The organism is Pseudomonas sp. NBB (genome assembly GCF_032701105.1).
GTDB classification, from domain to species: Bacteria; Pseudomonadota; Gammaproteobacteria; order Pseudomonadales; family Pseudomonadaceae; genus Aquipseudomonas; species Aquipseudomonas asiatica.
Genome location: NZ_CP103994.1, coordinates 1,081,148 through 1,136,842, shown reverse-complemented (window position 1 = coordinate 1,136,842; position 55,695 = coordinate 1,081,148). Strand labels below are relative to the sequence as shown.

General features: G+C 62.6%; 57 protein-coding genes and 1 pseudogene (1 of these 58 running past the window's edge). 30 read left to right on the top strand and 28 right to left on the bottom strand.

Features of this window, described 5'->3' with window-relative positions; translation table 11 throughout:
• Nucleotides 1-114: 114 nt before the first annotated feature.
• The 4 genes from arcC (at nt 115) to gltS (ending at nt 4,471) form a co-directional block, all read left to right on the top strand.
• Nucleotides 115-1,044 carry a carbamate kinase gene (gene arcC, locus NY023_RS05245; RefSeq protein ID WP_003257953.1) on the top strand — a complete coding sequence of 310 codons (930 nt, stop codon included), beginning with the start codon at nt 115-117 and terminating at the stop codon, nt 1,042-1,044.
• 55 nt (nt 1,045-1,099) lie between these two features.
• A complete protein-coding gene (locus NY023_RS05240) occupies nt 1,100-1,468 on the top strand; it encodes a DUF5064 family protein (RefSeq protein WP_013971111.1) in 369 nt (122 codons plus the stop codon).
• A gap of 83 nt (nt 1,469-1,551) precedes the next feature.
• Nucleotides 1,552-3,060, top strand: a complete 1,509-nt coding sequence (locus NY023_RS05235; protein WP_013971110.1) for a sigma-54-dependent transcriptional regulator — start codon at nt 1,552-1,554, stop codon at nt 3,058-3,060.
• Between the two features lie 214 nt (nt 3,061-3,274).
• Nucleotides 3,275-4,471 (top strand): sodium/glutamate symporter, encoded by a 1,197-nt coding sequence (gltS, locus tag NY023_RS05230; RefSeq protein WP_044046903.1) that lies wholly within the window; start codon nt 3,275-3,277, stop codon nt 4,469-4,471.
• Between the two features lie 16 nt (nt 4,472-4,487).
• Here the strand turns inward: gltS and NY023_RS05225 are convergent, their stop codons facing one another.
• Complete coding sequence (locus NY023_RS05225) at nt 4,488-5,390, bottom strand: LysR family transcriptional regulator (RefSeq protein WP_013971108.1); 903 nt, start codon at nt 5,388-5,390, stop codon at nt 4,488-4,490.
• Between the two features lie 118 nt (nt 5,391-5,508).
• Here NY023_RS05225 and NY023_RS05220 point away from each other — a divergent pair.
• From NY023_RS05220 to NY023_RS05180, 9 genes and pseudogenes are all read left to right on the top strand, one after another.
• A pseudogene (locus NY023_RS05220) lies at nt 5,509-5,911 on the top strand (ester cyclase).
• A 3-nt stretch (nt 5,912-5,914) separates the two neighbouring features.
• Nucleotides 5,915-6,958, top strand: coding sequence for an SDR family oxidoreductase (locus tag NY023_RS05215; protein WP_013971106.1), 1,044 nt, complete (start codon nt 5,915-5,917; stop codon nt 6,956-6,958).
• A gap of 7 nt (nt 6,959-6,965) precedes the next feature.
• Complete coding sequence (locus NY023_RS05210) at nt 6,966-7,556, top strand: histidine phosphatase family protein (protein ID WP_047933964.1); 591 nt, start codon at nt 6,966-6,968, stop codon at nt 7,554-7,556.
• Nucleotides 7,557-7,806: 250 nt separating this feature from the next.
• Nucleotides 7,807-8,190, top strand: a complete 384-nt coding sequence (gene gcvH / locus NY023_RS05205; RefSeq protein WP_003257943.1) for a glycine cleavage system protein GcvH — start codon at nt 7,807-7,809, stop codon at nt 8,188-8,190.
• 11 nt (nt 8,191-8,201) lie between these two features.
• Nucleotides 8,202-11,057 carry an aminomethyl-transferring glycine dehydrogenase gene (gene gcvP, locus NY023_RS05200; RefSeq protein ID WP_013971104.1) on the top strand — a complete coding sequence of 952 codons (2,856 nt, stop codon included), beginning with the start codon at nt 8,202-8,204 and terminating at the stop codon, nt 11,055-11,057.
• A gap of 152 nt (nt 11,058-11,209) precedes the next feature.
• The gene (locus tag NY023_RS05195) at nt 11,210-12,586 is read left to right on the top strand and encodes an L-serine ammonia-lyase (RefSeq protein WP_044046902.1); all 1,377 of its coding nucleotides are present in this window, start codon (nt 11,210-11,212) and stop codon (nt 12,584-12,586) included.
• Between the two features lie 27 nt (nt 12,587-12,613).
• Nucleotides 12,614-13,735 carry a glycine cleavage system aminomethyltransferase GcvT gene (gcvT, locus tag NY023_RS05190; protein ID WP_013971102.1) on the top strand — a complete coding sequence of 374 codons (1,122 nt, stop codon included), beginning with the start codon at nt 12,614-12,616 and terminating at the stop codon, nt 13,733-13,735.
• Nucleotides 13,736-14,091: 356 nt separating this feature from the next.
• Nucleotides 14,092-14,304, top strand: a complete 213-nt coding sequence (locus NY023_RS05185) for a cold-shock protein (protein WP_003257941.1) — start codon at nt 14,092-14,094, stop codon at nt 14,302-14,304.
• Nucleotides 14,305-14,395: 91 nt separating this feature from the next.
• The gene (locus tag NY023_RS05180) at nt 14,396-14,884 is read left to right on the top strand and encodes an RDD family protein (protein WP_013971101.1); all 489 of its coding nucleotides are present in this window, start codon (nt 14,396-14,398) and stop codon (nt 14,882-14,884) included.
• Between the two features lie 108 nt (nt 14,885-14,992).
• Here NY023_RS05180 and NY023_RS05175 read toward each other — a convergent pair whose 3' ends face one another.
• The 4 genes from NY023_RS05175 to NY023_RS05160 all read right to left on the bottom strand — a co-directional run bounded on the left by NY023_RS05175 (nt 14,993) and on the right by NY023_RS05160 (nt 18,695).
• On the bottom strand, nt 14,993-15,946 hold the full coding sequence (locus tag NY023_RS05175) for an IS110 family transposase (RefSeq protein WP_013970314.1): 954 nt from the start codon (nt 15,944-15,946) through the stop codon (nt 14,993-14,995).
• Nucleotides 15,947-16,238: 292 nt separating this feature from the next.
• The gene (gene lptG / locus NY023_RS05170) at nt 16,239-17,300 is read right to left on the bottom strand and encodes an LPS export ABC transporter permease LptG (RefSeq protein WP_013971100.1); all 1,062 of its coding nucleotides are present in this window, start codon (nt 17,298-17,300) and stop codon (nt 16,239-16,241) included.
• Nucleotides 17,293-18,408 carry an LPS export ABC transporter permease LptF gene (gene lptF, locus NY023_RS05165; RefSeq protein ID WP_013971099.1) on the bottom strand — a complete coding sequence of 372 codons (1,116 nt, stop codon included), beginning with the start codon at nt 18,406-18,408 and terminating at the stop codon, nt 17,293-17,295. The genes lptG and lptF overlap by 8 nt, the downstream gene beginning before the upstream one ends.
• Nucleotides 18,405-18,695, bottom strand: coding sequence for a hypothetical protein (locus NY023_RS05160; protein WP_023661648.1), 291 nt, complete (start codon nt 18,693-18,695; stop codon nt 18,405-18,407). The genes lptF and NY023_RS05160 overlap by 4 nt, the downstream gene beginning before the upstream one ends.
• Before the next feature lie 14 nt (nt 18,696-18,709).
• On the opposite strand from NY023_RS05160, the gene NY023_RS05155 reads away from it, so the two are divergent.
• The 5 genes from NY023_RS05155 (at nt 18,710) to rlmF (ending at nt 25,179) form a co-directional block, all read left to right on the top strand.
• Complete coding sequence (locus NY023_RS05155; RefSeq protein ID WP_013971098.1) at nt 18,710-20,203, top strand: leucyl aminopeptidase; 1,494 nt, start codon at nt 18,710-18,712, stop codon at nt 20,201-20,203.
• Nucleotides 20,204-20,252: 49 nt separating this feature from the next.
• The gene (locus NY023_RS05150; RefSeq protein WP_031325201.1) at nt 20,253-20,684 is read left to right on the top strand and encodes a DNA polymerase III subunit chi; all 432 of its coding nucleotides are present in this window, start codon (nt 20,253-20,255) and stop codon (nt 20,682-20,684) included.
• A gap of 5 nt (nt 20,685-20,689) precedes the next feature.
• Nucleotides 20,690-21,055 (top strand): hypothetical protein, encoded by a 366-nt coding sequence (locus NY023_RS05145; protein ID WP_013971096.1) that lies wholly within the window; start codon nt 20,690-20,692, stop codon nt 21,053-21,055.
• 209 nt (nt 21,056-21,264) lie between these two features.
• The gene (locus tag NY023_RS05140) at nt 21,265-24,111 is read left to right on the top strand and encodes a valine--tRNA ligase (protein WP_013971095.1); all 2,847 of its coding nucleotides are present in this window, start codon (nt 21,265-21,267) and stop codon (nt 24,109-24,111) included.
• A 117-nt stretch (nt 24,112-24,228) separates the two neighbouring features.
• Nucleotides 24,229-25,179, top strand: a complete 951-nt coding sequence (rlmF, locus tag NY023_RS05135) for a 23S rRNA (adenine(1618)-N(6))-methyltransferase RlmF (RefSeq protein ID WP_013971094.1) — start codon at nt 24,229-24,231, stop codon at nt 25,177-25,179.
• Nucleotides 25,180-25,229: 50 nt separating this feature from the next.
• Here rlmF and NY023_RS05130 read toward each other — a convergent pair whose 3' ends face one another.
• Nucleotides 25,230-25,511 (bottom strand): HU family DNA-binding protein, encoded by a 282-nt coding sequence (locus NY023_RS05130; RefSeq protein WP_003257928.1) that lies wholly within the window; start codon nt 25,509-25,511, stop codon nt 25,230-25,232.
• A gap of 370 nt (nt 25,512-25,881) precedes the next feature.
• On the opposite strand from NY023_RS05130, the gene yejK reads away from it, so the two are divergent.
• Nucleotides 25,882-26,889: a nucleoid-associated protein YejK gene (gene yejK / locus NY023_RS05125; protein WP_013971093.1), complete on the top strand. Its 1,008-nt coding sequence runs from the start codon at nt 25,882-25,884 to the stop codon at nt 26,887-26,889.
• A gap of 24 nt (nt 26,890-26,913) precedes the next feature.
• Here the strand turns inward: yejK and NY023_RS05120 are convergent, their stop codons facing one another.
• The 15 genes from NY023_RS05120 to NY023_RS05050 all read right to left on the bottom strand — a co-directional run bounded on the left by NY023_RS05120 (nt 26,914) and on the right by NY023_RS05050 (nt 39,347).
• A complete protein-coding gene (locus tag NY023_RS05120) occupies nt 26,914-27,210 on the bottom strand; it encodes a GIY-YIG nuclease family protein (protein WP_013971092.1) in 297 nt (98 codons plus the stop codon).
• Nucleotides 27,203-27,679 (bottom strand): nuclear transport factor 2 family protein, encoded by a 477-nt coding sequence (locus NY023_RS05115; protein WP_013971091.1) that lies wholly within the window; start codon nt 27,677-27,679, stop codon nt 27,203-27,205. Before NY023_RS05115 ends, NY023_RS05120 begins: the two co-directional genes overlap by 8 nt.
• A gap of 158 nt (nt 27,680-27,837) precedes the next feature.
• Nucleotides 27,838-29,189 (bottom strand): IS3 family transposase gene (locus tag NY023_RS05110; protein ID WP_372241189.1). Its coding sequence is split into 2 segments (ribosomal slippage): nt 27,838-28,718 and nt 28,718-29,189, totalling 1,353 coding nucleotides; the frame shifts between segments, so codons are not numbered across the junction.
• A gap of 100 nt (nt 29,190-29,289) precedes the next feature.
• Entirely contained in the window at nt 29,290-30,570 is a 1,281-nt protein-coding gene (locus NY023_RS05105; protein WP_013971089.1) for a CynX/NimT family MFS transporter, read from the bottom strand.
• Nucleotides 30,571-30,583: 13 nt separating this feature from the next.
• Nucleotides 30,584-31,234, bottom strand: coding sequence for a FadR/GntR family transcriptional regulator (locus NY023_RS05100; RefSeq protein ID WP_013971088.1), 651 nt, complete (start codon nt 31,232-31,234; stop codon nt 30,584-30,586).
• 151 nt (nt 31,235-31,385) lie between these two features.
• The gene (gene hisC / locus NY023_RS05095; protein ID WP_013971087.1) at nt 31,386-32,432 is read right to left on the bottom strand and encodes a histidinol-phosphate transaminase; all 1,047 of its coding nucleotides are present in this window, start codon (nt 32,430-32,432) and stop codon (nt 31,386-31,388) included.
• A gap of 2 nt (nt 32,433-32,434) precedes the next feature.
• The gene (gene hisD, locus NY023_RS05090; RefSeq protein WP_013971086.1) at nt 32,435-33,760 is read right to left on the bottom strand and encodes a histidinol dehydrogenase; all 1,326 of its coding nucleotides are present in this window, start codon (nt 33,758-33,760) and stop codon (nt 32,435-32,437) included.
• Nucleotides 33,761-33,894: 134 nt separating this feature from the next.
• Nucleotides 33,895-34,530: an ATP phosphoribosyltransferase gene (gene hisG, locus NY023_RS05085; protein ID WP_003257924.1), complete on the bottom strand. Its 636-nt coding sequence runs from the start codon at nt 34,528-34,530 to the stop codon at nt 33,895-33,897.
• 123 nt (nt 34,531-34,653) lie between these two features.
• On the bottom strand, nt 34,654-35,919 hold the full coding sequence (gene murA / locus NY023_RS05080; RefSeq protein ID WP_013971085.1) for a UDP-N-acetylglucosamine 1-carboxyvinyltransferase: 1,266 nt from the start codon (nt 35,917-35,919) through the stop codon (nt 34,654-34,656).
• A 23-nt stretch (nt 35,920-35,942) separates the two neighbouring features.
• Nucleotides 35,943-36,182 (bottom strand): BolA family protein, encoded by a 240-nt coding sequence (locus NY023_RS05075; protein ID WP_003255121.1) that lies wholly within the window; start codon nt 36,180-36,182, stop codon nt 35,943-35,945.
• Nucleotides 36,183-36,299: 117 nt separating this feature from the next.
• A complete protein-coding gene (locus tag NY023_RS05070; protein ID WP_015269065.1) occupies nt 36,300-36,602 on the bottom strand; it encodes a lipid asymmetry maintenance protein MlaB in 303 nt (100 codons plus the stop codon).
• Nucleotides 36,599-37,246: a phospholipid-binding protein MlaC gene (locus NY023_RS05065; RefSeq protein WP_003257922.1), complete on the bottom strand. Its 648-nt coding sequence runs from the start codon at nt 37,244-37,246 to the stop codon at nt 36,599-36,601. Before NY023_RS05065 ends, NY023_RS05070 begins: the two co-directional genes overlap by 4 nt.
• A 9-nt stretch (nt 37,247-37,255) precedes the next feature.
• Nucleotides 37,256-37,741, bottom strand: coding sequence for an outer membrane lipid asymmetry maintenance protein MlaD (gene mlaD / locus NY023_RS05060; protein ID WP_003257921.1), 486 nt, complete (start codon nt 37,739-37,741; stop codon nt 37,256-37,258).
• Nucleotides 37,741-38,538 (bottom strand): lipid asymmetry maintenance ABC transporter permease subunit MlaE, encoded by a 798-nt coding sequence (gene mlaE, locus NY023_RS05055; RefSeq protein WP_013971083.1) that lies wholly within the window; start codon nt 38,536-38,538, stop codon nt 37,741-37,743. Before mlaE ends, mlaD begins: the two co-directional genes overlap by 1 nt.
• On the bottom strand, nt 38,538-39,347 hold the full coding sequence (locus NY023_RS05050; protein ID WP_012270662.1) for an ATP-binding cassette domain-containing protein: 810 nt from the start codon (nt 39,345-39,347) through the stop codon (nt 38,538-38,540). Before NY023_RS05050 ends, mlaE begins: the two co-directional genes overlap by 1 nt.
• Before the next feature lie 248 nt (nt 39,348-39,595).
• Between NY023_RS05050 and NY023_RS05045 the strand changes: the two genes are divergently transcribed.
• From NY023_RS05045 to NY023_RS05000, 10 genes are all read left to right on the top strand, one after another.
• A complete protein-coding gene (locus tag NY023_RS05045; RefSeq protein ID WP_013971082.1) occupies nt 39,596-40,570 on the top strand; it encodes an SIS domain-containing protein in 975 nt (324 codons plus the stop codon).
• Between the two features lie 12 nt (nt 40,571-40,582).
• On the top strand, nt 40,583-41,107 hold the full coding sequence (locus NY023_RS05040) for a KdsC family phosphatase (protein WP_013971081.1): 525 nt from the start codon (nt 40,583-40,585) through the stop codon (nt 41,105-41,107).
• An 8-nt stretch (nt 41,108-41,115) separates the two neighbouring features.
• Nucleotides 41,116-41,688 (top strand): LPS export ABC transporter periplasmic protein LptC, encoded by a 573-nt coding sequence (gene lptC, locus NY023_RS05035; protein WP_013971080.1) that lies wholly within the window; start codon nt 41,116-41,118, stop codon nt 41,686-41,688.
• Complete coding sequence (gene lptA / locus NY023_RS05030; protein WP_023660773.1) at nt 41,675-42,199, top strand: lipopolysaccharide transport periplasmic protein LptA; 525 nt, start codon at nt 41,675-41,677, stop codon at nt 42,197-42,199. The genes lptC and lptA overlap by 14 nt, the downstream gene beginning before the upstream one ends.
• A complete protein-coding gene (gene lptB / locus NY023_RS05025) occupies nt 42,200-42,925 on the top strand; it encodes an LPS export ABC transporter ATP-binding protein (RefSeq protein WP_003257916.1) in 726 nt (241 codons plus the stop codon).
• Between the two features lie 175 nt (nt 42,926-43,100).
• Nucleotides 43,101-44,594 carry an RNA polymerase factor sigma-54 gene (locus NY023_RS05020; RefSeq protein ID WP_044046900.1) on the top strand — a complete coding sequence of 498 codons (1,494 nt, stop codon included), beginning with the start codon at nt 43,101-43,103 and terminating at the stop codon, nt 44,592-44,594.
• Between the two features lie 79 nt (nt 44,595-44,673).
• Nucleotides 44,674-44,982, top strand: coding sequence for a ribosome hibernation-promoting factor, HPF/YfiA family (hpf, locus tag NY023_RS05015; protein WP_003255135.1), 309 nt, complete (start codon nt 44,674-44,676; stop codon nt 44,980-44,982).
• A 12-nt stretch (nt 44,983-44,994) separates the two neighbouring features.
• Nucleotides 44,995-45,459 carry a PTS IIA-like nitrogen regulatory protein PtsN gene (ptsN, locus tag NY023_RS05010; RefSeq protein ID WP_015269060.1) on the top strand — a complete coding sequence of 155 codons (465 nt, stop codon included), beginning with the start codon at nt 44,995-44,997 and terminating at the stop codon, nt 45,457-45,459.
• A 2-nt stretch (nt 45,460-45,461) separates the two neighbouring features.
• Complete coding sequence (gene rapZ / locus NY023_RS05005; RefSeq protein WP_013971076.1) at nt 45,462-46,316, top strand: RNase adapter RapZ; 855 nt, start codon at nt 45,462-45,464, stop codon at nt 46,314-46,316.
• Between the two features lie 19 nt (nt 46,317-46,335).
• Nucleotides 46,336-46,608 carry an HPr family phosphocarrier protein gene (locus NY023_RS05000; RefSeq protein ID WP_013971075.1) on the top strand — a complete coding sequence of 91 codons (273 nt, stop codon included), beginning with the start codon at nt 46,336-46,338 and terminating at the stop codon, nt 46,606-46,608.
• A gap of 364 nt (nt 46,609-46,972) precedes the next feature.
• Here the strand turns inward: NY023_RS05000 and NY023_RS04995 are convergent, their stop codons facing one another.
• The 4 genes from NY023_RS04995 to pmbA all read right to left on the bottom strand — a co-directional run bounded on the left by NY023_RS04995 (nt 46,973) and on the right by pmbA (nt 51,018).
• The gene (locus NY023_RS04995) at nt 46,973-47,584 is read right to left on the bottom strand and encodes a superoxide dismutase (protein ID WP_031324295.1); all 612 of its coding nucleotides are present in this window, start codon (nt 47,582-47,584) and stop codon (nt 46,973-46,975) included.
• Nucleotides 47,585-47,659: 75 nt separating this feature from the next.
• The gene (locus tag NY023_RS04990; RefSeq protein ID WP_041506245.1) at nt 47,660-49,036 is read right to left on the bottom strand and encodes a class II fumarate hydratase; all 1,377 of its coding nucleotides are present in this window, start codon (nt 49,034-49,036) and stop codon (nt 47,660-47,662) included.
• Complete coding sequence (locus NY023_RS04985; protein WP_013971072.1) at nt 49,029-49,430, bottom strand: hypothetical protein; 402 nt, start codon at nt 49,428-49,430, stop codon at nt 49,029-49,031. Before NY023_RS04985 ends, NY023_RS04990 begins: the two co-directional genes overlap by 8 nt.
• A 241-nt stretch (nt 49,431-49,671) precedes the next feature.
• Complete coding sequence (pmbA, locus tag NY023_RS04980) at nt 49,672-51,018, bottom strand: metalloprotease PmbA (protein WP_013971071.1); 1,347 nt, start codon at nt 51,016-51,018, stop codon at nt 49,672-49,674.
• Between the two features lie 108 nt (nt 51,019-51,126).
• Here pmbA and yjgA point away from each other — a divergent pair, with 108 nt between their 5' ends.
• On the top strand, nt 51,127-51,648 hold the full coding sequence (yjgA, locus tag NY023_RS04975) for a ribosome biogenesis factor YjgA (RefSeq protein ID WP_003255152.1): 522 nt from the start codon (nt 51,127-51,129) through the stop codon (nt 51,646-51,648).
• A gap of 51 nt (nt 51,649-51,699) precedes the next feature.
• On the opposite strand, the gene tldD is transcribed toward yjgA, so the two are convergent.
• The 3 genes in view from tldD to NY023_RS04960 are tightly spaced (at most 8 nt apart) and all read right to left on the bottom strand, a layout consistent with a single transcriptional unit that may run on beyond the window.
• Complete coding sequence (gene tldD / locus NY023_RS04970) at nt 51,700-53,139, bottom strand: metalloprotease TldD (RefSeq protein WP_013971070.1); 1,440 nt, start codon at nt 53,137-53,139, stop codon at nt 51,700-51,702.
• Nucleotides 53,140-53,141: 2 nt separating this feature from the next.
• Nucleotides 53,142-53,993 (bottom strand): carbon-nitrogen hydrolase family protein, encoded by an 852-nt coding sequence (locus NY023_RS04965; protein WP_013971069.1) that lies wholly within the window; start codon nt 53,991-53,993, stop codon nt 53,142-53,144.
• Nucleotides 53,994-54,001: 8 nt separating this feature from the next.
• On the bottom strand, nt 54,002-55,695 hold the end of the coding sequence (locus NY023_RS04960) for a YhdP family protein (protein WP_044046899.1). It continues 2,140 nt past the right edge of the window; 1,694 of the gene's 3,834 nt are visible here — the last part of the coding sequence; the start codon falls outside the window, past its right edge; its stop codon occupies nt 54,002-54,004.

Sequence of the window (55,695 nt, the reverse complement as noted above, 5' to 3'; positions counted from 1 at the left end):
TAGCACCAGCCGCGTTGCATGGGCTGACGCTTTCGCGGGTAAACCCGCTCCCACAAGGGGCGGCGATACCGGACGAGAGCAGCGCTCCCTTCTTTTCGTTAAAGGACATTCCCCATGCGTATCGTTGTTGCATTGGGCGGCAACGCCCTGCTGCGTCGCGGCGAGCCCATGACCGCTGATAACCAGCGGGCCAATATTCGCACCGCCACCGAACAGATCGCCAAGATCCACCCAGGCAACGAGCTTGTCATAGCCCACGGCAACGGCCCGCAAGTTGGCCTGCTATCGCTGCAGGGCCTGTCCTACAAGCCCGACGAGGCCTACCCGCTGGACGTGCTGGGGGCCGAGACCGAGGGCATGATCGGCTACATGATCGAACAGGAACTGGGCAACTTGCTGGCCTTCGAAGTGCCGTTCGCCACCCTGCTGACCCAGGTCGAAGTGGACGCCAACGACCCCGCCTTCAAGGACCCGACCAAGTTCATCGGCCCGGTCTATGGCAAGGAAGAGGCCGAGCGCCTGGCCAAGGAAAAGGGTTGGGTGGTCAAGGCCGACGGCGACAAGTACCGCCGAGTGGTGGCCAGCCCGAAACCCAAACGCATCTTCGAGATCCGCCCGATCAAGTGGCTGCTGGAAAAGAGCAGCATCGTGATTTGCGCCGGCGGCGGCGGCATCCCCACCATGTACGATGAGAACCGCAAGCTCAAGGGCATCGAGGCGGTGATCGACAAGGACCTGTGCTCGGCCCTGCTGGCAGAGCAGCTGGACGCCGACCTACTGATCATTGCCACCGACGTCGATGCGGCCTATGTTGACTGGGGCAAGCCCACACAAAAGGCCATTGCCCAGGCCCACCCCGACGAACTCGAACGCCTTGGCTTCGCCGCTGGCTCCATGGGGCCGAAGGTGCAGGCCGCCTGCGACTTTGCCCGCAACACCGGCAAAGTGGCAGTGATCAGTTCGCTGGAGAACATCGAAGACATCGTCAAAGGCACCGCCGGCACGCGCGTTTCCACCGCGAAGCCGGGGATCAGCTACCGTTGAATGCAGTAGGCGGGCGCCAGCGTCCGCCATTTTCGACCTTCCAAAGGAGCTTGCCATGGCCCAGTACCAACCCGGTCATGTACACATCGAGCGCACCGCGCTGAACCAGAATGACCACAGCTATGACCTGAACATCGAATACGAGGCAGTGTCGGACCCCAAGGAAGGTAGAGGCATCCAGTTCAAGATGCATGGCAGCATCGAAGGCAAGCCAGTGGAAGAAAAGTTCTTCCTGGCCAAGGATCAGGTATTGCCCAGCTTCCTCATGCAACTGAGCCGAAGGGCGCAGTCGTACCTGAAGCCACCGAAGAAATTCGAGAGCCTGAGCTCGCCGCACAAGCTTTATGACCATATGTTCGCGGACATTCGCGAAAAGCTGGATGTGAAATCGGGCGACCCGATCAAGCCTGAACATCTGGAGTGATTTCAAGAACCGGGGCCGCAAAGCGGCCCCGACAATGTTGAGGCATACTACCGCCCTCCCCCAGCCACAACCGCACCCTCCCCATGCGCATCCACGTCAGCTTCATCGACCGCGTCGGCATCACCCAGGAAGTCCTCGCCCTGCTCGGTGCCCGCAACCTCAACCTGGACGCCGTGGAGATGGTACCGCCGAACGTCTACATCGACGCCCCTACCCTCAGCCCCGCCGTACTCGAAGAACTGCACGACGCGCTGTTCGAGGTACATGGCGTGCAATCGGTGGACGTGGTCGACATCCTCCCTGGCCAACGCCGGCACCTGCAGCTCGATGCCCTGCTGGCGGCGATGAGCGACCCGGTGCTGGCCGTGGACAGTGCCGGCAAGGTGCTGCTGGCCAACCCGGCGCTGATCGAACTGTGCGGCCGCGAATCGGCCGGGCGCTCGGTGGGTGAGCTGTTCGGCGACCCGGCGCTGCTGCAGGCCCTGCTGGACAACAACTTCCACCTGCCCATGCGCGAGATGCAGCTCAACGGCCAGAGCCTGTTGCTGGACGCCATGCCGATCACCAACGCCGGTGGCCTGCTGACACTGTATCCGCCTACGCGCATGGGCGAACGCCTGTCGGCCCTGCACCACGACCATGCCGAAGGCTTCGATGCCTTGCTCGGCGAGTCACCGGCCATCCGCACCCTCAAGGCCCGCGCCCTGCGCGTGGCGGCGCTCGATGCACCGCTGCTGGTGCATGGCGAAACCGGCACCGGCAAAGAACTGGTAGCCCGCGCCTGCCACGCCATCAGCAGCCGCCATGCGGCGCCATTCCTGGCCCTGAACTGTGCCGCGCTGCCCGAGAGCCTGGCCGAAAGCGAACTGTTCGGCTACGCCCCCGGGGCCTTCACCGGTGCGCAACGGGGCGGCAAGCCCGGGTTGATGGAGCTGGCCAACCAGGGCACGGTGTTCCTCGATGAAATCGGCGAGATGTCGCCATACCTGCAGGCCAAGCTGCTGCGCTTTCTCAGCGATGGCAGCTTCCGCCGGGTGGGTGGTGACCGCGAAGTGAAGGTGGATGTACGCATCATCAGCGCCACCCACCGTGACCTGGAGCGCATGGTCGCCGAAGGCAGCTTCCGCGAAGACCTGTTCTACCGCCTGAACGTGCTCAATTTGCAAGTGCCACCGCTGCGCGACCGCGGCCAGGACATCCTGATGCTGGCGCATTTCTTCATGCAGCAGGCCTGCACGCAGATCCAGCGCCCACCCTGCAGGCTGACCCCGGCTACCCATTCGGCACTGCTGGCCAACCCTTGGCCGGGCAATGTGCGCCAGTTGCAGAACGTGATATTCCGCGCCGCAGCCATCTGCGAGGGCAACCTGGTGGATATTGGTGACCTGGACATCGCCGGCACCTCGGTGGCCCGTGGTCAGGACGGCGAAGTGGCCAGCCTGGAACAGGCCGTGGGCGATTTCGAGCGCGAGCTGCTGCAACGTCTGTACGCCAGCTACCCATCGACGCGGCAACTGGCCGGGCGCTTGCAAACTTCACATACCGCCATTGCGCAGCGCCTGCGCAAATATGGAATACCGGGCAAAGCCTGATACCTGTGGAAGCTGGCTTGCCTGCGATGGGCCGCAAAGCGGCCCCTGATAGTTATTGTAATAACACGGTTGTTATTCAGGCTTTTCCTACGCCAGTGAAAGACACTCTCCCACGTATGCCTCGTAGAATGGTGACAGTGTATTCCCACCTGTCACCCCACTTTCCGCCCCATAGCGGGAAGTGGTCCGCTACTGGATATAACGAGAGCACCTGATGTTTGAACTCGATTTTTACGGGACGCTTGTAGCCGCCTCTTTGGTACTGTTATTGGGGCGCGGCCTGGTCGCGCGTATTGGTTTCCTGCGCACTTACAATATTCCGGAACCTGTCGCTGGCGGCCTGGTAGTGGCCTTGGCGTTCCTGGGGTTGCGCAGTTTCGATATCCACGTGCAATTCGATACTTCACTGCAAACTCCTCTGATGCTGGCATTCTTCGCCACCATCGGTTTGAGTGCAGACTTCGCCAGCCTGAAAAAAGGTGGCCGCGTGGTTACCGTGTTCCTGCTGGTGGTAACCGGTTTGCTGCTGGTCCAGAACGCCATGGGCATCGGCCTGGCAACGGCACTGGGGCTCGACCCGCTGATGGGCCTGCTGGCCGGCTCTATTACCTTGTCCGGCGGCCACGGTACAGGCGCCGCGTGGGGGGCCACTTTCACCGAAAAGTTCGGTCTGGCGTCGGCCTCCGAACTGGCAATGGCATCAGCTACCTTCGGCCTGGTACTGGGTGGCCTTATTGGTGGCCCGGTCGCCCGGTTGCTGATCAGACGGGTAACGACACCTGGTATCGAAGAACCAGCACCACAACTGCCCAAGGGTTTCGAACAACCAGACAAAGAGCGCCTGATTACACCGTTTTCATTTATCGAAACACTGGCGCTGATCGCTGTCAGTTTGCTCGCAGGCTCGTTACTTAACGGTATGCTGAAAGGCACTGCGTTTGAACTGCCAACGTTCGTTTGCGTGTTGTTTGTGGGCGTGGTGTTGCGAAACGGCCTTTCGGCGCTCGGCTTTTATCAAGTATTCGAACGGGAAGTCTCGGTATTGGGCAATGTGAGTTTGTCGTTATTCCTGGCCATTGCCTTGATGTCGCTCAAGTTGTGGGACCTTTCAGCGCTGGCATTACCATTCTTTGCATTGCTCGCCGCACAGACATTGGTCATGGCACTGTTCGCGATATTCGTCACGTTCCGGGTCATGGGCCGCAACTATGATGCAGCGGTACTGGCTGCCGGGCACTGTGGTTTCGGCCTGGGTGCAACGCCAACGGCAATCGCCAACATGCAAGCGGTGACCCAGCGCTACGGAGCCTCGCGCATTGCCTTCCTGGTGGTGCCGATGGTGGGGGCATTCTTCATCGACATCATCAATGTCATCGTCATCAAGCTGTATCTGGCGTTGCCGTTCTTTTGAGCCAGACGCTGAACGCTCAGCCGGTATGTTGCTGCGCCAGGTCCTGCCCAGAATCCGTAGACAGGGCCTGGTGCAGCATTTCCTCCAGGATCGAGAAAAAGCACTTTATGTGAGGCTGCTTCAATGCCTGTGGCCGGGTCACCATGTAGACCTCCAAATCTGGAAGGGGAAGGTCGACGAACAACTCGATCAAATCCTTGGCCAGAATCCGGGGCAGTACCGCCACCCCCATGCCTCGTCTCACCGATTCGAGCTGTGCGCTGAACGAGGTCACGCGGATCGGCGCACGTTCCAGCCCCCCCGCCTTTGCCGCACGTACTTGCGGCAACACGTCCAGCGGCGGAAGCAGGCCGATATTGACCGCCGTCGCAGGGGTAACCCCCGGAAAACGGTGCAGGTAACCAGCAGCGGCGAACACACCATAGCCAAGCCGGCCTATCGGCCGATAAATCAGTGAGGGCTCACCCAGATGGGCCGTGCGCACGGCAATGTCCGCCACACCCCGGACGATCTTGTGGAAGTCGGCGGTCACGGTCAACTCCACCGAGCAACCCGGGTGTAGTCCGGTGAAGCGGTTGGCCGCCTCCAGTACGCAAGTCGAAAAGCCTTCCCCTGCGCTCACCTGCACAGTGCCAGAGAGTTCGCAAGGCAGCTCGGCTGCGCCAGCAGGCGTCTGGCGCCGTAGCCCAGCTTCTGCTGCCTGGGCCACTTCGACCAGCGATTGACCGCGCGAGGTCAGCCTGCATCCCTCTACGCCCCGCTCGACGAGCGGCTCGCCCAATGCAGCCTCAAGCTGGGTCAGGCGACGCGAAACGGTCGATGGTGCAATACCCAGCAACTCGCCAGCGCGAAGAAAGCTGCCACGCCGCGATACGGCCAATAGCAGCCGAATATCGTCCCAGTTTTCCTGCAATGCCATATGTGCTGGCCTCTCCCTGGTCTGCAAATTCGCAAACCCACTATGCAGTAGGCGCTGTTTTTCGACAGCAAGCGCGGGAGTATACCTTGGGCCCCTCTGAACAAATGGAATGGATTGCATGATGACGAGCCCCAAGGACTATGCCCAACGCGCCGCCAATGCCTTTAACCAGCGTGATGTGCAAGGGCTGCTGGCACTGGTCGACGAAGACTTCGTTTACCTCCGGGCGCGAAGCCATGCGCGCGCGGGAGATGGCGCTGTTCAGCGCACTCCCTGATGCCCAGGTGGCCCTGACCCCATTCATGGTCTCGGACGATCGGCTGGCAATGACCGCCGTCCTGACCGGCACCTTCACTGCCCCGCTGCTGCTGCCAGCAGGCGTGATCGTTCCGGCCCATGGGCGTCGGATTTGCGTGCACTATGCGGCGCACTTCACCTTCAGAAATGGCCTGGCCATCCGTGAAGCGGTGTTTTTCGACAGTGCCATGTTGAAGCCATCTGCCGAACAGAGCGAGGGTTGAGCCATGCGCAATGTGTTCGTTACCGGAGCAACCGGCTTGCTGGGCAACAACCTGGTCCGTGAACTGGTCGCTCATGGCTACGCGGTCAAAGGGCTGGTGCGGTCAAGAGCAAAGGGGGAACAGCAGTTCGGTGATGTGCCCGAAGTGGAGCTGGTCGAAGGCGACATGGCCGATGTCGACGCCTTCGCGGCATCGCTGCGCGGCTGCGACACGGTGTTCCATACTGCGGCGTTCTTTCGTGACAACTACAAAGGCGGCAGCCATTGGCAAGCACTCGAGCAGATCAATGTGACAGGTACCCGCCGCCTGCTGGAACAGGCCTACCTGGCCGGCATCCGGCGGTTTATCCATACCTCGTCCATTGCAGTGCTCGACGGGGCACCAGGCACGTCGATCGATGAGACATGCCTGCGGGCCGAAGCAGATGCAGATGACTACTACCGCAGCAAGATCCTCGCCGACCGCGTCGTGACTGAGTTTCTCGATGCCTGCCCCGACATGCACGCCTGCATGGTGCTCCCCGGCTGGATGTGGGGCCCTGGCGACATCGGCCCTACGTCGTCCGGGCAACTGGTCAACGATGTCGTGCACGGCAAACTGCCTGGCTTGATCCCGGGCAGTTTCTCGGTGGTCGATGCCCGCGATGTGGCTTTGGCGCACATTGCAGCAGCCACGCAAGGACGAAGTGGCGAACGCTACCTGGCCGCCGGGCGGCATATGACCATGGCTGAACTGGTACCAATAGTGGGCCATCTGGCAGGCGTACGAACGCCAGCACGGCATTTACCGTTGCCGTTGTTGTTCTGCCTGGCCGCAGTGCAGGAAATGTATGCGCGGCTTACCGGCAAGCCCATCCTGCTAAGCTTGGCCACACTGCGCCTGCTGGTACGGGAAAAGGATCGTACGCGTTTCAACCACAGCAAAAGTGAACACGCGCTTGGCCTGAGCTTTCGGGCGCTGGAGCTGACAATCGCCGATACCGTGGCGTGGTATCGTGATCACGGCTGGTTTGAACAACAGGGCGCGCCCACCAGGACAAGGAAGTAGTTACACCATGACCGCGGAAATAATCTTGATGCGCCACGGCCAGCCAGCACTGGTTACAAGCAACAAAGTGTCAGCGCTGGATATGAAGGACTGGATCGAAGGCTACAACCGCGCCGAAATTACCGACCAGCCCGTCCCGGCCGCCAGCCTGCAGCTCGCCGCAACGGCGAGGGTGATTGTCTCGAGCACAGCGCCACGTGCATTGAGCTCGCTGCAGGCGCTCGGTCTTGAGCCCAGCCACGTCGATGCGCTTTTTTGTGAAGCGCACCTGCCGTATGGCCAATGGAAGTTGCCTCGACTTTCACCGTTTACCTGGGCATTCATCCTTCGCCTCCTGTGGTTGTGTGGTTACTCGCGCAATGTCGAAACGGTCAGCGGTGCCAGGCTTCGCGCCAGCATGGCAGCACAACGGCTGTTATCACTTGCAAGCGAAGGGCCGGTACTGCTGCTAGGTCACGGTTTCATGAACCGGATGATTGCCAAGGAGCTCATTGCAAAGGGCTGGACTCGCCAACACCAGAACGGCAGCCGTTATTGGAGCGCGGATGTTTTTAGCCGCAAAGACTGGCACCCCGCAGGCAACGCCGTATCGATTTAAATACACCGTATTCAAATCGATACACACCCATTCAGATACGGCAGTGCAAGGGTTTGATCCCCAAACCCTTTTTCATCCCCCTCCCGCTGTAGCGTTTTCATTCCACAAGTATGACAAACTGAATACGTAAAATAATTAACATATTGATTTATAACGTTTTTTAACGATTGGCCGCATTTTTGCTAAGGGAATCCCAACCCCAAGAGCGCGGAGCCACCGCGCCTAACGCCCTGCTTCCCGAGGATTCCCCATGAGCGAGTTGCGTTTCACTGAAGATCACGAATGGCTGCGCGTCGAAGCCGATGGCAGCGTTACCGTGGGCATCACCGCCTACGCCCAGAATGCCCTTGGCGATGTGGTTTTCGTGCAACTGCCAGAGTTGCAGCAGTATGAGAAAGGCAGCGAAGCGTCCACCGTCGAGTCGGTCAAGGCCGCCAGCGGTGTGTACATGCCCCTGACCGGCGAAGTGGTCCAGATCAACGACCAACTCGAAGACAGCCCGGAACTGGTCAACGAAGACCCGATGGGCGAAGGCTGGTTCTTCCGCTTCATTCCCGCCGATGCCAGCGCCGTGGCCGCCCTGCTCGACCAGGACGCCTACGACCGCCTGATCAAAGCCAACGACGACGCCTGAGGAACCCCGCCATGACTATCAACCTCGGCACCGCCAACGAATTCATCGCCCGCCACATCGGCCCGCGCGCCGCTGACGAGCAAGCCATGCTGGCCGCCCTCGGCTTCGACTCGCTGGAAGCCATGACCGCCGCCGTCATTCCCGACAGCATCAAAGGCACCAGCGTGCTCGGCTCGCACGACGGCCAAAGCGAAGCCGACGCCCTTGCCGCGCTCAAGGCCATCGCCGGCAAAAACCAGCTGTTCAAGAGCTACATCGGCCAGGGCTACTACAACACCCACACTCCGGCGCCGATCCTGCGCAACCTGCTGGAAAACCCGGCCTGGTACACCGCCTATACCCCGTACCAGCCAGAAATTTCCCAGGGCCGCCTGGAAGCGCTGCTGAACTTCCAGACCCTGATCAGCGACCTGACCGGCCTGCCGATCGCCAACGCCTCCCTGCTCGACGAAGCCACCGCTGCAGCCGAGGCCATGACCTTCTGCAAGCGCCTGTCGAAGAACAAGGCCAGCCACGCCTTCTTCGCCTCCGTGCACTGCCACCCGCAAACCCTCGACGTGCTGCGAACCCGTGCCGAGCCGCTGGGTATCGAGATCGTGGTCGGCGACGAACGCGAGCTGGGCGATGTCAGCGCCTTCTTCGGCGCCCTGCTGCAATATCCGGCCAGCAACGGTGAAGTGTTCGACTACCGCGAAGTGGTCGAGCGCTTCCACGCCGCCAACGCCCTGGTCGCCGTGGCCGCCGACCTGCTGGCCCTGACCCTGCTGACCCCGCCGGGCGAGTTCGGCGCCGACGTGGCCATCGGCAGCGCCCAGCGCTTCGGTGTGCCGCTGGGCTTTGGTGGCCCGCACGCGGCCTACTTCTCCACCCGTGACGCATTCAAGCGCGACATGCCAGGCCGCCTGGTCGGCGTGTCGATCGACCGCTTCGGCAAGACCGCCCTGCGCCTGGCCATGCAGACCCGCGAACAGCACATCCGCCGCGAAAAGGCCACCAGCAACATCTGCACCGCCCAGGTGCTGCTGGCCAACATCGCCAGCATGTTCGCCGTGTACCACGGCCCGGCCGGCCTCAAGCGCATCGCCGAACGTACCCATGCCCTGACCGCGATCCTGGCCGCCGGCCTGAAGACGCTGGGCGTGCAGGTAGTGGGCGCCAGCGCCTTCGACACCCTGACCCTGGCCACCGGCAGCGCCACTGCCAGCCTGCATGACAAGGCCCGCGCCCAGGGCATCAACCTGCGCCAGATCGACGCTGCCCACGTGGGCCTGTCGCTGGACGAAACCACTAGCCAGGCCGATGTCGAGAGCCTGTGGCAACTGATCGGTGGCGACCAGACCCAGCCGGACTTCAACGCGCTGGCCGCCAGCACCGGCTCGCTGCTGCCTGCCGCCCTGCTGCGCCAGTCGGCCATCCTCTCGCACCCGGTATTCAACCGCTACCACAGCGAAACCGAGCTGATGCGCTACCTGCGCCGCCTTGCCGACAAGGACCTGGCGCTGGATCGCAGCATGATCCCGCTGGGCTCGTGCACCATGAAGCTGAACGCCGCCAGCGAAATGATCCCGGTCACCTGGGCCGAGTTCGGCAACCTGCACCCGTTCGCCCCGGCCGAGCAGAGCCAGGGCTACCTGCAGATGACCACCGAGCTGGAAGCCATGCTCTGCGCCGCCACCGGCTACGACGCCGTGTCGCTGCAGCCCAACGCCGGTTCCCAGGGCGAGTACGCAGGCCTGCTGGCCATCCGCGCCTACCACCGTAGCCGTGGCGAAGGCCACCGCGACATCTGCCTGATCCCGTCGTCGGCCCACGGCACCAACCCGGCAACCGCGCACATGGCCGGCATGCGCGTGGTGGTCACCGCCTGTGATGCCCGCGGCAACGTCGATGTCGAGGACCTGCGCGCCAAGGCCATCGAGCACCGCGAGCGCCTGGCCGCGATCATGATCACCTACCCGTCGACCCACGGCGTATTCGAGGAAGCGATCGGCGAAATCTGCGCGATCATCCACGACAACGGTGGCCAGGTGTACATCGACGGCGCCAACATGAACGCCATGGTCGGCCTGTGCGCCCCGGGCAAGTTCGGCGGCGACGTTTCCCACCTGAACCTGCACAAGACCTTCTGCATCCCGCACGGCGGTGGCGGCCCGGGCGTCGGCCCGATCGGTGTCAAGTCGCACCTGGCGCCGTTCCTGCCCGGCCACGCGCAGCTGGAAAACTCCGAGGGCGCGGTTTGTGCCGCGCCGTTCGGCAGCGCCAGCATCCTGCCGATCACCTGGATGTATATCCGCATGATGGGCGGTGCCGGTCTCAAGCGTGCCTCGCAGATGGCAATCCTCAACGCCAACTACATCGCCCGTCGCCTGGAAGAGCACTATCCTGTTCTGTATACCGGCGGCAATGGCCTGGTGGCCCACGAGTGCATCCTCGACCTGCGCCCGCTGAAGGACACCAGCGGCATCAGCGTCGACGACGTGGCCAAGCGCCTGATCGACTTCGGCTTCCACGCCCCGACCATGTCCTTCCCGGTGGCGGGCACGCTGATGATCGAACCGACCGAAAGCGAGTCCAAGGAAGAACTGGACCGCTTCTGCGACGCGATGATCCAGATCCGCGAAGAAATTCGCGCGGTCGAGAACGGTAGCCTGGACAAGGACGACAACCCGCTGAAGAACGCCCCGCACACTGCGGCCGAGCTGGTTGGCGAATGGGCCCATGGCTACAGCCGCGAGCAGGCGGTGTACCCGCTGCCAAGCCTGGTGGAAGGCAAGTACTGGCCGCCGGTCGGTCGGGTCGACAACGTGTTCGGCGACCGCAACCTGGTGTGCGCCTGCCCGTCGATCGAGAGCTATCAGGACGCCTGATAGCCCTCGGGCCCGCCACCTGACTCAAGGTGTGGTCCGCTGTGGGAGCGGGCGTGCCCGCGAATGCGATGTTGGCTTCAACCACGCATTCGCGGGCACGCCCGCTCCCACAGAGTTCACCGTTTGCCCAATATCCTGGCTGGAGGTCCACCATGTCTTTGAGCGTCTTCGACCTGTTCAAGATCGGCATCGGCCCCTCCAGCTCGCACACGGTCGGCCCGATGCGCGCCGCCGCGCGCTTCGCCGAAGGGCTGCGCCGTGATGGCCTGCTTGCCGGCACGGTCAGCGTCAAGGCCGAGCTGTACGGCTCGCTCGGCGCCACCGGCAAGGGCCACGGCAGCGACAAGGCCGTGCTGCTGGGCCTTGAAGGCGAACACCCCGATGTCATCGACACCGACACCATCCCTGCCCGCCTGCAGGCCATCCGCGACAGCGGTCGGCTGAACCTGCTCGGCGAGCACAGCATCGCGTTCATCGAAAAGCAGCACCTGGCGATGATCCGCAAGCCGCTGGACTACCACCCCAACGGCATGATCTTCCGCGCCTTCGACGAGGCCGGCCTGCAAATCCGCAGCCGCGAGTATTACTCGGTGGGCGGCGGTTTCGTGGTCGACCAGGACGCTGCCGGCCACGACCGCATCGTCGAGGACAGCACACCGCTGACCTACCCGTTCAAGACCGCCAAGGAGCTGCTCGGCCATTGCACCGGGCAAAACCTGTCGATCAGCCAGGTAATGCTGGCCAACGAGGCGGCTTGGCGCCCCGAAGCGGAAACCCGTGCCAGGCTGCTGCGCATCTGGCAGGTGATGCAGGACTGCGTCGAAGCCGGTTGCCAGCATGAAGGCATCCTGCCGGGCGGGCTGAAGGTCAAGCGCCGGGCGCCGGCGTTGTACCGCCAACTGAGCCGCAACCCGGAAGCCAGCTTGCGCGATGCCCTGTCGGTGCTCGACTGGGTCAACCTCTATGCACTGGCAGTGAACGAGGAAAACGCCTACGGCGGGCGCGTGGTCACCGCGCCGACCAACGGCGCGGCGGGCATTGTCCCGGCGGTGCTGCACTACTACATGCGCTTCGTACCGGGAGCCAACGAGGACGGGGTGGTGCGGTTTCTGCTCACCGCCGCGGCAATCGGCATCCTGTACAAGGAAAACGCCTCCATCTCCGGTGCCGAAGTAGGCTGCCAGGGCGAGGTCGGCGTGGCCTGTTCGATGGCCGCCGGGGCGCTGTGCGAGGTGATGGGTGGCAGCGTGCAACAGGTGGAAAACGCTGCCGAAATCGGCATGGAACACAACCTGGGCCTGACCTGCGACCCGATTGGCGGGCTGGTCCAGGTGCCTTGCATCGAGCGCAACGCCATGGGCTCGGTGAAGGCGATCAACGCGGTGCGCATGGCCTTGCGCGGCGACGGGCAGCACTACGTGTCGCTCGACAAGGTCATCCGCACCATGCGCCAGACCGGCGCCGACATGAAAAGCAAATACAAAGAGACCGCCCGTGGCGGCCTGGCCGTCAACATCATCGAATGTTGACCCGACAACAACAGCAAGGAGTCACCGATGTCCGAAACACTGCTCAAGACCCCACTGCACGCCCTGCACCTGGAACTGGGTGCGCGCATGGTGCCGTTCGCCGGCTATGACATGCCGGTGCAGTACCCGTTGGGCGTGCTCAAGGAACACCTGCACACGCGCGAGCAGGCCGGCCTGTTCGATGTCTCGCACATGGGCCAGATCACCCTGCGCGGCACCGATGCCGCCAAGGCCCTGGAAAGCCTGGTGCCGGTGGATATCATCGACCTGCCGGTGGGCATGCAGCGCTATGCCATGTTCACCAATGAGCAAGGCGGCATCCTCGACGACCTGATGGTTGCCAACCTGGGCGACGACACGCTGTTCCTTGTGGTCAACGCCGCCTGCAAGGATCAGGACCTGGCCCACCTGCAAGCGCACATCGGCAGCCGTTGCGAGGTACAGCCACTGTTCGAGCAGCGCGCCCTGCTGGCCTTGCAAGGCCCGTCGGCAGTCAAGGTGCTGGAACGCCTGGCCCCGGAAGTGGCCGGCATGACCTTCATGCAGTTCCGCCCGGTGAAACTGCTGGGTGAAGACTGCTTCGTCAGCCGCTCAGGCTACACCGGCGAAGATGGCTACGAAATTTCGGTACCGGTGCATGCCGCCGAAGCCCTGGCCCGCCGCCTGCTGGCAGAGCCCGAAGTACAACCGATCGGCCTGGGTGCGCGTGACTCGCTGCGCCTGGAAGCCGGCCTGTGCCTGTATGGCCACGACATGAATACCGAAACCACGCCGGTGGAAGCCAGCCTGCTGTGGGCCATTTCCAAGGTTCGCCGTGCCGATGGCGCGCGTGCCGCCGGCTTCCCGGGTGCCGAGGCCATCTTCGCCCATCAGCGCGAGGGCGTCTCGCGCAAACGTGTGGGCCTGTTGCCGCAGGAACGTACGCCAGTACGCGAAGGCGCGGATATTGTCGATGCAAACGATAAACCTGTAGGCAAAGTGTGCAGCGGCGGCTTTGGCCCGACACTCGGTGCACCTGTAGCAATGGGTTATATCGATAGTGAACATACCGCTATCGACACCCCACTGTTTGCCGTGGTGCGTGGCAAGAAGGTTGCCTTGAAAGTCAGCAAAATGCCTTTCGTGGCACAACGTTACTACCGGGGCTGAAGCCGCTTTGTGAAGGTTGCGGGCAGGTTCGACATATTCGTTTTCGAACCTGTCCAATAACTTTTGAACATGGCGCCAGGCCAGGCGCCATGCCGTTTCCGACAAATCGGTCGGTTATCGGCAAACGGCCGATTTTCCATACGACCAAGGGCTTGTTTTTCGCTCGGGAGTTGGCGTAGAGTCACTGCACTGTGTTTGCATGGGTCGCAACAGTTCGTGACCTGGGCCAGTAGCCGCAATCTGCTACAACCCGTTCGACGTCTCTTACTTTCCTGCAACCCAGCCCAGTAATCTTTTGCTTCCTTTATTGCAAAAGAAACTGTCATCAAAATTCAAGCTTCATAGGAAATAAGACAATGGCTGAGCGTCAGAACGGTACCGTCAAGTGGTTCAATGACGAAAAAGGTTACGGCTTCATCACCCCAGAGAGCGGTCCGGATCTGTTCGTGCACTTCCGCGCTATCGAAGGTAACGGCTTCAAGAGCCTGAAAGAAGGCCAGAAGGTCACCTTCGAAGCAGTCCAGGGCCAGAAAGGCATGCAGGCTGACAAAGTTCAGGTCGCCGGCTAAGCCGAACCAGACTTCGAGAAAAGCCCCTGCCATGTGCAGGGGCTTTTTTTTGCCCGTAGAATAGCGGCTTCGTCTTCTGGAGCCGTTTTGCATGTCCAAGCCTCAGCTCACACCTCAGGGTGATTTTCCGCCGGTCGGCCTGGGCCGGCGCCTGGCGGCGATGTTCTACGACTTCCTGTTGTGCACGGCGCTGCTGATCGTGACCGCCGGCGCCTACAAGATGATCCAGATGGCGATCATCGGCGAAGCCCGCATGCGTGAATTGACCGAGGCTGGCGCACTGGACGGCGACCCTCTGCTGTCGACGGTGCTGCTGTTCGTCCTGTTCGGTTTCTTTGCCAAGTTCTGGACCCATGGCGGGCAGACCCTGGGCATGCAGGTGTGGGGCGTGCGGGTGCAGAACGCCGATGGCACGGCCATCAGCCTGTGGCAGGCGCTGCTGCGCTTCGTGGTGTCGATTGCCTCGTGGCTGTGCCTGGGGCTGGGTTTTTTCTGGGCGTTGATCGACAAGCGCCAGAGGGGCTGGCATGACATCTATTCGGAAAGCCAGCTGGTGCGGGTGCCGAAGCAGAAGAAATGAGCTGAGACCTGTATTGCCTGTGCTGACCTCTTCGCGGGTAAACCCGCTCCCACAGGTGCAGCACAGGCATCACGACCGGTGCGATTCCTGTGGGAGATTCTATGGTTTTCAGCAAGCCAGTTTCGCGCCTTTAGTGACGTATTCGTCCTGATTTTTCATCAGGGCGAATGCCACCCGCGCGAGCTTTCTTGCCAGGATTACCAACGCTTGGGTTGTTGCTTTACCACTGCTCCGATGCTGTTCGTAAAGCCCTTTCCAGGCTGCCGATCTGCTGGCCGCCATCGCAGCGTTGTGCAATAAGCGACGAATTTCTGAACAACCTCGCTTGGTGAGGCGACGTCGCCCATTCTTCTGTCCGGAATCACTGACTCGTAAATCCATTCCTAGGAATGCAATGTACGAGTCACTGCTTTTGAACTCGCCCCTTGTAAAAGCCATCACCAATGCTGCGGCGGTGAGAAAACCAATGCCCTCTACTGCCTGGCAGCGAGCGACTTGTTCCTGCAGCCCAGCGTCTCGCAGTACTTCTTTAATCTTCTTTTGAATCAACTGATCCAGCCGATCTATCGACTTCACAAAAGTTTCGAAGGCGGCTTTCAAAAGGCTTTCGTTAGCCCAGCTCTGAGTCATTGCAGTACGAGCAGTCACCAAGGCGGCTCTGCGTCGCAAGAGGCTCTGAAGCTTGCCGTAGACAGCGGGAGGCGGGCTCCAAGGGCGAAGGTCCTCGCCTTCATTTTTTAAAAAACGGGACAGCAACCGAGCATCGGAGGGGTCGGTTTTAACCCGTCCCCCAACACTCTTCCGGTAGTTGCTCAATTGAAAACCATCGATGACATAGACCTCGAAGCCTAGGCTGTGGGCCAATTCAACCAGGTCCAAGTGATAGACGTTGGTCGCCTCAACAGCGATAGCGGTGTTGAGGGGTTGTTGCTTGAGCCACCTTCTGATCTCGAGTTTGGAGTTTTTGAGCCTGATGATCTCGTCGCGATCATCGTGGTGGATAACCAGCTCAGCTTTCGCGACATCCGCACCCACGATCAACTTACCTACCTGCATTGCCATGGGCCGCTCCTCACGTTATGGTTTTTCGGCTTGAAGGGGTTTCACCAAGAGGCGCTGGCTTGTTTCTATCGTCGCTTGCAAACGATGCATTCTTTATCGGCGCTTTGGTGGAAGGGGTGGGGCGATGTCTCCCACGGTCTGTACTGCTGTGAACAGTCAGAATCGGGCATTTAGTCCCACCACCCCTTCAAGTCTAACCATACAAGCGGGTTTACCCGCGAAGGGGCCCGCACAGGTGAACACCCATGAAAAAGCCGACCCCGAGGTCGGCTTTTTTGTACAGCTCAGGCCATCAACCTGCCCGGCGCAACAACCACACACCGGCCAGCGCACAGATGCCTGCCGGGATCACCACCGCCAGCAGCGGCGGGAAGCCGAACACCTGGCTCGAAGGCCCCAGCAGGTCCTGGGCGATGCGGAACACGAAGCCCACCAGTACACCGGTGAACACGCGCTGGCCAAGGGTTACCGAACGCAGCGGGCCGAAGATGAAGGAAATGGCCATCAGCACCAGCGCCGCGGTCACCATCGGCTGCAATACCTTGGTCCAGAACGCCAGCCAGTAACGGGCATTGTTCAGGCCCTGGTCGGACAGGTAGTGGATGTAGCCCCACAGCCCAGTGATGGACAGCGACTCCGGCGCCAGGATCACGGTATTGAGCAGTTGTGGGGTGAGCGAAACGTCCCAGCGCTCCTGCGGCGCGGTCACCACTTCAGTGTGGTCGCCACGGAAGAAGGTGGTGCGCACGTCGCTGAGCATCCAGTGGTCGTCCTGGTACTGTGCACGGCGGGCGAAGCTGGAGGTGACGATCTTGCGCTCGCTGTCGAAGCGGTAACGGGTCACACCCAGCAGCAGGCCGTTAGGCTGCACGGCGTTGATGTGCACGTACTCCTCGCCCTGGCGGTGCCACATGCCGCGCTTGGAGCTTTGCGCCTCACCACCGCCCTGGGCCAGGGAACGGTCGGCCTGGGCCTTGTTCTCGGTCACCGGCGCCACGTACTCGCCAATCAGCAGGCCGACCAGCATCAGTACCAGCATCGGCTTCATCACCGCCCAGACGATGCGCCCGATGGAAACCCCGGCAGCACGCATGATGGTCAGTTCGCTGCTGCTGGCCAGGCTGCCCAGGCCAATCAGGCAGCCGATCAAGGCGGCCATCGGCAGCATTTCGTACAGGCGCCGTGGTGCGGTCAGCAGGACGAAGTTGCCCGCCTCCATCACCGTGTAGGTGTCACTCAGGTCGTTCATCTCGTCGATGAAGGCAAACAGCGAAGCCAGGCCGAGGATGATCCCCAACACGGCGAGAATGGCCAGCAGAACGCTCTGGCCGATGTAGCGGTCGAGCTTACCCATGGGCCACCTCCGCACGACGGGCAGCGCGCTTGAGGCGCAGCGGCTCCCAGTACATCAGGCCCAGACCGATCAGCAGGAACAGGCCGTGGACCCACCACATGCCCAGGGCGATCGGCAGTTTGCCCTTCTCTAGGGCGCCACGTACGGAAATCAGCATTGTCAGGTAAGCCATGTACAGAAGAATTGCCGGCAGCAGCTTGAGGAAGCGACCCTGGCGCGGGTTGACCCGGGACAGCGGCACCGCCAGCATGGTGACGATGAACACCAGGATCGGCAGCGACAGCCGCCATTGCAGCTCAGCGCGCTCACGCAGGTCCTTCTTGCCGATCAGCTCGGAAGTGGGGATGGCTTCGCGATCGGTCACTTCCTCGGCGACTTCCGGCTTGGGCAGCAGCACGCCGTAGGTGTCGTACTTGATAGCACGGTAATCGGCCTGGCCCGGGTTGCCGTCGTAACGGTAACCGTTTTCCAGCACCAGGTAGCGGTTGCCGTCGGCCTGGATTTCCTGATGGCCTTTTTCGGCAACCAGCACCGACGGGGCGCGGTCCTTCGTCTTGTCCTGGTTGAAGCGCTTCTCGGAAATGAACACCCCGGCCAGGTTGATGCGGTCATCCGACAGTTCTTCGGTGTAGGTCACCCGAGAGCCGTCGCGCAGGGTCTGGAAGCGGCCCGGCACCAGGGTGTCGAACTCTGTCAGGGCATCCTGCTGGCTGATGATCTGCTGCACCTGGGCAACACCAAGCGGCGCCAGGCTCAGGCTCAGCCAGGCCACCAGCAGGGCGACCACGGCGGCCGGCGCCATGGTCAAGCCCAGCAGGCGCTGCTGGCTCATACCGGTGGCCGACAGCACGGTCATCTCGCTTTCCAGGTACAGGCGCCCGTACGCCAGGAGAATGCCGAGGAACAGCCCCAAAGGCAGGATAAGCTGCAGGAAGCCCGGCAGACGGAAGCCCATGATCAGGAACAGTACGCTCGGGTCGAGCACACCCTGGGCAGCCTGGGCCAGGTACTTGATGAAGCGCCCGCTCATGATGATCACCAGCAGCACGGCGCTGACGGCGCTCAAGGTCACCAGGACCTCGCGGGACAGATAACGAAAGACGATCAAACCAGACACTCCTGGGTTGTCAGGGCGGACTGCCAATCAATGGCGCCAAACAATGACTTAGTACAGCCAAGACCAATGCCGGTTCGCCAAAGGCGAACCTCCATGTAAAGTGCGCGCATTATCCTGTGATTGACCGCCCCTGTCACTTCGCCGCGCATGAAGGCGCATAACGGGGTTGTCAGCACGCTTGCCGCAGGCTCAAACTGGCAGCTTTTCCGCTGGCGCGCGACGACGCGGCCAGGCCCGTCCAGAGCGCTGGAATACACAGCGCCGACTGTATCGATCATTCGGGGATCCTGACATGGAACTGGTTGTAAAAAGCGTAGCTGCTGCATCTGTAAAAACCGCCACCTTGGTCCTCCCGGTAGGTGAAAACCGCAAGCTCGGCGCTGTGGCCAAGGCCGTCGACCAGGCCAGCGAAGGTGCCATCAGTGCCGTGCTCAAGCGTGGCGACCTGGCCGGCAAACCGGGCCAGACCCTGCTTCTGCAGAATCTCGCGGGCCTGAAGGCCGAGCGCGTGCTGCTGGTGGGCAGTGGCAAGGACGAAGCCCTGGGCGACCGCGCCTGGCGCAAACTGGTCGCCAGCGTCGCCGGCGTGCTCAAGGGTCTGAACGGCGCTGACGCCGTGCTGGCCCTGGACGACATCGCGGTCAGCAACCGTGACGCCCACTACGGCAAGTACCGCCTGCTGGCCGAAACCCTGCTCGACGGCGAGTACGTGTTCGATCGTTTCAAGAGCCAGAAGGCAGAGCCGCGCGCCCTGAAGAAGGTCACCCTGCTGACCGAAAAGACCGGCCAGGCCGAGGTCGAACGTGCCGTCAAGCATGCCAGTGCCATCGCCACCGGCATGGCCTTCACGCGCGACCTGGGCAACCTGCCGCCCAACCTGTGCCACCCAAGCTTCCTGGCCGAACAGGCCAAGGACCTGGGCAAGGCGCACAAGGCGCTGAAAGTCGAAGTGCTGGACGAGAAGAAGATCAAGGACCTCGGCATGGGCGCGTTCTATGCCGTCGGCCAGGGCAGCGACCAGCCGCCACGCCTGATCGTGCTCAACTACCAGGGCGGCAAGAAGGCGGACAAGCCGTTCGTGCTGGTGGGCAAGGGCATTACCTTCGACACCGGCGGCATCAGCCTCAAGCCTGGTGCCGGCATGGACGAAATGAAGTACGACATGTGCGGTGCCGCCAGCGTGCTCGGCACCCTGCGTGCGGTGCTCGAGCTGCAGCTGCCGGTCAACCTGGTGTGCCTGCTGGCCTGCGCCGAGAACATGCCGAGCGGCGGCGCCACCCGCCCGGGTGACATCGTCACCACCATGAGCGGGCAGACCGTGGAAATCCTCAACACCGACGCCGAAGGCCGCCTGGTGCTGTGCGACACCCTGACCTACGCCGAGCGCTTCAAGCCGCAGGCAGTCATCGACATCGCCACCCTGACCGGTGCCTGCATCGTCGCCCTGGGCAGCCACACCACCGGCCTGATGGGCAACAACGACGACCTGGTCGGCCAGTTGCTCGACGCCGGCAAGCGCGCCGACGACCGTGCCTGGCAGCTGCCGCTGTTCGATGAGTACCAGGAGCAGCTGGACAGCCCGTTCGCCGACATGGGCAACATCGGCGGACCGAAGGCCGGCACCATCACCGCCGGCTGCTTCCTGTCGCGCTTTGCCAAGGCCTACGACTGGGCGCACATGGACATCGCCGGCACTGCCTGGGTCAGCGGCGGCAAGGACAAGGGCGCCACTGGCCGCCCTGTACCCCTGCTGACCCAGTACCTGCTGGACCGCGCCGGCGCCTGACGCCATTGAGCCGGTGGCGCCGCGCGCGCCACCGGCCGGCGATACCACCATGAGCAAAGTCGATTTCTACATCCTGCCCACCGACTCGCTGTCGGCGCGGCTCGATTTCGCCTGCAAGCTGTGCGAAAAGGCCTGGCGCCTTGGCCACGGGGTCTACCTGCATTGCCAGGACGCCGAGCAACGCACCGAGCTGGACCAACGCCTGTGGCGCTTCAAGGGCGAGGCCTTCGTGCCCCACGACCTCGCGGAGGTACATGCCGATGCCAGCGTGGCATTGGGCCTGGCCGCCGACAGTGCGGGCGACCACCACGACCTGTTGATCAACCTGGGCGCCGGCGTACCAGCCTTCGTCGGCCAGTTCGTGCGTGTGGCCGAAATCGTCGTCGAAGAGCCTGGCATCCGCCAATCGGCCCGTGAACGATTCCGTTTCTACCGTGAACAGGGCTATGCTCTGCAAGACCACCGCTTACAGCGACTTTGACGACGATGGACAAGCCCTCCCCCCTGCCCGATTCCGCCCATCTTCTCGATGACCTCGAGTCGATACGCCAGTTGCTTGGCGACGCCGACCTGCAACCACCGCTGCTGACCGAGACGGTGGAGCAGATCCCGTTGCTGCTGGAAGAAGCGCCCGGCAACCATGTGCCTGCGGCCGAACCGGTAGCTGCCGAACCCGAAGACGACCCGCAAACCCGTCGCCAGGACACCCTGCTGCACCTGGAAAGCGAACTGCGTGCGGCGGCGCAGATGATCATGCAGGACGTGATCAACGACTTCACCCCGCACATCGAGAACGAGATCAAGCGCCGGCTGGATGCGCGGATCGAGCGGTTGATCAAGCGTTCCGAGTAAAACCGAAATTCGGCGGTGCCTTCTTCGCGGGTAAACCCGCTCCCACAGGACCGGCGCAAGTCTGAAAGCTTGCGCAGCTCCTGTGGGAGCGGGTTTACCCGCGAATAGGCCGTCCCTGCCTGCCAGATAGCAGCAGCTTGTCGCCTGCGGCCCCCAGCTTGGTTATACTTCCCGGCTTTCCCGAATAAATGCACAGGGTCCCGCCGCGCATGGATAAGACCTACCAGCCGCACGCCATCGAAACTTCCTGGTACAACACCTGGGAGTCCGAGAACTATTTCGCTCCACAAGGTGCAGGCGAGTCCTACACCATCATGATCCCGCCGCCGAACGTGACCGGCAGCCTGCACATGGGCCACGGGTTCAACAACGCGATCATGGACGCCCTGATCCGTTTCCGCCGCATGCAAGGCCGCGACACCCTGTGGCAGCCAGGCACCGACCACGCCGGTATCGCCACCCAGATGCTGGTCGAGCGCCAGCTAGAGGCCAAGGGCCAGAACCGTCATGATCTGGGCCGCGAAAAGTTCCTGGAGAAGGTCTGGGAATGGAAGGACCAGTCCGGCGGCAACATCAGCCGTCAGATCCGCCGCCTGGGCTCGTCGGTCGACTGGAGCCGCGAGCGCTTCACCATGGACGACGGCCTGTCCGAAGCGGTCAAGGAAGCATTCGTGCGCCTGCATGAAGACGGCCTGATCTACCGTGGCAAGCGCCTGGTCAACTGGGACACCAAGCTGCACACGGCCATCTCCGACCTCGAAGTGGAAAACCACGACGAGAAGGGCCACCTGTGGAACCTGCGCTACCCGCTGGCCGACGGCGCCAAGACCGCCGAAGGCAAGGACTACCTGGTAGTCGCCACCACCCGTCCGGAAACCCTGCTGGGTGACGCCGCCGTGGCGGTCAACCCGAACGACGAGCGCTACCAGGCACTGATCGGCAAGTTCGTCGAACTGCCGCTGGTCGGCCGCCGCATCCCGATCATCGCCGACGACTACTGCGACCCCGAGTTCGGTACCGGCTGCGTGAAGATCACCCCGGCCCACGACTTCAACGACTACGAAGTCGGCAAGCGCCACAACCTGCCGCTGCTGAACATCTTCGACAAGAACGCCTTCGTGCTGGCCAGCGCGCAGGCCTTCAACCTCGACGGCAGCGTCAACGAGCAGGTGGACACCCGCCTGCCGGCCCAATACGCCAACCTCGACCGCTTCGTCGCACGCAAGCAGATCGTCGCCGACCTGGATGCCCAGGGCCTGCTGGTGAGCATCGACGACCACGCGCTGAAAGTGCCGAAGGGCGACCGTTCGGGCACCGTCATCGAGCCGTGGCTGACCGACCAGTGGTACGTTTCCACCAAGCCGCTGGCAGAACCTGCCATCGCCGCCGTGGAAGATGGCCGCATCCAGTTCGTGCCCAAGCAGTACGAGAACATGTACTTCTCCTGGATGCGTGACATCCAGGACTGGTGCATCAGCCGACAGCTGTGGTGGGGCCACCGCATCCCGGCATGGTACGACGAGGCCGGCCAGGTCTATGTCGGCCGCAACGAGGAAGAAGTGCGCGCCAAGCACAACCTGGGCGCCGACGTGGTCCTGCGCCAGGACGACGACGTACTCGACACCTGGTTCAGCTCGGGCCTGTGGACCTTCTCCACCCTGGGCTGGCCGGAACAGACCGAGTTCCTCAAGAAATTCCACTCCACCGACGTGCTGGTAACCGGCTTCGACATCATCTTCTTCTGGGTTGCGCGCATGATCATGCTGACCATGCACCTGATCAAGAACGAGGATGGCACCCCGCAGGTACCGTTCAAGACCGTGTACGTGCACGGCCTGGTGCGTGACGGCCAGGGCCAGAAGATGTCCAAGTCCAAGGGCAACGTGCTGGACCCGCTGGACATCGTCGACGGCATCACCCTCGACGCCCTGCTGGAAAAACGCACCAGCGGCATGATGCAGCCCAAGCTTGCCGAGAAAATCGCCAAGCAGACCAAGGCCGAGTTCCCCGAAGGTATCGCCAGCTACGGTACCGACGCCCTGCGCTTCACCTTCTGCTCGTTGGCCTCCACCGGCCGCGACATCAAGTTCGACATGGGCCGCGTCGAAGGCTACCGCAACTTCTGCAACAAGATCTGGAACGCCGCCCGCTACGTGCTGGACAAGGGCGAAGACTGCGGCCAGAACGGCGAGGCCTACGAGCTGTCGCTGGCCGACCGCTGGATCATCTCGCAGCTGCAGCGTACCGAAGCCGAAGTGACCCGCCAGCTGGAGCAGTTCCGCTTCGACCTGGCCAGCCAGGCGCTGTACGAGTTCATCTGGAACCAGTACTGCGACTGGTACCTGGAGCTGTCCAAGCCGGTGCTGTGGGACGAGAACGCCCCGGTCGAGCGCGCCCGTGGCACCCGCCGCACCCTGGTGCGCGTGCTGGAAGTGGCGCTGCGCCTGGCGCATCCGTTCATGCCGTTCATCACCGAAGAAATCTGGCAGCGCATCGCGCCGCTGGCCGGCATCGAAGGCAAGACCATCATGCTGCAGCCATGGCCGGTGGCCAATGAAAGCCGCATCGATGCTGCCGCCGAAGGCGACATCGAGTGGCTCAAGGAGCTGATGGTCGGCCTGCGCAACATCCGCGCCGAAATGAACATCGGCCCGGGCAAGCCGCTGCCGCTGTTCCTTAAGAACGCCAACGCCGACGACCAGCGTCGCCTGCAGGAAAACGAAGCCCTGCTGAAGAAGCTGGCCAAGGTCGAATCGTTCACCGTACTGGGCGATGCCGACGAAGCGCCGCTGTCGGCCACCGCCCTGGTCGGTGACCTGCAAGTGCTAGTGCCAATGGCCGGCCTGATCGACAAGGATGCCGAGCTGGCGCGCCTGAACAAGGAAATCCAGCGCCTGCAGGGTGAAGTGGCACGCGTGGGTGGCAAGCTGTCCAACGCCGCCTTCGTCGACAAGGCACCACCTGCCGTGATCGAGAAGGAACGCGCCAAGCTGGCCGAGTCCGAACAGGCCCTGGCCAACTTCACCGAGCAGCATGCGCGGATTGCAGCGCTGTAACCAAAAGTGAAGCCATAGCGGGCTGCTTCGCAGCCCATCGCCGGCAAGCCAGCTCCCACAGGAAAGCGCTGTACCTGTGGGAGCTGGCTTGCCGGCGATGCTTTTCAGGACCCCACCATGACCGAAAAACCCACCCTGCACCCGCGCAACCGCCACCAGGGCCGCTACGACTTCCCCAGCCTGATCAAGGCCCACCCTGACCTGGCGCGCTTCACCATCACCAACCCCCACGGCAAACCCAGCATCGACTTCGCCAACCCCGAGGCCGTGCGGGTGTTCAACCGTGCGCTGCTGAAGGCCCAGTACGGCATCCAGCACTGGGATATCCCCGCCGACTACCTGTGCCCGCCGATTCCCGGCCGCGCCGACTATATTCACGTGGCCGCCGACCTGCTGGCCGACGACAATGCAGGCGAGATCCCCAAGGGCGCCCAGGTGCGTGCGCTGGACATCGGCGTGGGGGCCAACTGCATCTACCCGCTGCTGGGCCACAGCGACTACCGCTGGCGCTTCCTCGGCTCGGACATCGACCCCGTGGCCCTGGCTTCGGCCAAGGCCATCGTCCAGGCCAACGGCCTGGGCAAGGCCATCACCCTGCGCCAACAGGCCAACCGTGCGCACATCCTCAGCGGCCTGCTGCAGGAGGGCGAACGCTTCGACCTGACCCTGTGCAACCCGCCCTTCCATGCCTCACGCGACGAAGCCACCCGTGGCAGCCAGCGCAAGTGGAAGAACCTCGGCAAGCAGGACCCCAAGCGCAAGCTGCCGGTGCTCAACTTCGGTGGCCAGAACAACGAACTGTGGTGCGAAGGCGGCGAGATCCGCTTTGTCAGCCAACTGGTCAGTGAAAGCGTGCAGTACGCCGAACGGGTACTGTGGTTCACCAGCCTGGTGTCCAAGGCCAGCAACTTGCCGGGGATCGAGGCTGCGCTCAGGAAAGCGGGCGCCAAGGCCGTGCGCATCAGTGAAATGGGCCAGGGGCAGAAGCAAAGCCGCATGGTCGCCTGGAGCTTCCACGACGACGAGGCGCGCCAGGCCTGGCACGCCGCGCGTAAAACCCAGGCATGAAAAAACCGCGTCCGGGCAAGCCGGGCGCGGTTTCGTCAAAGCTTCAACAATTACTTGTTGATGGCGTCGGTCAGCACTTTGGCCGGAACGAACTTGACGACTTTCTTGGCAGCGATTTCGATGGCAGCGCCAGTCGAAGGGTTGCGGCCGGTACGGGCAGGACGCTCAGCGACTTTCAGTTTGCCGATACCTGGCAGAGTGATTTCAGCGCCGTTTTCCAGCTGGTCGGCAACGATCTGGCCCAGTTGCTCCAGAGCATTCTTGGCGGTGGCTTTTGGCGCGGCGATCGATTCGGCGATGTCGGCAATCAGTTGGTCTTTGGTCAATGCCATGGTGGTGTTCCTTCCCTATCAAATTCGATGGTTATGCAGCGGACTACGACGTTATCGGGCCAGCCCCTGAAAGTGGAGGGCCGCGCCAATCGCGTATGTAGATACGCAAATCGACGTTTGGTTCGACACGACGACAGCACGCTGCCAGCAATGCGCCACACAAGGGGCGCAAGACCGCGCAAAACTACCACAGGAGCAGATAAATATCCGCTGCACGCTTCGATTTAATGCAGGTTTTTCGGGGGTTTTAGCCCAAAACGCAAAAAATTGAACAAAAAACGAACAACCGGCATTTCTGCCAACATCCGGCCACTGCATCACCTGGTGTCTAGGGTAAACTGGACGACTTTTGCAGCTCGCCGAGAATTCCATGCCAATCCGTCATTGCATCGTTCACCTGATCGACAAAAAGCCCGATGGCAGCCCCGCCGTGCTGCATGCCCGCGATTCCGAACTGGCTGCCTCCGACGCCATCGAAAACCTGCTGGCCGACCTCAATGACAGCTACAACGCCAAGCAAGGCAAGGCCTGGGGCTTTTTCCACGGCGAGTCCGGCGCCTACCCGCTGAGCGGCTGGCTGAAGCAGTACCTGGACGAAGAAAAGGACTTTACCTCCTTCAGCCGTGTGGCCGTGGAGCACCTGCAAAAGCTGATGGAAGAGTCCAACCTGTCCACCGGCGGCCACATCCTTTTTGCCCACTACCAGCAAGGCATGACCGAATACCTGGCGATCGCCCTTCTGCACCACAGCGAAGGTGTGGCAGTGAACGCCGAGCTTGATGTGACGCCTTCGCGGCACCTCGACCTTGGCCAACTGCACCTGGCGGCGCGCATCAACCTGTCGGAGTGGAAGAACAACCAGAACTCCAAACAGTACATTTCGTTCATCAAGGGCAAGAACGGCAAGAAGGTCTCGGACTACTTCCGTGACTTCATCGGCTGCCAGGAGGGCGTCGACGGCCCGGGCGAAACCCGCACCCTGCTCAAGGCCTTCAGCGACTTCGTCGAGAGCGAAGACCTGCCGGAAGAGTCCGCCCGCGAAAAAACCCAGACCCTGGTCGAGTACGCCACTACCCAGACCAAGCTGGGCGAACCGGTCACGCTGGAGGAGCTGTCCAGCCTGATCGACGAGGATCGGCCCAAGGCGTTCTACGACCACATCCGCAACAAGGACTACGGTCTGTCGCCGGAAATCCCTGCGGACAAGCGCACCCTCAACCAGTTCCGCCGCTTCACCGGCCGTGCCGAGGGGTTGTCGATCAGCTTCGAAGCGCACCTGCTGGGGGACAAGGTCGAGTATGACGAAGCGGCAGGGACCTTGATCATCAAGGGCCTTCCGACCACCTTGGTGGATCAGTTGAAGCGGCGCAAGGACTGATGACCCCAGGGCTGCTGCGCAGCCCTAATTAGCAGCCACTACTGCGCCATAGGAGGCCACCAACGCCTCCTTCGCCGACTTGCGCAGCCGCTTCACCAGCCGCTCCTGGCGTAACGCCTCGCCCTTATCCGGCCATTGCTCCACATACACCAGCGCCTGGGCCGGGCTGGTCTTGAAGTAACGCGCGCCCTGTCCTTTCTGGTGCGCCAGAAAGCGCCGCTGCGGGTCATCGCTGATACCGCAATACAGCGATCCATTGGCAGCCCTTACCAAGTAGACATACCAGGGTTTGCTGGCGGCAATTTCGACGGGCTCACTCACCCTGGGCCTGCTGGAATGCTCGCAATCCTTTGAACGCCTGCTGGCGTACCTTGTTCTGCACCAGCGGCGACCAGCCCAGCAGCATGCCAGGTACACCCAGCGCCTGCCGCGACCAATGCCACAAGTCGAAGTGGTCATCGTGCTGGCAGATCAAACCGTCACGGATCACGAAACGCGCCTGGATATCATTGACCACGATGCGGCCGGTCTGGCTGAACACGTAGGTGGCCACCCAATGTGCGGCGCCCGTGCGTTCATCGGCGCGGACGTTGTCGAAGGTCAGGGTGAAGTCCTTGGCCCGGCTGGTGAGCATTCGCCACATGTCGCCTGCATCCTTGCCACGCAAGGTGCCGAAGACCGGGTCGCTGAAGACGATATCGTCGCTGTAGCAGGCGACCATGGCCTCGGCGTCCAGGCGCTGGAAGGCCTGGTAGAAGCGGGTAATCAGGTCGCGGTTGGCGTCGCTCATGTGGGCTGGTCCGTCCTGGGAGTCGAAAGCAGCACGATAATCTTCCCCGGTTGGTTATGCCAGTACCGGCCCTTTCGCGGGTAAACCCGCTCCCACAGGTACAACATGACTTCAAGATGTGTGCAATCCCTAGACTGCCCCCGAAAAGTTGGACAGTTTTAGCCAGTGGCCTGAGTCCTGTAGCTGACAGGGCTCAGGCCATTGAGTTTCAGCCTGATGCGGTCATGGTTGTAGTAATGGATGTACTCCTCCAGGCCCGCCTTCAGCTGTTCGACGCTTTCAAAGCGCTTCAGGTAGAAGAACTCTGACTTCAGTGTGCCGAAGAAGCTTTCCATCGCTGCATTATCCAGACAATTGCCCTTGCGAGACATGCTCTGCTTCACACCGCGCGCTGCGAGCTTATGGCGGTATTGGGGCTGCTGGTAATGCCATCCTTGGTCTGAGTGGATCACTAGCTTGGGCTTTTCACCCAACCCATCGAGCGCCTTTTCCAGCATGTTCCCGACCAAGCCATAAGTAGGCCGGCAAGCTGTTTCATAGGCGATGATCTCACCGTTGTACAAGTCCATCACGGGCGACAGGTAGAGCTTTTGTTGGGCCACTTTGAACTCAGTGACATCGGTCACCCACTTCTGGTTGGGGCGTTGCGCGACGAAATTACGCTCCAGCAAATTCATTGCCACCTTGCCGACAATGCCGCGATAGGATCGATACTTCTTCGGGCGTACAACGGACTGCAAACCAAGCTCAGCCATCAACCGTTCAATGACCTTCTTGTTGACCAAGGTCCCCTGATTCCTGATGGCAAGGGCAATGCGGCGGTAGCCATACAGCCCTTTCTCCTCGTGATAGACACGCTGCACCAACTCCTTGAGCGAGGCGTGCCTGTCCGGCTTTTGCTGGCACTTGATCTGGTAATAAAAGGTACTGCGTGCCAACCCCACCATCTGCAAGAGATCAGGCAGCGGATATTTATGTCTGAATTTACAGACGATCAGGGCTTTTTCGTCCGTGTTCGCTCCTTCTCCTCTCGCAGAGCCTTTAACTCCTTTAGGACATCATTCTCCATGCGCAGATACTCGAGCTCGCTCAACAACTGCTCACGAGATTTCTCTGCGTCATTGGTATCTGTCGGCTTGATGGGCTTAATTTTCTTCGGCACGGCTGATTTTCTTTGTTTGGCGAGAGTGGCTTCAGGACTGCCACTGTAGTGCTGCCGCAGCCAAATGCCTATCTGTGAGGACTGTCCAAGGTCAAAGTGCGCCGCTGTTTGGCGCAGGGACAGGCGATGCTCAAGCATGTACTTGAGCACCCGCCGCTTGAATTCCTCGGTGTAGCGGCGACCATGCGAGCGAGGGCCGAGGCTGGCATCGACTTGGTAGCCAGCAACCCAGCGCCGAAGCAGGCTGAAATCGATGCCAAAGTGTTGTGCCACCTTGCGAAAGCCCCGGCTGCCCTCTAGGTAAGCGGTGATAGCCGTGAGCTTGAACTGCTCTGTGTATTTACCCATAGATCCCCCAAGGGTTGGATTGGTGTCCAACTTCTTGGGGGCAGTCCACCCTGTGGGAGCGGGTTTACCCGCGAAGAGGCCGGCAATGCCACATGCCCCTTCAGACTTTCTCGCTGCTCACCTGCACATGCAAAGCCCGCCCGGCCCCCAGGCCGAACACGATGGCCCCCGCCCCCAGCACGGCAAAGATCCACCCCACGGCCGCCCAGCCCCCGGTCAGGTCATGCACCAGTCCCACCGCAAACGGCCCCATCGACGCCAGGGTATAACCCACCCCCTGCGCCATGCTCGACAGGTTCGCCGCCACATGGGCATCCTTCGAGCGCAGCACGATCAAGGTCAGCGCCAGGGCAAAGGTACCGCCCTGCCCCAGGCCCAGCACAACCGCCCAGCCCCACAGCCCGGAAAGCGGCGCATACAGGCAACCGAACAGACCGGCCAGGGTAATCAGCATGACCAGCACGATGGCCAGGCGCTGGTCCTTGCCGCGAGTGGCCAGCCAGGGCGCACTGAGCGAACTGACCAACTGCACGATTACCGACCCCGACAGCACCAGCCCCGCCTCGGTCGGGCTCAGGCCGCGACCGATCAGGATCGATGGCAACCAGCCAAAGACGATATAGGCCAGTGACGACTGCAGCCCCATGTACAGGGTCACCTGCCAGGCCAGCGGATCACGCCACAGCCCACGCACACGATAGGCCACCTTGTGCAGGCCATGACCTTGGCGGGCCTGCGGCAGCCATACCAGCATGGCCAGCAGGGCCGGCAACATCCAGAAGCCAAGCCCCAGCGCCCAGCTGCCGTCGAAATGCTGGGCCAGGGGCACCGTGGCGCCAGCCGCCATGGCGGCGCCCAGGCACAAGGCCATGGTGTACACGCCGGTCAGCGTGCCAGCGTGCTGCGGGAAATCGCGCTTGACGATGCCCGGCAACAGCACGCCAATGATGCCGATACTGGCCCCGGCCATCAGGCTGCCGAGGAACACCCCGGTGGCCCCCAGGCTACTGCGCACAACGATGCCAAGCGCCAGGGTGGCGAGGATGCCGAGGATCACCCGCTCGCTGCCAAAGCGCCGCGCCAGCACCGGCGCCAAAGGGGCGAACAGGCCCAGGCACAGCACTGGTAAGGTAGTCAGCAAACCGGCCTGCGAGGCATTCAGCCCCAAGCCTTCGGACACCTGGCCCAGCACCGGCGCCATGCTCGACAATGCCGGGCGCAGGTTCAATGCCACCAGCACCAGGCCGAGCAACAACAGCCAAGGCCGCTGTATCTGTACCGACTGCTGTTGGACCTGCTCGTCGTCAGCCTCGGCGTCGATCAGCAACTCATCGAGGTCCCGCTCGCTCGGTGGGGTGTTACGGGTGATGGAATCAGCCATGGCCTTCTCGGAGTCAGGATTCGATAAGGGTACGGCTCAGGCGCTTGGCCTGCTCCGCATCGCGTTGCTCGATTGCGGCAAGGATCTGCCCATGCAGGTCGAACGTGGCCTGGCAGCGCGGCACGGTTGCCATGTTGTGCTGCAGCGCGGCAGCCACCACCCCGGAAAAGTATCGATACAGCTCACTCAAGGCCGGGTTGTGGGCGGCATCGACCAGCCGCTGGTGAAACACCAGGTCGCAGGCCACATAAGCATCGATATCACCGTGAAAATGCCCGGCACTGTTGGCCAGGGCATCACGAAGCGCCTGAAGATCGGCGTCGGTTCGGCGCAGCGCGGCCAGGCCGATGGCCTCGGCTTCTAGGATGTGCCGGGTTTCACGGGCCTGCTCGGGCGTGCAGCGCGACATCGCCTGCACCGCCTGTAGCGGGTCCTGGGCCGTGCGCAGGTAGCTGCCATCCCCCTGGCGAATCTCCACCAGGCCACTGAACGCCAGCACACGCATGGCCTCGCGTACGGTGTTGCGGCTTATGCCCAACTGCAGGGCCAGTTCCGGCTCGGTCGGCAAACGCTGGCCAACCTGCCAGTCGCCCAGCAGGATGCGTTCTCGCATGCGCTCGACGGCCAGTTCGACCAGGGAGCGCTTGGTCAATTCGGTACTCATGAAACTCAACCAATCATCCGATGAATTTGGTCAGCATAATGTATACCGGCAATACAGCAAATACCGATGGTTTCTGGCGATATTGGAAGTCCCTGTGGGAGCGGGCACGCCCGCTCCCACAAGGGCCGCGTCACGGCAGCTTGCAATACCGTCAGTTCAACGCATCGAGCAGCGCCTGGTTCATCTCTGGCGTACCGATGGTGATGCGCAGGAACTGGGCAATGCGCGGCTGCTTGAAGTGGCGCACGATCACGCCCTGCTCGCGCAGGCGTGCAGCCAGCTCACCGGCATCGTGCTGCGGATGGCGGGCGAAGATGAAGTTGGCCGCCGACGGCAGCACTTCGAAGCCCTTGGCCCGCAGTTGCCCGACCAATACCTCGCGGCTGTCGATCACCTTGCGGCAGGTTTCTTCGAAGTACTCGCGGTCCTCGAACGCCACCGCTGCGCCGACGATCGCGGCACGGTCCAGCGGGTAGGAGTTGAAGCTGTTCTTGATCCGCTCCAGCGCCTCGATCAGGTCCGGGTGCCCCACCGCCAGGCCAACCCGCAGCCCGGCCAGCGAGCGCGACTTCGACAGGGTCTGGGTGACCAGCAAGTTGTCGTAGCGGTCCACCAGGCTGATTGCCGTTTCGCCACCGAAGTCGATGTAGGCTTCATCGACCACCACCACCGAATCACGGTTGGCCTGCAGCAACTGCTCCACCGCCTGCAGCGGCATCAGGCAGCCGGTCGGCGCGTTGGGGTTGGGGAAGATGATGCCGGCGTTGGGCTTGTTGTAGTCCTCGATGCGGATCTGGAACTGCTCGTCCAACGCCACCTGCTCGAAGGCAATACCGTAAAGACCGCAGTAGACCGGGTAGAAGCTGTAGCTGATGTCCGGGAACAGCAGCGGTGCGTCGTGCTGGAACAGGCCGTGGAAGATGTGCGCCAGCACCTCGTCCGAGCCGTTGCCGACGAACACTTGTGCCGGCGTGACGCCGTAGTACTCGGCCACCGCCTGCTTCAGCCGGTCACCGTTCGGGTCCGGGTACAGGCGCAGGTTGTCGTTCAGCTCGCCGCGCATGGCCTCCAGCGCCTTGGGCGACGGGCCGTAGGGGTTTTCGTTGGTGTTCAGCTTGACCAGGCGGGCCAGCTTGGGCTGCTCGCCCGGCACGTAAGGCACCAGGTCCTTGACGAAGGGGCTCCAGAATCGACTCATGCTCAGTTCCCCTTCTCTTGGGTCAGAATGCGGTATTCGGCGCTGCGGGCGTGGGCGGTCAGCGACTCGCCACGGGCCAGGACCGAGGCGGTGTGGCCCAGCTCGGACGCGCCCTGCTCGGAGCAGAAAATGATCGACGAACGCTTCTGGAAGTCATACACCCCCAGCGGCGACGAGAAACGCGCGGTACCGGAGGTCGGCAGCACGTGGTTGGGCCCTGCGCAGTAGTCGCCCAGCGCTTCGCTGGTGTGGCGGCCCATGAAGATCGCGCCAGCGTGGCGGATGTGCGGCAGCCAGGCCTGCGGGTCGGCGACCGACAGTTCCAGGTGCTCCGGGGCAATGCGGTTGGCCACTTCCATGGCCTGCTGCATGTCACGCACCTGAATCAGCGCGCCACGGCCATTGATCGACTTCTCGATGATCTCGGCACGTTCCATGGTCGGCAGCAGCTTGTCGATGCTGGCGGCAACGCGGTCGAGGAAGGCGGCGTCCGGGCTGACCAGGATGGCCTGGGCGTCTTCATCGTGCTCGGCCTGGGAGAACAGGTCCATGGCGATCCAGTCCGGGTCGGTCTGGCCGTCGCATACCACGAGGATTTCCGACGGACCGGCGATCATGTCGATACCCACCTGGCCGAACACATGGCGCTTGGCGGTGGCGACGTAGATGTTGCCCGGGCCGACGATCTTGTCCACCTGCGGCACGCTTTCGGTACCGTAGGCCAGCGCGGCGACAGCCTGGGCGCCGCCGACGGTGAACACACGGTCGACACCGGCGATGCAGGCAGCCGCCAGCACCAGTTCGTTGACCTCGCCACGCGGGGTCGGCACCACCATCACCACTTCGGCCACGCCGGCGACCTTGGCCGGGATGGCGTTCATCAGCACCGACGATGGGTACGACGCCTTGCCACCCGGCACGTACAGGCCGGCGCGGTCCAGCGGGGTGACCTTCTGGCCGAGCACGGTACCGTCGGCCTCAGTGTACTGCCAGGAGTCCTGCTTCTGCCGCTCGTGGTACATGCGCACACGGTTGGCAGCCTTTTCCAGGGCTTCGCGCTGGGCCGGGGTAATGCGGGTCAGCGCCAGTTCCAGGCGCTCGCGACCGAGGATCAGGTCATCGATGGACTTGGCATCGACACCATCGAAACGCTGGGTGAATTCCACCAGTGCCGCATCGCCGCGCTCGCGCACGGCCTTGATGATGTCGAGCACGCGCTGGTTGACCGCGTCATCGGACACACTTTCCCAGCTCAGCAGATGATCCAGATGTCGGGCGAAATCCGGATCAGCAGCGTTGAGACGGGCAATTGCAGTGGACACGGTCATGGCGAGGGCCTCGATTATTGGCGAATGCTCAGGCGCCCTAGGCTACCAGTCCATCCGCGCGGGCACCCGAGAAAAATGGCTATGACGCGGATAGACGGGCGCGGCAGCGAAGGCCGCGCGCAGTCGGTAGAGAGTTAGCCGCGGTGTCGCGATTCGACCGCTCCGCGCAGCGTGTCGATCAGGCTCTGGATACGGGCGTGCTGCATTTTCATGGAGGCCTTGTTGACCACCAGGCGCGAGCTGATCGTGGCGATCAGTTCCTGGGGCTCCAGGCCGTTGGCACGCAGGGTGTTGCCGGTATCGACCACGTCGATGATCTTGTCGGCGAGGTTGATCAGCGGTGCCAGTTCCATCGAGCCGTACAGCTTGATGATGTCGACCTGGCGGCCCTGTTCGGCGTAGTAGCGCTTGGCTACGTTGACGAACTTGGTAGCCACGCGCAGACGGCCCTTGGGCTCGGGTGCGCCGACCACGCCAGCGGTCATCAGCTTGCAACGGGCAATCTGCAGGTCCAGGGGCTCGTAAAGGCCCTGGCCGCCGTACTCCATCAGCACATCCTTGCCGGCCACACCCAGGTCGGCGGCACCATGCTCGACATAGGTCGGCACGTCGGTCGCACGCACGATCAGCAGGCGCACATCGTCCTGCGTGGTGGGGATGATCAGTTTGCGGCTCTTGTCCGGGTTCTCGGTCGGCACGATACCGGCCTCGGCCAGCAACGGCAGGGTATCGTCGAGAATACGGCCTTTGGAAAGCGCGATGGTCAACATTGGAACGTCGGTCCTTAAGCGGCTACTGCCGGCCGGGCGTCGAGCCCGACCGCATTCAATTCGTTAGGCACATCCTGCGAAAGCGGGCAAATCCCACCCCCACAGGATGCACCAGGCAGACGACTAGCCCGGTACGCGACGGATCTTCGCGCCCAGCATCTGCAGTTTTTCTTCGATGCACTCGTAACCACGGTCGATGTGGTAGATGCGATCGATCAGGGTATCGCCTTCGGCTACCAGCGCCGACAGCACCAGGCTGGCGGAAGCACGCAGGTCGGTCGCCATTACCGGGGCACCCTTCAGCGCCTTGACGCCAGTGACGATGGCAGTGTTGCCTTCGACCTGAATCTGCGCGCCCATGCGGTGCATTTCGTAGACGTGCATGAAGCGGTTTTCGAAGATCGTCTCGATCACTGCACCTGTGCCTTCGGCAATGGCGTTGAGCGAGATGAACTGCGCCTGCATGTCGGTCGGGAACGCCGGGTAAGGGGCGGTACGCAGGTTGACGGCTTTCGGCCGCTTGCCGTGCATGTCCAGCTCGATCCAGTCTTCGCCAGTGTTGATGTCGGCGCCGGCTTCCTTGAGTTTTTCCAGTACGGCTTCAAGGATGGTCGGGTCGGTGTCCTTGACCTTGACGCGGCCGCCGGTCACGGCAGCGGCAACCAGGTAGGTACCGGTCTCGATACGGTCCGGCATCACGCGGTAGTTGGCCGAGTGCAGGCGCTCGACGCCATCGATGACGATGGTGTCGGTACCAGCGCCCTGGACCTTGCCGCCCATGGCGTTGATGAAGTTGGCCAGGTCGACCACTTCCGGCTCGCGCGCGGCGTTCTGCAGCACGCTGCGGCCCTTGGCCAGGGCAGCGGCCATCATGATGTTCTCGGTACCGGTCACGCTGACGGTGTCGAAGAAGAAGTGCGCACCGCGCAGGCCACCCTCAGGTGCCTTGGCCTTGATGTAGCCGCCTTCGACTTCGATCTTCGCGCCCATGGCCTCGAGGCCACGGATGTGCAGGTCGACCGGGCGCGAACCAATGGCGCAACCGCCAGGCAGGGCCACTTCGGCCTCGCCGAAACGGGCAACCATCGGGCCCAGCACCAGAATCGAGGCGCGCATGGTCTTGACCAGCTCGTAAGGTGCAACCAGTGTCTTGATGGTGCGAGGGTCGATCTCGACAGCCAGCTTTTCGTCGATCACCGGCTCGATGCCCATGCGGCCGAAGAGCTCGATCATGGTGGTGATGTCGTGCAGGTGCGGCAGGTTGCCCACGGTGACCGGGCCGTCGGCCAGCAGGGTCGCCGCCAGAATCGGCAGGGCTGCGTTCTTCGCGCCCGAAATGCGGATCTCGCCATCAAGGCAAGCGCCGCCAGTAATAATCAGTTTGTCCATTGGAATCTCGCCGCCACGTTGGCTCAGGTGCGCTCAGCCCAGGCTGCGCTGCTGAAAAATTTCATGGTTACCGCATGGATGCTGCCATTGGCGATCCACGGATTCAGGTGAGCATAGATCGCCTGCTGGCGTTTGACCGGGCTCAGGCCAGCCAACTCGTCGCTGATCACGTTCAACTGGAAGTTGCAGCCTTCGCCTTCAACTTCGACCCGGGAACCCGGCAATTTCTCTTCAAGGAAGCTTTTAACTTCTACGGCCTGCATGCTCAACCTCAATCGGCGCCCGATGCGCACGGGTCGGCCATCATACAAAAAAGCCCCTCGCCTGCGAAGCCCAACGAGGGCTTCACTGACCGAGGGGCCATCATCCGTGCCGGGCCATCAGGTTGCCAGCACTTCATCGAGATCATAGACCTCGGCAATTTCCCGCATGTCGTCCGGCATGCTGCGCACCTGGCAACCCTTGCCTGCGGCCTGGGCATCGCGCATGAAGGCCAGCAGCAACGACAGGCCGACACTGGTGGAACGCTGCACTGCCGAACAATCGAGCACCAGCTGCGCCTCGCGGCAGGCCGCGATCAGCGCCTTGCCCTGCTTGCGCAGGACCGGCCCGCTGCGGTAGTCCAGCACGCCGGCCAGGCGCAACACGCCCGGCTCGGCCATGCTTACACCGGCCTCACTCATTTGACGGTCTTCTCCGGCGAGTTGTCGGCGGCCTGCTTGGCCTTGGCCACTTCGCCGGCCCAGCCGTCGATGGTCTTGTCCAGGTCGTTGCCATTGCGCTGCATGGCGTCGGCGAACTGGTCGCGGAACAGCTTGCCGATATTGATGCCGTTGACGATCACGTTGCGCACCTTCCACTCGCCACCGATGTTCTCCAGGGTGTACTGCACTGGATACACGGCACCGTTGTTGCCGGTGACCTTCATGCCAACGCTGGCGCGCTTGCCGTCATCAGCCTTGGCCGGGTCGACGGTGATGCCCTGGTTGTTGTACTCGAGCAGGGCATTGCCATAGAACTGCATCAGGCTGCGCTTGAAGTTTTCCTGGAAGCGCTGCATCTGCTCGGGGGTGGCCTTGCGCGAGTACTTGACGGTCATGATGCTCTTGGAAATACCGTCAGCGTCCACCACCGGGCCGAGGATGCGGTTCAGCGCATCATAGAAGGCATTGGGGTTGGACTTGTACTGTTCCTTGTTGGCCTTGAGGTCGCCCAGCAGTTCAGTGGTGGTGCCCTGAACCACATCGTGTGGCGTCTGCGCAGCCACGGTCAGCAGGGGGAAGGCCGCCAGCAGGACCAGCAGGCCACGTCGCAGGATTGAAATCATGGAAACTCCTTAATTAGCCGGTTGCGCTTCTTTCGGTTCCTTGCCAACGGAGTTGAGCAGGAACTTGCCAATCAGATCTTCCAGCACCAGTGCCGACTGGGTGTCGTGGATGGTCCCGCCGTCCTTGAGCACCTGGTCCTCACCGCCCACGCTGATGCCGATGTACTTCTCGCCAAGCAACCCGGCGGTCAGGATCGAGGCAGTGGAGTCGGTCGGCAGGTTGTCCACCGACTTGTCCAGCTGCAGCGTCACCCGACCGGTGTAGGAATCGCGGTCCAGATCGATGGCGGTAACCTTGCCGATGGTCACACCGGCCATGGTCACTTTAGCTCTGACCGTCAAACCGGCGATATTGTCGAAGTAGGCATAAACTTTATAGGTATCGCTGCTCGGGCTGGCCGACAGCCCGCTGACACGCAGGGCCAGCAGCAGCAGCGCCAGGATCCCGGCCAGAAGGAACAGGCCGACACCGATTTCCAGGGTGCGGTTTTGCATCAGAAATCTCCAAACATCAAGGCGGTCAGAATAAAGTCCAGACCCAGCACTGCCAACGAGGCATAGACCACGGTCTTGGTGGTGGCACGGCTGATCCCTTCTGAGGTGGGCTCACAGTCGTACCCCTGGAATACGGCGATCCAGGTCGTGACGAAGGCAAATACCAGGCTCTTGATCAGCCCGTTGAGCACATCGTCCGTGAACGAAACACTGTTCTGCATGTTGGCCCAGAACGAGCCCTCATAGACGCCCAGCCAGTCCACCGCCACCCACGAGCCACCCCAGATGCCGACCACGCTGAAAATCAGCGCCAGCAACGGCAGCGAGATGAAACCGGCCCACAGGCGCGGCGCGACGATGTACTTGAGCGGGTCGACGCCGATCATTTCAAGGCTCGACAACTGCTCGGTGGACTTCATGTTGCCGATTTCTGCGGTCAGCGCCGAACCGGCACGGCCGGCGAACAGCAACGCCGTCACCACCGGGCCGAGCTCACGCAGCAGGGTCAGGGCGACCATCTGCCCCACCGCCTGCTCCGAGCCGTACTTGGTCAGGATGCTGAAGCCCTGTAGCGCCAGCACCATGCCGATGAACACCCCGGACACGACGATGATCGCCAGCGACAGCACGCCCACCGAATACAGCTGCTTGGTCAGCAGCTGGAAGCCGCCGCCAATGCCGCCACGGCCGATCAGCGCATGGAACAGGAACAGGCAGGAGCGCCCCAGCACCGCCAGCACGTCGATGGCCGAGCGACCCAGCAGGCGGACACGTTCGAGTAAGGATTTTCTGCGCATCAACGCGCTCCCAGCAGGTCGGCGCGGTAGTCAGGCGCAGGGAAATGGAAAGGCACCGGGCCGTCCGGGTCGCCCTTCATGAACTGGCGAATCCGCGGGTTGTCCGAGCCCATCAGCTCGTCAGGCGTCCCCTGGCCCAGCACCTGGCCATCACCTACGACATAGATGTAGTCGGCGATGCTGGCGGTTTCCGCCAAGTCGTGGGAAACGACGATGCTGGTGATACCCAAGGCGTCGTTGAGCAGGCGGATCAGACGCACCAATACACCCATGGCGATCGGGTCCTGGCCGACGAACGGCTCGTCGTACATGAGGATCTGCGGGTCGAGGGCAATCGCCCGGGCCAAGGCCACACGGCGCTTCATGCCACCGGACAGCTCGTCGGGCATCAGGTCGATGGCACCGCGCAGCCCCACGGCCTGCAGCTTCATCAGAACGATATCGCGGATCATCTCATCCGACAGCTGGGTATGCACGCGCAGCGGGAACGCGACGTTCTCGAACACATCGAGATCGGTGAACAGCGCGCCGCTCTGGAACAGCACCCCCATTTGCTTGCGGGCGTCGAACAGGTCGCTGCGCGACAACGTCGGCAGGTTCTGCCCGGCAACCCAGACCTCACCGCTGGAGGGGCGCAACTGCGCGCCCATCAGGCGGAGCAACGTGGTCTTGCCGCAACCCGATGGCCCCATGATGCCGGTGACCTTGCCGCGCGGGATGCGAATGTCGACGTTGCTGAAAATGCTGCGCGAACCACGTTTGAAGGTAACCCCCTTCAACTCGACCGCGTAGGCGCTATCCACACTCATCTAGACTCCTTGCTAGTGCAGCCTCGTCCTAATGGACGTCGGCCTCCATCTGGAAGGCACAAGCGCCCCTGGCAGGCCGAATAGCGGCGAACTATAGCACCGCTGACAGCGCCGCCCCAAGGTCAGCTAGCGAGTCGTTCAGCCCTGCGACAGGCTGGCGAGACATTCACCCCGGCAATCGAAAGCGTGAGGGTTTCTTTCATTGCAGCTATAATCGCCGCCTTTTCATCAGGCATTGCTTTTTCGACATGAGCCAATCCAGCGAGCTGATCCAATCCGCACAACGCACCCTGCGCCTGGAACTCGAGGCCGTAGAGGGCCTGCTGGCGCGCATCGACGAAAATTTCGTCAAGGCCTGCGAACTGATCCTGGCCAGCAAGGGCCGGGTCGTCGTGGTCGGCATGGGCAAGTCCGGGCACATCGGCAACAAGATCGCCGCCACCCTGGCAAGCACTGGTACACCGGCGTTTTTCGTGCACCCGGCCGAAGCCAGCCATGGCGACATGGGCATGATCACCCGCGATGATGTCATCCTTGCCCTGTCGAATTCCGGCAGCACTGCCGAAATCGTCACCCTGCTGCCGCTGATCAAGCGCCTGGGCATCAAGCTGATCAGCCTGACCGGCAACCCGGACTCGCCCCTGGCCCAGGCTGCCGAGGTCAACCTCGACGCCCGCGTCGAGCAAGAGGCCTGCCCGCTGAACCTGGCCCCCACCTCCTCCACCACCGCATCGCTGGTGCTGGGCGACGCGCTGGCCATTGCCCTGCTCGAAGCCCGCGGTTTCACCGCCGAGGACTTTGCCTTCTCGCACCCGGGTGGTGCACTGGGCCGCCGCTTGCTACTCAAGGTGGAGAACGTGATGCACGCTGGCGACGAACTGCCCCAGGTGCCCCGCGGTACCCTGCTCAAGGACGCGCTCCTTGAAATGTCCCGAAAAAGCCTGGGCATGACCGTGATCGTCGAAGCCGACGGCAAGCTGGCCGGGATCTTCACCGACGGCGACCTGCGCCGCAGCCTGGACCGCAACATCGACATCCACACCACCCTGATCGACCAGGTCATGACCGTGCACGGCAAGACGGCCCGCGCCGAAATGCTCGCGGCCGAGGCACTGAAGATCATGGAAGACCACAAGATCAACGCCCTGGTGGTGGTGGACCGCGAGGACCGCCCCACCGGCGCCCTGAACATGCACGACCTGCTGCGCGCCGGCGTGATGTAAGAGAGCGATGGAATGAACCAGAACCTCATGCAACGCGGCAAGCACATCAAGCTGGCAGTGTTCGACGTGGACGGCGTGCTCACCGACGGGCGCCTGTACTTCCTCGAGGACGGCAGCGAGTTCAAGACCTTCAACACCCTCGACGGCCAGGGCATCAAGATGCTCATGGCCTCGGGCGTGACCACCGCTATCATCAGCGGGCGCAAGACCCCGGTGGTCGAGCGCCGGGCGAAGAACCTCGGCATCCCGCACCTGTATCAGGGCCGCGAAGACAAACTGGTGGTGCTGGACGGCCTGCTCGCCGAACTGGGCCTGAGCTATGATGAAGTGGCCTACCTTGGCGACGACCTGCCCGACCTGCCGGTGATCCGCCGGGTCGCCCTGGGCATGGCGGTGGCCAACGCCGCGCCGTTCGTTCGCCAGCACGCACATGGCGTGACCCAGGCACGTGGCGGCGAAGGCGCGGCCCGTGAATTCTGCGAACTGATCATGCAGGCCCAGGGCACCCTGGACGCTGCCAACGCCAACTACCTGTAAGGCTGCCCATGTTCAGCAAGAAAGCCCGCAACATTACGCTGCTCGCAGTGATCGCCGCCCTGCTGGTGGCGATCGGCTACTGGAATGTCAGCCCGGAAAGCTTCCTCGACAAACCTGTGGCCCAGGTCGACGAAAGCGCCATCGACTACTACGCGGTCAACGCCCACAGCGTGCAGTTCCTGCCCGACGGCAAGCTGCAGTACGAAATGACCGCTGACAAGGTCGAACACCTGAAAGCCAGCGAAATCACCCTGCTGACCACGCCGGACCTGCACCTGTACCGCGGTACCGAATACCCGTGGCACGTACAGAGCACCCGCGCCGAGGTCAACCCGGACGGCAGCGAAGTCGAACTGATCGACAACGTACGGGTCGCCCGCACCGACGAAAAGCAGCGTGAAATGATCATTACCAGCACACGCATGACCGTGTTCCCGCAGAAGCAATATGCGCAGACCGAGCAAGCCGTTAGAATCGACGGCGCCGGTGGCACAACTACGGGCAAAGGTATGAAAGCGTATTTGAAAGAAGGCAAGATGGACTTGCTCTCTAACGTAAGAGGACAGTATGAGGCTCGTTAAAACCCTCCCCCTTTTGCTCAGCCTGAGCGCAGCACTGGGAAGCGCGAGCGCCCTCGCCCTGCCGAATGACCGTGACCAGCCTATCCGCATCCAGGCCGACAACGCCCACCTGGACGACAAGCAGGGCGTGGCCACCTACACCGGCGACGTGATCATCACCCAGGGTTCGATGATGATCAAAGGCAACACCGTGACCATCACCCGTTCCGCCTCCGGCGACATCGACGTGGTGACCTCGGTGGGCAACCTGGCCTACTTCGAGCAACAGCAGAGCGCAGCCAAGCCAGACAAGATGAAAGGCTGGGCGGTGACCATCCAGTACCAGTCGCAGAAGGACATGGTCATCCTCACCGACCGCGCCAAGGTCGAGAGCGAAGGCAACACCACCGAAGGCGAGAAGATCGTCTACAACACCCAGACCCAGGTGGCGACCGCCGGTCGTGGTGGCAACGTGACCTCGCCGCGTCAGCGTATCGACATGGTGATCCAGCCCAAGAAGAAGGCCGAGTAAATGGCAACCCTCAAAGCCCAGCACCTGGCCAAGAGCTACAAGGGGCGGCAAGTCGTACGCGACGTCAGCCTGTCGATCGACAGCGGCCAGATCGTCGGCCTGCTCGGCCCCAACGGCGCCGGCAAGACCACCTGCTTCTACATGATTGTCGGCCTGGTCCAGGCCGATCAGGGGCGCGTGCTGATCGACAACCTCGATGTCAGCCACCAGCCCATGCACGGTCGCGCCCGCGCCGGCATCGGCTATCTTCCGCAAGAAGCCTCGATCTTCCGCAAGCTGTCGGTGGCCGACAACATCATGGCCATCCTCGAGACCCGCAAGGACCTCGACCGCGACGGCCGGCGCAAAGAGCTGGAAAGCCTGCTGCAGGAGTTCCACATCAGCCACATTCGCGACAACCTCGGCATGAGCCTGTCCGGTGGTGAGCGCCGCCGCGTGGAAATTGCCCGCGCGCTGGCGACCGCACCCAAGTTCATCCTGCTGGACGAACCGTTTGCCGGTGTCGACCCGATTTCGGTCGGTGACATCAAGCAGATCATCCACCACCTCAAGGCCAAGGGCATCGGTGTACTGATCACCGACCACAATGTGCGTGAGACCCTGGATATCTGCGAAACCGCCTATATCGTCAATGATGGCCGACTGATCGCCGAAGGCGACGCTGAAACCATCCTGGCCAACGACCTGGTCAAAGAAGTTTACCTGGGCCACGAGTTCCGACTCTGAGCCTGGCACGCGCCTGGAGTACTGGCAAATCGCCCTGAAACCCGGGGTAAAGTGTTACGGTACTCTAGGCAAACGCTACAATTTAAGGCATAAAACTTGCTTGATCTGGCGCCCCGGCGCCCTCGTGTAGTGGATGGCGCATGCGCGCCGGCGAACAAGGTATTAAGCCCCAGCCATGAAACCATCGCTCGTCCTTAAAATGGGCCAGCAACTGACGATGACACCTCAGTTGCAACAGGCCATCCGCCTGCTCCAGCTCTCCACCCTGGACCTCCAACAGGAAATCCAGGAAGCGCTGGAGTCGAACCCGATGCTCGAACGTCAGGAAGACGGCGACGACTTCGACAACAGCGATCCGATGGCGGACAACGCCGAAAACAAGCCGGTCGCCGAAGTCCAGGACAACAGCTTCCAGGAAAGCACCACCAGTGCCGACACTCTGGAAGACGGTGAATGGAGCGAGCGCATCCCCAACGAGCTGCCGGTCGACACCGCCTGGGAAGACATCTACCAGACCAGTGCCAGCAGCCTGCCAAGCAACGACGACGACGAGTGGGACTTCACCACCCGCACATCGGCCGGTGAGAGCCTGCAAAGCCACCTGTTGTGGCAGCTGAACCTGGCTCCGATGTCCGACACCGACCGCCTGATCGCCGTCACCCTGATCGACAGCATCAACGGCCAGGGCTACCTGGAAGATAGCCTCGAGGAGATCTGCGCAGGTTTCGACCCGGAGCTGGATATCGAGCTGGACGAGGTCGAAGCGGTACTGCACCGCATCCAGCAATTCGAGCCAGCCGGCGTTGCCGCACGCACCCTTGGCGAATGCCTGTTGCTGCAATTGCGCCAGCTGCCTGCCAGCACCCCGTGGATGACAGAAGCCAAGCGCCTGGTCACCGACTTCATCGACCTGCTCGGCAGCCGTGACTACAGCCAGCTGATGCGTCGCATGAAAATCAAGGAAGACGAGCTGCGCCAGGTCATCGAGCTGGTACAAAGCCTCAACCCGCGCCCCGGCTCGCAGATCGAGTCCAGCGAGCCTGAGTACGTGGTGCCCGACGTCATCGTACGCAAGGACAGCGACCGCTGGCTGGTGGAGCTGAACCAGGAGGCCATTCCGCGGCTGCGCGTAAACCCGCAGTACGCTGGCTTTGTGCGCCGAGCCGACACCAGTGCCGACAACACCTTCATGCGCAACCAGCTGCAGGAAGCGCGCTGGTTCATCAAGAGCCTGCAAAGCCGCAACGAAACCCTGATGAAAGTGGCCACGCAGATCGTCGAGCATCAACGCGGCTTCCTCGACCACGGCGACGAAGCGATGAAGCCCTTGGTGCTGCATGACATCGCCGAAGCGGTGGGCATGCACGAGTCGACCATTTCGCGGGTAACCACGCAGAAATACATGCACACCCCGCGTGGCATCTACGAACTGAAATACTTTTTCTCCAGCCACGTCAGCACCTCCGAAGGCGGAGAATGCTCGTCTACGGCTATCCGCGCGATCATCAAGAAACTGGTTGCGGCGGAAAATCAGAAAAAGCCATTGAGTGACAGCAAGATCGCTGGTTTACTGGAGGCACAAGGCATCCAGGTAGCCCGTCGCACCGTCGCCAAGTACCGCGAGTCTCTCGGCATCGCACCGTCGAGCGAGCGCAAGCGACTGATGTAGCCCCTGAGATGTGCCACAGCGTTTGTGGGGCAGGTGCAAGACCTGCCTCTTTATGCACGGGCAACAAAGGAGAAGCTGTATGCAAGTCAATATCAGTGGACAGCATGTAGAAGTCACCCAGCCACTGCGCGATTATGTGCTTGAAAAGCTCGCTCGCGTGGAAAGTCACTTCGACAAGATCACCAACGTGCAGGTCATCATGAAAGTCGAGAAGCTGCAGCAGAAGGTCGAGGCGACCTTGCAGATTCCCGGCGGCGAAGTGGTTGCCAACGCCGAACACGAAGACATGTATGCAGCGATCGACGCCTTGGCCGACAAGCTCGACCGCCAACTGAAAAAACACAAGGAAAAACAGCAAAGCCTGCTGCAAGGTGCAGCTGCCCGCTGATCCCCCTCATCCATGATCCGACTTGAAACCATCCTGACCCCCGGCCGTTCCCTCGTGAACGTGCCGGGCGGCAGCAAGAAGCGCGCCCTGGAAAAGGTCGCCACCGTCATCGCCGAACAAGTGCCCGAACTGGAGATGCAGGACGTCTTCGAAAAACTGGTCGCCCGGGAAAAACTCGGTTCGACCGGTTTCGGCAACGGCATCGCCATCCCGCACTGCCGGCTTGAAGGATGTTCCGCTCCGGTCAGCGCCCTGCTGCACCTGGAAGCGCCTATCGACTACGACGCCATCGATGGCGCGCCGGTGGACCTGCTGTTCGTCCTGTTGGTGCCAGAAGCCGCCACCGATGCCCATCTGGAATTGCTGCGCCAGATTGCCAGCATGCTCGATCGCAAGGAGGTCCGTGATCGCCTGCGTGCGGCCACCAGCAGCGAGGCCCTGTTCCAGGTTGTCCTGGACGTACAGAACGAGCACTGAACATGCGCCTGATCATCGTCAGCGGCCGGTCCGGCTCCGGCAAGAGCACCGCCCTCGATGTCCTGGAAGACAACGGTTTCTACTGCATTGACAACCTGCCCGCCGGGCTGCTGCCGCAACTGGCGGAAAATGCGCTGATCAACACCGAGTTGCAGCAACCCAAGGTCGCCGTGTCGATCGACGCGCGCAACTTGCCCAGCCACCTGACGCGTTTTCCCGAGTTGCTCGAAGAAGCCCGCGCCCGGCATATCCAGTGCGACGTGCTGTACCTGGATGCCGACGAAGACGTACTGCTCAAGCGCTTCTCGGAAACCCGCCGACGCCACCCGCTGACCAACGCCAACCGCTCGCTCGCGGAAGCGATCCGGGTGGAAAGCGAATTGTTGGGGCCGATTGCAGACCTGGCCGACCTGAAGATCGACACCACCAGCCTGAACCTGTACCAGCTGCGTGATTCGATCAAGCTGCGCCTGCTCAACCAGCCAGAGCCTGGCACCGCGTTCCTGGTCGAGTCGTTCGGTTTCAAGCGCGGAATGCCGGTCGATGCCGACCTGGTGTTCGATGTGCGCTGCCTGCCCAACCCCTACTGGAAGCCCGAGCTGCGTGAGCACTCCGGCCTCGACCAACCGGTGATCGACTACCTGGCCGCACAGCCGGATGTCGAAGAGATGTTCAACGACATTTCCAGCTACCTGCTCAAGTGGCTGCCCCGCTTCGCCGCCAGCAACCGTGCCTACGTCACCATTGCCATTGGCTGCACCGGCGGCCACCACCGCTCGGTGTACATCACCGAACGCCTTGGCCAGTTGTTGCAGCAATCCCTGAAAAACGTCCAGGTCCGCCACCGCGACCTCTAGCCCAAGGATCCGCCCCACGATGCCCGCCCGTGAAATCACCATCATCAACAAGCTGGGTCTGCATGCCCGGGCGGCAGCCAAGTTCGTCGGCGTTGCCGGCCGCTTCCCCTGCCAGGTGAGGGTTGGCCGTGCGCCGGACAAGCTGGTGGATGGCAAGAGCATCATGGCGGTGATGATGCTGGCGGCCGGCAAGGGCACCCAGGTGCACCTGCATACCGAAGGCGAGCAGGACGACGATGCCATGGCAGCGCTGGTCGAACTGATCAACAATTATTTCGACGAAGGCGAATGAAATTCGCTGGCCCATTCGCAAGCGGTACGCGTACCCTGTGGGAGCGGCTTTAGCCGCGAAGAATCCAACGCGGTGCATGGCACCGGCTGCGCCGGTGTTCGCGGCTAAAGCCGCTCCCACAGAGCCCCCGCTAATTCAATGAATTATGTGCCGCTCCCACAGCGAAACCGGTGAACACCCCATCATCCGGCGCAAACCGATGCACAGCCCCAAGCGGGCCAGGCCAGGTCCAACCAGGCGAAGCCGCGCGCCAATAGCAATGCAGTGCCTGCGAGCAACAGCAAAGTCCCAAGCGTCATGCGAAACAGGCGAAACAGGCGCACACGGCTGACGGACATCATCTGGTAGCGCATACCGGGGAGACTCACCTCAGGGTTTCGAGGTAGCGGCGCTCCACTTCCGCCCAGTCAATGACGTTGTAAAAGGCACCGATGTATTCCGGACGACGGTTCTGGTACTTCAGGTAATAGGCATGCTCCCACACGTCCAGGCCGAGGATTGGCGTGTTGCCGTGCATCAGCGGGCTGTCCTGGTTGCCGCTGCTTTCCACTACCAGGGTTTTCTGCGGGGTCACGCTGAGCCAGGCCCAGCCACTGCCGAAGCGGGTCAGCGCAGCCTTGGTGAAAGCCTCCTTGAAGGCATCGAAGCCGCCCAGTTGGGCATCTATGGCCTGCGCCAGAGCGCCCTGCGGCTCTCCCCCACCCTGCGGCGACATCACGGTCCAGAACAGGCTGTGGTTGGCGTGCCCGCCGCCATGGTTGGTCACCGCACCACGCAGGTTTTCCGGCAGTTGCCCGACCGCGCCGAGCAGTTTTTCCACCGGCCACTCAGCCCACTCGGTGCCTTCGATGGCGGCGTTGAGGCCAGTGACGTAGGTCTGGTGGTGCTTGGTGTGGTGGATTTCCATGGTCTGCGCGTCGATGTGCGGTTCCAGCGCAGCGTAAGCGTAAGGCAGTGCAGGCAACTTATGGGGCATATCAGTGAATTCCGTAGGCATGGGTTGGGCGATGACCAATGCGGCCACCGCTGGCGCTTGGGCCGTGACTCAGTGTCAGATACCACCGGCGGTGAGTTTTTCCGGGTCCAGTAGCGTTTCCAGCTGGTCACGCGACAGGTCGGTGTGCTCCAGCGCCACGTCGATGATCGGACGGCCTTGCTTGTAAGCGGTCTTGGCGATTTCGGCGGCCTTGAGGTAGCCGATGATCGGGTTCAGCGCCGTGACCAGAATCGGGTTGCGTGCCAGGGCTTCCTTGAGCTTGCTTTCGTTGACCTTGAAGCTGGCGATGGCCTTGTCGGCCAGCAGGCGGCTAACGTTGGCCATCAGCTCGATGCTCTCCAGCAGGTTGCGGGTGATCACCGGCAGCATCACGTTCAGCTCGAAGTTGCCGGACTGGCCAGCGATGGCGATGGTGGCGTCATTGCCGATCACTTGGGCGGCGACCATGGCGGTGGCCTCTGGAATCACCGGGTTGACCTTGCCCGGCATGATCGAAGAGCCCGGCTGCAGGCCTTGCAGCTCGATTTCGCCCAGCCCGGCCAGCGGGCCAGAGTTCATCCAGCGCAGGTCGTTGGCAATCTTCATGAGCGCCACGGCGGTAGTCTTGAGCTGGCCGGACAGGGCCACTGCGGTGTCCTGCGAGCCGATCAGGGCGAACAGGTTCTGCCCGGGGGTGAACTCGACCTGGGTCAGGCCGCTGAGCTGGCGGGCGAAAACAGCAGCGAATTGCGGGTGGGCGTTGATGCCGGTACCCACGGCCGTGCCGCCCTGGGCCAGGGCCTGCAGGCTCGGCAGGGTAGCTTCGATGTGTGCCTTGGCGCCATCGATCTGCGCCGCCCAGCCATCCAGCACCTGGCTCATGCGCACCGGCATGGCGTCCATCAGGTGGGTGCGGCCGGTCTTCACGTACTGATGCACCTGTGCCGACTTGGCCTCGATCACCTGCACCAGATGCGCCAGGGCGGGCAGTAGCTGCTCATGCAAGGCCAGGGCGGCGCTGACGTGAATCGTGGTGGGGATGATGTCGTTGCTGCTCTGGCCGCAGTTGATGTGGTCGTTGGCGTTGACGACCTCACCCAGCACGCGACTGGCCAGTGTGGCGATCACCTCGTTGGCGTTCATATTCGAGCTGGTTCCGGAGCCTGTCTGGAACACATCCACCGGGAAATGCTGGATGAAGTCACTCGCCAGGAGTTGCTCGACTGCCGTTACGATGGCCTGGCCTTGCGCGGTCGACAACTGTTCCAGTTCGACGTTGGCCTTGGCCGCGGCAGCCTTGGCCAGCAGTAGTGCACGAATGAACTGGGCCGGCATGCGCTGGCCGCTGATCGGGAAATTGTCGACCGCGCGTTGGGTCTGGGCGCCGTACAGGGCCTGGGCCGGCACCTGGAGTTCGCCCATGCTGTCACGCTCGATACGGGTATCACTCATCATCAAATCCTTGCATCAGTTCATCGGGAGAAATCGACGGCAGCAGGCGGCAATTGGCCAACTGCATGGCGTAGGGCTGCCAGCGCTGGTTCTGTGCCTCGCGGTCGAGGTTGCGCAGGTCCAGCAGAGGGCGCCAGGCCTGGTCCAGGCACAAGCAGCGCCAATGCCAGGGCAGCATGCGGTCGCAGGCGGTATCCAGCAGCAGGCGGAAGGAAGTCAGCGCCACCGTCCATGAAGAGGTCTCGGTACAGCACACCAGGTAGCGGCCTTCAGCCAAGTAGTGCTCGATCAGGCGCGGTTCGTCGGGCTCGAGCGCACAGCGGATGCGTCGGCTGAGCCAGCGCCAGTTTTCCAGGTAGGGCAGTTCGCGGAGGACGGGTTTCATGAACATCATCGCCGAGCTACTGGTTAATGATATTCATTATTAAGTGATAAATAGAATCACTTCAAGATAGATGATGAAACAAAAAACCCGGCATGGGGGCCGGGTCTTCGGTTTCATTGAAAATTCTGTAGTGCCTGCAACGGCCTCTTCGCGGGTAAACCCGCTCCTACAGGAATCGCATTAGACTGGAGCCTTATGCGATTCCTGTAGGAGCGGGTTTACCCGCGAAGAGGCCGCTACAGGCTATGAATCAGCTACCCGCCACAGTCATCCGCTCGATCAGCACCGACCCGGTGTGAATGTTGCTTCGGGTCTCAAGATCGCTGCCGATCGCGACAATCTGCTGGAACATGTCTTTCATGTTCCCGGCAATGGTCACTTCCTGCACTGCGTGCTGAATCTCGCCATTCTCGACCCAGAAGCCTGCCGCGCCACGGGAATAATCCCCCGTCACCATGTTCAGGCCATGCCCCATCAACTCGGTCACCAGCAGCCCACGGCCCATACGCCGGATCAGCGCCGCCTGGTCTTCGACACCATGGCTGACGAACAGATTGTGCACACCACCAGCGTTGGCAGTGCTTGGCAAACCCAGCTTGCGCCCGGAATAGGTACCCAGCAGGTACGACACCAGCTCACCCTTGTCGACGAACGGCTTGGCATAGGTAGCAAGGCCGTCACCGTCGAATGCGGCACTGCCCAGTGCCCGCGGAATGTGCGGACGCTCGTCGAGGGTCAGCCAGGTGGGGAACAGGCGCTGGCCGATGGTCCCCTCCAGGAACGACGACTTGCGGTACAGGTTGCCGCCGGAGATGGCCGACAGGAAGCTGCCGAACAAGCCACCTGCCAGCTCGGCCGAGAACAGCACCGGCACCTCGCAGGTCGGCACCGGACACGCACCCAGGCGGCTGGCGGCACGCTGGGCAGCGCGCACGCCGATGCTACGCGGGTCTGCCAGCAGGTTGCCCTGGCGGTTCACGTCGTACCAGTAGTCACGCTGCATCTGGCCGTCGCCTTCGGCGATCATCACGCAGCTCAGGCTGTGCCGGGTCGAGGCGTAGCCACCGATGAAACCATGGCTGTTGCCATACACGCGGCAACCCTGGTGGGTATTGAGGGTGGTGCCGTCGGCATTGAGGATGCGCGGGTCGGCGTCGAACGCCGCCGCCTCGCAGGCCAGGGCCATCTCGATGGCCTTCTCTGGCTCGAGGTTCCAGTCGTGATACAGGTCCAGGTCAGGGATCTCGCGGGCCATCAACGCTGCGTCGGCCAAGCCGGAACATTCGTCCTCGGAGGTATGCCTGGCAATCGCCAAGGCCGCGGCGACGGTTTCGCGGATCGCTTCCGGACCACTGGCCGAGGTGCTTGCCGAGCCTTTGCGCTGGCCCACATAGAGGGTGATGCCAAAGCCCTGGTCGCGATTGAATTCGACCGTCTCGACCTCTCGCTGACGTACCGTGGTGGACAGGCCCTGCTCCAGCGACACCGCCACTTCGCAGGCACTGGCCCCCTGGCGGCGCGCCTCGGCAATGATCGCCTCGACCTGCTCCTGCAATGCTGGCAGGTCCTTCGGACCTACGCTCTGGACTGCACTCATGGTTCTCTCCACTCAAATTCTGCGTTCGGCGAGGGTCATTCTACGACCGGGCCGGACAAGCGGCCCCCGACTGGTTATCATGGCGGCGATTTCTAGCGGACTGCCACCATGGTTGATTCAAACGACGACGCCTTCGACGGCGAAAAAAGCAAAACCCAGATCAAGCGCGAGCTGCATGCGCTGGTCGAACTCGGCGAGCGCCTTACCACGCTCAAGGCCGATACCCTGGCTCGCCTGCCGTTGACCGACGAGCTGCGCAAGGCCCTGGCCGAAGCCAGCAAGCACACCGCTCACGGTGCCCGCAAACGCCACATGTCGTTTGTCGGCAAGCTGATGCGCGTGCAGGATCTGGATGCCATCCACGCCCTGCTCGAACAGATGGACAGCTCGACCCGCCAGTACAACGAGCGCTTCCACAGCCTGGAGCGCTGGCGCGACCGGTTGATCGACGGTAATGACGAAGACCTCGAACGCTTCGTCAACGAATACCCCGACACCGACCGCCAGCAGCTGCGCTCGCTGGTACGCCATGCCCAGCACGAGAAGGCGCGGAACAAGCCGCCTGCCGCCGCGCGCAAGGTGTTCAAGTACATCCGCGATCTCGACGAGCTGCAGCGCGGGTTGCGCTGACAGGCTGGGGCCCTGTGGGAGCGGGCAAGCCCGCTCCCACACCCGAAGCCATCACGCCCCTGTACCGCCCACGGTGATCGCATCCAGCTTCAAGGTTGGCTGCCCGACCCCCACCGGCACCGACTGCCCGTCCTTGCCGCAAGTCCCTACCCCGCTGTCCAGCGCCAGGTCGTTACCGACCATCGACACCCGGCTCATCGCTTCCGGGCCATTGCCGATCAGGGTCGCCCCCTTCACCGGCGCGGAAATCTTGCCGTCTTCGATCAGGTAGGCCTCACTGGTCGAGAACACGAACTTGCCGCTGGTAATGTCCACCTGGCCACCGCCGAGGTTGGCGCAGTAGATACCCTTCTTCACCGAAGCGATGATTTCCTGCGGGTCGCTTTCGCCCGCACGCATGTAGGTGTTGGTCATGCGCGGCATCGGCAGGTGCGCGTAGGATTCGCGGCGGCCGTTGCCGGTCACCGCCATGCCCATCAGGCGCGCATTCAGCTTGTCCTGCATGTAGCCCTTGAGCACACCGTTCTCGATCAATGTGGTGCACTCGGTCGGGGTGCCTTCGTCATCCACGCTCAGCGAGCCACGGCGGCCTTCGAGGGTGCCGTCGTCGACAATGGTGCACAGGCTCGACGCCACTTTCTCGCCAATGCGGCCGCTGAACGCCGAACTGCCCTTGCGGTTGAAGTCACCTTCCAGGCCATGGCCGACAGCCTCGTGCAGCAGCACGCCCGACCAGCCCGAACCCAGCACCACCGGCAGGGTACCAGCCGGTGCCGGGATCGCCTCCAGGTTCACCAGGGCCTGGCGCAGCGCTTCGCGGGCATAGCCCATGACCCGCTCTTCGGTGAAGAAGCGGTAGTCGGTACGCCCGCCACCGCCCTGCCCGCCACGCTCGCGGCGGCCATTCTGCTCGACGATGACGCTGACGTTGAAGCGCACCAGCGGGCGCACGTCGGCGGCCAGGCTGCCATCGGCCGCAGCGATCAGGATGCGCTCCCAGACCCCGGCCATGCTCACACTGACCTGCTGGATACGCGGGTCAAGGGCGCGGGTGGCGGCGTCGACACGCTTGAGCAGTTCGACCTTTTCGGCACGGCTGAGCACATCCAGCGGGTTGTCCGCCGGGTAAAGCGCGGTCACGTCCTGGCTGCGGAAGGCCTGCACCTTGCCGTTCTGCCCGGCACGCGAGATCGAACGGGCGGCACGGGCGGCCGAGGTCAGCGCTTCGAGGTTGATTGCGTTGCTGTAGGCAAAGCCGGTCTTTTCACCGGATTGGGCACGCACGCCCACGCCCTGGTCGAGGTTGAAACTGCCCTCTTTGACGATGCCGTCTTCCAGCGCCCAGGTTTCCGAGATCTGCCCCTGGAAATACAGGTCGGCGGCGTCGATGCCGGGGCCGGCCAACTCACCCAGCACGCTCTGCAGGCTGTCCAGGGTCAAGCCGCCTGGGGCCAGGAGCTGCTCGCTGACGGTGGATAACATCTGGCTCATAGTCACTCCGAGGTGTGCGCAGGCCGCAACGCGCCCTGCGAGAAAAAGCGCCGGTGCGATACCACCGGCATGCGCGCCCGGATGGACGCTTGTTCGTCAATGTCGCGTTCGGCGAGCAATACTGCTTCACCTTGCGCCTGTTCAGCGACGATGCGCCCCCAGGGGTCGACGATCGCCGCATGGCCATGGGTTTCCCGTGGCCCCGGGTGGGTGCCGCCCTGTGCCGCAGCCAGCAGGTAGCACTGGGTCTCGATGGCACGGGCGCGCACAAGCACTTCCCAATGTGCCGCGCCCGTTACCGCAGTGAAGGCGGCTGGCGCAGTGATCAGTTCCGCGCCGGCGGCGCGCAGTGCGCTGTACAGTTCGGGGAAGCGCAGGTCGTAGCACACGCTCAGCCCCAGCCGCCCTACTGGCGTATCGGCCACTACCACTTGGGCGCCGTGGGCATAGTCGTCGGACTCGCGGTAACGGCCACGATTGTCGGCAACGTCCACATCGAACAGGTGCAGCTTGTCATAGCGTGCCGCTACCTCACCGTGTTCGTCGATCAGCAGCGAGCAGGCATGGGCCTTGGCTTCAGGTTGGCCGACCGGTGGCAATGGCAAGGTACCGGCGACAATCCATAACTTGAGGTCGCGGGCGGTGCGTTTCAACCATGGCAGGATCGGCCCTTTGCCCAACGCTTCGGCGCGGCCGATGGCAGCGGCGTCCTTGCGGCCCATGGCAGCGAAGTTTTCCGGCAGCACCGCCAGCCGTGCGCCGCCAAAGGCGGCCTGCTCCAACAGGGCACCGGCGCGCTGCAGGTTGGCCAGCACATCGTCCTGGCTGACCATCTGGATTACCGCTGCCTTCATGGGCACTCCTAACGGGATTTCTCGAAAGGTTTCACAAATGTGATTCTAGGCTCTTTCACCGGACCTTCGACACGGTAGTGCACGCTGGCGAAGCGTGACACCCGGTCACCGATCAGCCGGTCCACCAGGAATAGCGCCCCGCCCACGGCTGGCGCGCCGACAATCAGGGCTGCCAGCGGCAGGTTATTGGTCACTGGCAGACTTACCTGCAGGTTGGCATCGACCCGGTCGCGCACCAGGTCCAAGGTGCCGTCCAGCTCGAAGTTGCTCGACGGGCCAGTCACGGCGATTGGCTCGCGGGTCACATAGACACCGTCACTGGCTACCAGCAAGCCTTTGACGCGGTCGTAGGCCAGGCCCTTGTCGAACAGGTCGGAGAAGTCCAGGCGCAAGCGCCGGCCGATGGAGTTGAAGTTCAGCAGGCCGAACACCCGCAGCGCCTGGGCACTGCCCTCGACCTCCACGAACTGGCCGGTGCGCAGGGCTGCGTCCATGCTGCCGGAGAAGCGCTTGAGGCTCACCGAGGCCGGCGAACCCGGCCAGCGGCCATCTACATCCAGGCGGAAGTCGCGGCTGGTCACGGTCGGCGCAAAGCCCCAGGCCTTGAGCACATCCGCCAGGTTGTTGCCGTCCAGGCGCCCTTTGTACCAACTGCCGGTTTTTCCCGGTTCGCCTTCCCAGCCACCGCCACCATCGATACGCAGTCCTTTGAAGTCGAGGTCTATATCGCTGGCGGTCACGCCACGCGCGGTCGGCCGCAGCTTGAGCGACGCACTGCCGTACAGGTCGTCACCGCGATAGAGCTTGTCGATGCTCAGGTCCAGTGCCGGAACCTTGCGCGGGTCGAACGAAGCCAGCGGGTCCGGGCCCTCCTCGGCCTGTGCCTCTGCCTGCTTTTCCGCCGCGCTGGCGGCGGGCAGGCGCAAGGTCTGCATGCGCACCACCATTGGCGCGCCCTTGGCATCCGGCACCCGGGCGTTGCCGATGACTTCCTTGCTATCGAGGCGCAAATCCCAGGCGGGGCCGCCACGGGCCAGGCGCACCACGGCCTGGTTCAGGTCCAGGCCAAAGGCTTTCAGCTGGCCGATGCTCAGGTCTACGCCTTGCAGGTTCTGCCTCGCGCTACTGCCCGGGTCATCGCCGGCCAGGCGCGCCGCCTGTTCCTGCCAGGGCCCCAGGTCCAGCGTCTCCAGGTGCCCGCGCACTCGCAGGCCCTGGCCGGCAGGTACCTGGGCATCACCGGCGCCCAGCAGCAACTCGCCACGGCCCTGCCCCAGCTTCTCGGCCGGCGCGGCGTAGGCAAAGCGGGCAAGGTCGGTGTAGGCGACATCGAAGCGCCGCTCCGGCCCCTGCAGGGTCATGCTGAAGCGTGTGTCACGGGTATCGGACGCTGCCTTGCCGAACGGTGCCGGCAGGTCTATGGCCAAGCCCTTGAGGCTGGAATCGACACTCAGACGGTTGTCCCGGCTACCCAGGCTGACCTGCAACTGGTAAGGCAGGTCGCCGGACGCCGGCAAGGCCTGCTTGAACTGCAGCCAGTCGGTCAGAGCCTTGAGTGACACCTGGCCGCTGGCGTTGACGCGTGTCTGCATCTGCCCGGGCTGGCCTTCGGCGGTGATTTGCGCCGTAACAGGCTTGCCGAACGCTTGCAGGCTGATGCCCTTGCCGCTCAGGCCCTTGTCCAAATCAAAGCTGAAGTCAC

Bases quoted from the DNA above. Each gene is read 5' to 3' on its own strand.
- arcC (WP_003257953.1), top strand. From the start codon at position 115: ATGCGTATCGTTGTTGCATTGGGCGGCAACGCCCTGCTGCGTCGCGGC.
- NY023_RS05240 (WP_013971111.1), top strand. From the start codon at position 1,100: ATGGCCCAGTACCAACCCGGTCATGTACACATCGAGCGCACCGCGCTG.
- NY023_RS05235 (WP_013971110.1), top strand. From the start codon at position 1,552: ATGCGCATCCACGTCAGCTTCATCGACCGCGTCGGCATCACCCAGGAA.
- gltS (WP_044046903.1), top strand. From the start codon at position 3,275: ATGTTTGAACTCGATTTTTACGGGACGCTTGTAGCCGCCTCTTTGGTA.
- NY023_RS05225 (WP_013971108.1), bottom strand. From the start codon at position 5,390: ATGGCATTGCAGGAAAACTGGGACGATATTCGGCTGCTATTGGCCGTA.
- NY023_RS05215 (WP_013971106.1), top strand. From the start codon at position 5,915: ATGCGCAATGTGTTCGTTACCGGAGCAACCGGCTTGCTGGGCAACAAC.
- NY023_RS05210 (WP_047933964.1), top strand. From the start codon at position 6,966: ATGACCGCGGAAATAATCTTGATGCGCCACGGCCAGCCAGCACTGGTT.
- gcvH (WP_003257943.1), top strand. From the start codon at position 7,807: ATGAGCGAGTTGCGTTTCACTGAAGATCACGAATGGCTGCGCGTCGAA.
- gcvP (WP_013971104.1), top strand. From the start codon at position 8,202: ATGACTATCAACCTCGGCACCGCCAACGAATTCATCGCCCGCCACATC.
- NY023_RS05195 (WP_044046902.1), top strand. From the start codon at position 11,210: ATGTCTTTGAGCGTCTTCGACCTGTTCAAGATCGGCATCGGCCCCTCC.
- gcvT (WP_013971102.1), top strand. From the start codon at position 12,614: ATGTCCGAAACACTGCTCAAGACCCCACTGCACGCCCTGCACCTGGAA.
- NY023_RS05185 (WP_003257941.1), top strand. From the start codon at position 14,092: ATGGCTGAGCGTCAGAACGGTACCGTCAAGTGGTTCAATGACGAAAAA.
- NY023_RS05180 (WP_013971101.1), top strand. From the start codon at position 14,396: ATGTCCAAGCCTCAGCTCACACCTCAGGGTGATTTTCCGCCGGTCGGC.
- NY023_RS05175 (WP_013970314.1), bottom strand. From the start codon at position 15,946: ATGGCAATGCAGGTAGGTAAGTTGATCGTGGGTGCGGATGTCGCGAAA.
- lptG (WP_013971100.1), bottom strand. From the start codon at position 17,300: ATGGGTAAGCTCGACCGCTACATCGGCCAGAGCGTTCTGCTGGCCATT.
- NY023_RS05160 (WP_023661648.1), bottom strand. From the start codon at position 18,695: ATGATCGATACAGTCGGCGCTGTGTATTCCAGCGCTCTGGACGGGCCT.
- NY023_RS05155 (WP_013971098.1), top strand. From the start codon at position 18,710: ATGGAACTGGTTGTAAAAAGCGTAGCTGCTGCATCTGTAAAAACCGCC.
- NY023_RS05150 (WP_031325201.1), top strand. From the start codon at position 20,253: ATGAGCAAAGTCGATTTCTACATCCTGCCCACCGACTCGCTGTCGGCG.
- NY023_RS05145 (WP_013971096.1), top strand. From the start codon at position 20,690: ATGGACAAGCCCTCCCCCCTGCCCGATTCCGCCCATCTTCTCGATGAC.
- NY023_RS05140 (WP_013971095.1), top strand. From the start codon at position 21,265: ATGGATAAGACCTACCAGCCGCACGCCATCGAAACTTCCTGGTACAAC.
- rlmF (WP_013971094.1), top strand. From the start codon at position 24,229: ATGACCGAAAAACCCACCCTGCACCCGCGCAACCGCCACCAGGGCCGC.
- NY023_RS05130 (WP_003257928.1), bottom strand. From the start codon at position 25,511: ATGGCATTGACCAAAGACCAACTGATTGCCGACATCGCCGAATCGATC.
- yejK (WP_013971093.1), top strand. From the start codon at position 25,882: ATGCCAATCCGTCATTGCATCGTTCACCTGATCGACAAAAAGCCCGAT.
- NY023_RS05115 (WP_013971091.1), bottom strand. From the start codon at position 27,679: ATGAGCGACGCCAACCGCGACCTGATTACCCGCTTCTACCAGGCCTTC.
- NY023_RS05105 (WP_013971089.1), bottom strand. From the start codon at position 30,570: ATGGCTGATTCCATCACCCGTAACACCCCACCGAGCGAGCGGGACCTC.
- NY023_RS05100 (WP_013971088.1), bottom strand. From the start codon at position 31,234: ATGAGTACCGAATTGACCAAGCGCTCCCTGGTCGAACTGGCCGTCGAG.
- hisC (WP_013971087.1), bottom strand. From the start codon at position 32,432: ATGAGTCGATTCTGGAGCCCCTTCGTCAAGGACCTGGTGCCTTACGTG.
- hisD (WP_013971086.1), bottom strand. From the start codon at position 33,760: ATGACCGTGTCCACTGCAATTGCCCGTCTCAACGCTGCTGATCCGGAT.
- hisG (WP_003257924.1), bottom strand. From the start codon at position 34,530: ATGTTGACCATCGCGCTTTCCAAAGGCCGTATTCTCGACGATACCCTG.
- murA (WP_013971085.1), bottom strand. From the start codon at position 35,919: ATGGACAAACTGATTATTACTGGCGGCGCTTGCCTTGATGGCGAGATC.
- NY023_RS05075 (WP_003255121.1), bottom strand. From the start codon at position 36,182: ATGCAGGCCGTAGAAGTTAAAAGCTTCCTTGAAGAGAAATTGCCGGGT.
- NY023_RS05070 (WP_015269065.1), bottom strand. From the start codon at position 36,602: ATGAGTGAGGCCGGTGTAAGCATGGCCGAGCCGGGCGTGTTGCGCCTG.
- NY023_RS05065 (WP_003257922.1), bottom strand. From the start codon at position 37,246: ATGATTTCAATCCTGCGACGTGGCCTGCTGGTCCTGCTGGCGGCCTTC.
- mlaD (WP_003257921.1), bottom strand. From the start codon at position 37,741: ATGCAAAACCGCACCCTGGAAATCGGTGTCGGCCTGTTCCTTCTGGCC.
- mlaE (WP_013971083.1), bottom strand. From the start codon at position 38,538: ATGCGCAGAAAATCCTTACTCGAACGTGTCCGCCTGCTGGGTCGCTCG.
- NY023_RS05050 (WP_012270662.1), bottom strand. From the start codon at position 39,347: ATGAGTGTGGATAGCGCCTACGCGGTCGAGTTGAAGGGGGTTACCTTC.
- NY023_RS05045 (WP_013971082.1), top strand. From the start codon at position 39,596: ATGAGCCAATCCAGCGAGCTGATCCAATCCGCACAACGCACCCTGCGC.
- NY023_RS05040 (WP_013971081.1), top strand. From the start codon at position 40,583: ATGAACCAGAACCTCATGCAACGCGGCAAGCACATCAAGCTGGCAGTG.
- lptC (WP_013971080.1), top strand. From the start codon at position 41,116: ATGTTCAGCAAGAAAGCCCGCAACATTACGCTGCTCGCAGTGATCGCC.
- lptA (WP_023660773.1), top strand. From the start codon at position 41,675: ATGAGGCTCGTTAAAACCCTCCCCCTTTTGCTCAGCCTGAGCGCAGCA.
- lptB (WP_003257916.1), top strand. From the start codon at position 42,200: ATGGCAACCCTCAAAGCCCAGCACCTGGCCAAGAGCTACAAGGGGCGG.
- NY023_RS05020 (WP_044046900.1), top strand. From the start codon at position 43,101: ATGAAACCATCGCTCGTCCTTAAAATGGGCCAGCAACTGACGATGACA.
- hpf (WP_003255135.1), top strand. From the start codon at position 44,674: ATGCAAGTCAATATCAGTGGACAGCATGTAGAAGTCACCCAGCCACTG.
- ptsN (WP_015269060.1), top strand. From the start codon at position 44,995: ATGATCCGACTTGAAACCATCCTGACCCCCGGCCGTTCCCTCGTGAAC.
- rapZ (WP_013971076.1), top strand. From the start codon at position 45,462: ATGCGCCTGATCATCGTCAGCGGCCGGTCCGGCTCCGGCAAGAGCACC.
- NY023_RS05000 (WP_013971075.1), top strand. From the start codon at position 46,336: ATGCCCGCCCGTGAAATCACCATCATCAACAAGCTGGGTCTGCATGCC.
- NY023_RS04995 (WP_031324295.1), bottom strand. From the start codon at position 47,584: ATGCCCCATAAGTTGCCTGCACTGCCTTACGCTTACGCTGCGCTGGAA.
- NY023_RS04990 (WP_041506245.1), bottom strand. From the start codon at position 49,036: ATGAGTGATACCCGTATCGAGCGTGACAGCATGGGCGAACTCCAGGTG.
- NY023_RS04985 (WP_013971072.1), bottom strand. From the start codon at position 49,430: ATGATGTTCATGAAACCCGTCCTCCGCGAACTGCCCTACCTGGAAAAC.
- pmbA (WP_013971071.1), bottom strand. From the start codon at position 51,018: ATGAGTGCAGTCCAGAGCGTAGGTCCGAAGGACCTGCCAGCATTGCAG.
- yjgA (WP_003255152.1), top strand. From the start codon at position 51,127: ATGGTTGATTCAAACGACGACGCCTTCGACGGCGAAAAAAGCAAAACC.
- tldD (WP_013971070.1), bottom strand. From the start codon at position 53,139: ATGAGCCAGATGTTATCCACCGTCAGCGAGCAGCTCCTGGCCCCAGGC.
- NY023_RS04965 (WP_013971069.1), bottom strand. From the start codon at position 53,993: ATGAAGGCAGCGGTAATCCAGATGGTCAGCCAGGACGATGTGCTGGCC.